49 protein-coding genes and 6 tRNA genes (2 of these 55 cut by a window edge) are annotated in these 57671 nt (G+C 56.5%); 27 read left to right on the forward strand and 28 right to left on the reverse strand.

Annotated features, from left to right (window positions below):
• From tet to NIZ92_RS03420, 3 genes are all read left to right on the forward strand, one after another.
• A protein-coding gene (gene tet, locus NIZ92_RS03410; RefSeq protein WP_254003199.1) for a Tet(A)/Tet(B)/Tet(C) family tetracycline efflux MFS transporter crosses the window boundary here: on the forward strand, positions 1–352 show its 3' portion. It extends 836 nt beyond the left edge of the window; the window shows 352 of its 1188 coding nt (coding positions 837–1188); the start codon falls outside the window, past its left edge; its stop codon occupies positions 350–352.
• A 197-nt stretch (positions 353–549) separates the two neighbouring features.
• Complete coding sequence (locus NIZ92_RS03415; RefSeq protein ID WP_009463866.1) at positions 550–1059, forward strand: peroxiredoxin; 510 nt, start codon at positions 550–552, stop codon at positions 1057–1059.
• Positions 1060–1226: 167 nt separating this feature from the next.
• Positions 1227–2762: an MFS transporter gene (locus NIZ92_RS03420; RefSeq protein ID WP_254002707.1), complete on the forward strand. Its 1536-nt coding sequence runs from the start codon at positions 1227–1229 to the stop codon at positions 2760–2762.
• A gap of 102 nt (positions 2763–2864) precedes the next feature.
• Here the strand turns inward: NIZ92_RS03420 and NIZ92_RS03425 are convergent, their stop codons facing one another.
• From NIZ92_RS03425 to bioB, 3 genes are all read right to left on the reverse strand, one after another.
• Positions 2865–3884, reverse strand: a complete 1020-nt coding sequence (locus NIZ92_RS03425) for a BMP family protein (protein WP_083054419.1) — start codon at positions 3882–3884, stop codon at positions 2865–2867.
• Between the two features lie 164 nt (positions 3885–4048).
• On the reverse strand, positions 4049–4900 hold the full coding sequence (locus NIZ92_RS03430; RefSeq protein WP_060186311.1) for a hypothetical protein: 852 nt from the start codon (positions 4898–4900) through the stop codon (positions 4049–4051).
• Between the two features lies 1 nt (position 4901).
• Positions 4902–5918, reverse strand: a complete 1017-nt coding sequence (bioB, locus tag NIZ92_RS03435) for a biotin synthase BioB (RefSeq protein ID WP_083054143.1) — start codon at positions 5916–5918, stop codon at positions 4902–4904.
• Positions 5919–6206: 288 nt separating this feature from the next.
• Between bioB and NIZ92_RS03440 the strand changes: the two genes are divergently transcribed.
• Complete coding sequence (locus NIZ92_RS03440) at positions 6207–6629, forward strand: thioesterase family protein (RefSeq protein ID WP_060186313.1); 423 nt, start codon at positions 6207–6209, stop codon at positions 6627–6629.
• Here NIZ92_RS03440 and NIZ92_RS03445 read toward each other — a convergent pair.
• The 5 genes from NIZ92_RS03445 to NIZ92_RS03465 all read right to left on the reverse strand — a co-directional run bounded on the left by NIZ92_RS03445 (position 6606) and on the right by NIZ92_RS03465 (position 14901).
• Positions 6606–7088: a DUF3293 domain-containing protein gene (locus NIZ92_RS03445; protein ID WP_035271189.1), complete on the reverse strand. Its 483-nt coding sequence runs from the start codon at positions 7086–7088 to the stop codon at positions 6606–6608. The two genes, NIZ92_RS03440 and NIZ92_RS03445, sit on opposite strands and share 24 nt — an antisense overlap.
• 115 nt (positions 7089–7203) lie before the next feature.
• A complete protein-coding gene (locus NIZ92_RS03450) occupies positions 7204–10266 on the reverse strand; it encodes an efflux RND transporter permease subunit (RefSeq protein ID WP_254002708.1) in 3063 nt (1020 codons plus the stop codon).
• Positions 10263–11348, reverse strand: coding sequence for an efflux RND transporter periplasmic adaptor subunit (locus NIZ92_RS03455; RefSeq protein WP_009463858.1), 1086 nt, complete (start codon positions 11346–11348; stop codon positions 10263–10265). The genes NIZ92_RS03450 and NIZ92_RS03455 overlap by 4 nt, the downstream gene beginning before the upstream one ends.
• A 54-nt stretch (positions 11349–11402) precedes the next feature.
• On the reverse strand, positions 11403–12014 hold the full coding sequence (locus NIZ92_RS03460; RefSeq protein ID WP_035271186.1) for a TetR/AcrR family transcriptional regulator: 612 nt from the start codon (positions 12012–12014) through the stop codon (positions 11403–11405).
• Between the two features lie 175 nt (positions 12015–12189).
• Positions 12190–14901, reverse strand: coding sequence for a winged helix-turn-helix domain-containing protein (locus tag NIZ92_RS03465; protein ID WP_254002709.1), 2712 nt, complete (start codon positions 14899–14901; stop codon positions 12190–12192).
• 122 nt (positions 14902–15023) lie between these two features.
• On the opposite strand from NIZ92_RS03465, the gene NIZ92_RS03470 reads away from it, so the two are divergent.
• Positions 15024–16211 (forward strand): MFS transporter, encoded by a 1188-nt coding sequence (locus NIZ92_RS03470; protein WP_254002710.1) that lies wholly within the window; start codon positions 15024–15026, stop codon positions 16209–16211.
• 91 nt (positions 16212–16302) lie between these two features.
• Here the strand turns inward: NIZ92_RS03470 and NIZ92_RS03475 are convergent.
• The 6 genes from NIZ92_RS03475 to NIZ92_RS03500 form a co-directional block, all read right to left on the reverse strand.
• Positions 16303–16379, reverse strand: a tRNA-Asp gene (locus tag NIZ92_RS03475).
• Between the two features lie 19 nt (positions 16380–16398).
• Positions 16399–16474: transfer RNA gene (locus NIZ92_RS03480), tRNA-Glu, on the reverse strand.
• Between the two features lie 25 nt (positions 16475–16499).
• Positions 16500–16575 (reverse strand) — tRNA-Ala (locus NIZ92_RS03485).
• Positions 16576–16699: 124 nt separating this feature from the next.
• A tRNA-Asp gene (locus tag NIZ92_RS03490) sits at positions 16700–16776 on the reverse strand.
• A 20-nt stretch (positions 16777–16796) separates the two neighbouring features.
• Positions 16797–16872 (reverse strand) — tRNA-Glu (locus NIZ92_RS03495).
• Between the two features lie 27 nt (positions 16873–16899).
• Positions 16900–16975, reverse strand: a tRNA-Ala gene (locus NIZ92_RS03500).
• Between the two features lie 556 nt (positions 16976–17531).
• Here NIZ92_RS03500 and NIZ92_RS03505 point away from each other — a divergent pair.
• Positions 17532–20354, forward strand: coding sequence for an EAL domain-containing protein (locus NIZ92_RS03505; RefSeq protein ID WP_060185582.1), 2823 nt, complete (start codon positions 17532–17534; stop codon positions 20352–20354).
• A gap of 53 nt (positions 20355–20407) precedes the next feature.
• On the opposite strand, the gene lnt is transcribed toward NIZ92_RS03505, so the two are convergent.
• From lnt to miaB, 5 genes are all read right to left on the reverse strand, one after another.
• Positions 20408–22027, reverse strand: a complete 1620-nt coding sequence (lnt, locus tag NIZ92_RS03510; RefSeq protein WP_035271177.1) for an apolipoprotein N-acyltransferase — start codon at positions 22025–22027, stop codon at positions 20408–20410.
• Positions 22014–22895, reverse strand: coding sequence for an HlyC/CorC family transporter (locus NIZ92_RS03515; RefSeq protein ID WP_009463852.1), 882 nt, complete (start codon positions 22893–22895; stop codon positions 22014–22016). Before NIZ92_RS03515 ends, lnt begins: the two co-directional genes overlap by 14 nt.
• A gap of 148 nt (positions 22896–23043) precedes the next feature.
• Positions 23044–23520, reverse strand: a complete 477-nt coding sequence (gene ybeY / locus NIZ92_RS03520) for an rRNA maturation RNase YbeY (protein ID WP_226348966.1) — start codon at positions 23518–23520, stop codon at positions 23044–23046.
• On the reverse strand, positions 23513–24508 hold the full coding sequence (locus NIZ92_RS03525; RefSeq protein ID WP_009463850.1) for a PhoH family protein: 996 nt from the start codon (positions 24506–24508) through the stop codon (positions 23513–23515). The genes ybeY and NIZ92_RS03525 overlap by 8 nt, the downstream gene beginning before the upstream one ends.
• Before the next feature lie 3 nt (positions 24509–24511).
• Positions 24512–25912, reverse strand: a complete 1401-nt coding sequence (miaB, locus tag NIZ92_RS03530; protein ID WP_009463849.1) for a tRNA (N6-isopentenyl adenosine(37)-C2)-methylthiotransferase MiaB — start codon at positions 25910–25912, stop codon at positions 24512–24514.
• 262 nt (positions 25913–26174) lie between these two features.
• On the opposite strand from miaB, the gene NIZ92_RS03535 reads away from it, so the two are divergent.
• A complete protein-coding gene (locus NIZ92_RS03535; protein WP_009463848.1) occupies positions 26175–26396 on the forward strand; it encodes a ParD-like family protein in 222 nt (73 codons plus the stop codon).
• A complete protein-coding gene (gene map / locus NIZ92_RS03540) occupies positions 26393–27160 on the forward strand; it encodes a type I methionyl aminopeptidase (RefSeq protein WP_254002711.1) in 768 nt (255 codons plus the stop codon). The genes NIZ92_RS03535 and map overlap by 4 nt, the downstream gene beginning before the upstream one ends.
• Before the next feature lie 594 nt (positions 27161–27754).
• Here map and secF read toward each other — a convergent pair.
• The 5 genes from secF to queA form a co-directional block, all read right to left on the reverse strand.
• A complete protein-coding gene (secF, locus tag NIZ92_RS03545) occupies positions 27755–28693 on the reverse strand; it encodes a protein translocase subunit SecF (protein WP_009463846.1) in 939 nt (312 codons plus the stop codon).
• Positions 28694–28745: 52 nt separating this feature from the next.
• Entirely contained in the window at positions 28746–30617 is a 1872-nt protein-coding gene (secD, locus tag NIZ92_RS03550) for a protein translocase subunit SecD (RefSeq protein ID WP_022983425.1), read from the reverse strand.
• Between the two features lie 60 nt (positions 30618–30677).
• Positions 30678–31022 (reverse strand): preprotein translocase subunit YajC, encoded by a 345-nt coding sequence (gene yajC, locus NIZ92_RS03555; RefSeq protein WP_003803689.1) that lies wholly within the window; start codon positions 31020–31022, stop codon positions 30678–30680.
• A gap of 89 nt (positions 31023–31111) precedes the next feature.
• Positions 31112–32248 (reverse strand): tRNA guanosine(34) transglycosylase Tgt, encoded by a 1137-nt coding sequence (gene tgt / locus NIZ92_RS03560; protein ID WP_115634229.1) that lies wholly within the window; start codon positions 32246–32248, stop codon positions 31112–31114.
• The gene (gene queA, locus NIZ92_RS03565; RefSeq protein ID WP_060185585.1) at positions 32245–33309 is read right to left on the reverse strand and encodes a tRNA preQ1(34) S-adenosylmethionine ribosyltransferase-isomerase QueA; all 1065 of its coding nucleotides are present in this window, start codon (positions 33307–33309) and stop codon (positions 32245–32247) included. The genes tgt and queA overlap by 4 nt, the downstream gene beginning before the upstream one ends.
• A 158-nt stretch (positions 33310–33467) precedes the next feature.
• On the opposite strand from queA, the gene dacB reads away from it, so the two are divergent.
• From dacB to NIZ92_RS03630, 13 genes are all read left to right on the forward strand, one after another.
• Entirely contained in the window at positions 33468–34916 is a 1449-nt protein-coding gene (gene dacB / locus NIZ92_RS03570; protein WP_052159346.1) for a D-alanyl-D-alanine carboxypeptidase/D-alanyl-D-alanine-endopeptidase, read from the forward strand.
• A gap of 70 nt (positions 34917–34986) precedes the next feature.
• Entirely contained in the window at positions 34987–35637 is a 651-nt protein-coding gene (gene upp, locus NIZ92_RS03575) for a uracil phosphoribosyltransferase (RefSeq protein ID WP_009455167.1), read from the forward strand.
• A gap of 101 nt (positions 35638–35738) precedes the next feature.
• Positions 35739–36461 (forward strand): hypothetical protein, encoded by a 723-nt coding sequence (locus NIZ92_RS03580; protein WP_009455166.1) that lies wholly within the window; start codon positions 35739–35741, stop codon positions 36459–36461.
• Positions 36462–36606: 145 nt separating this feature from the next.
• Complete coding sequence (locus tag NIZ92_RS03585) at positions 36607–36924, forward strand: YqjD family protein (protein WP_009455165.1); 318 nt, start codon at positions 36607–36609, stop codon at positions 36922–36924.
• A 158-nt stretch (positions 36925–37082) separates the two neighbouring features.
• Positions 37083–37472: a phage holin family protein gene (locus tag NIZ92_RS03590; protein ID WP_009455164.1), complete on the forward strand. Its 390-nt coding sequence runs from the start codon at positions 37083–37085 to the stop codon at positions 37470–37472.
• The gene (locus tag NIZ92_RS03595; protein WP_035271170.1) at positions 37469–37858 is read left to right on the forward strand and encodes a hypothetical protein; all 390 of its coding nucleotides are present in this window, start codon (positions 37469–37471) and stop codon (positions 37856–37858) included. The genes NIZ92_RS03590 and NIZ92_RS03595 overlap by 4 nt, the downstream gene beginning before the upstream one ends.
• A 158-nt stretch (positions 37859–38016) precedes the next feature.
• Positions 38017–38895 carry a LysR substrate-binding domain-containing protein gene (locus tag NIZ92_RS03600; RefSeq protein ID WP_060185586.1) on the forward strand — a complete coding sequence of 293 codons (879 nt, stop codon included), beginning with the start codon at positions 38017–38019 and terminating at the stop codon, positions 38893–38895.
• A 491-nt stretch (positions 38896–39386) separates the two neighbouring features.
• Complete coding sequence (locus NIZ92_RS03605; RefSeq protein WP_247965934.1) at positions 39387–40610, forward strand: aromatic ring-hydroxylating dioxygenase subunit alpha; 1224 nt, start codon at positions 39387–39389, stop codon at positions 40608–40610.
• Between the two features lie 18 nt (positions 40611–40628).
• Positions 40629–41594, forward strand: coding sequence for a PDR/VanB family oxidoreductase (locus tag NIZ92_RS03610; protein ID WP_254002712.1), 966 nt, complete (start codon positions 40629–40631; stop codon positions 41592–41594).
• A 20-nt stretch (positions 41595–41614) separates the two neighbouring features.
• Positions 41615–42487, forward strand: a complete 873-nt coding sequence (locus NIZ92_RS03615; protein ID WP_035271165.1) for an NAD(P)-dependent oxidoreductase — start codon at positions 41615–41617, stop codon at positions 42485–42487.
• A gap of 47 nt (positions 42488–42534) precedes the next feature.
• Positions 42535–43149: an NAD-dependent dehydratase gene (locus NIZ92_RS03620; protein WP_254002713.1), complete on the forward strand. Its 615-nt coding sequence runs from the start codon at positions 42535–42537 to the stop codon at positions 43147–43149.
• Between the two features lie 9 nt (positions 43150–43158).
• Positions 43159–44325 carry a DUF1116 domain-containing protein gene (locus NIZ92_RS03625; protein WP_254002714.1) on the forward strand — a complete coding sequence of 389 codons (1167 nt, stop codon included), beginning with the start codon at positions 43159–43161 and terminating at the stop codon, positions 44323–44325.
• A complete protein-coding gene (locus tag NIZ92_RS03630; protein ID WP_254002715.1) occupies positions 44306–45616 on the forward strand; it encodes an amidase in 1311 nt (436 codons plus the stop codon). The genes NIZ92_RS03625 and NIZ92_RS03630 overlap by 20 nt, the downstream gene beginning before the upstream one ends.
• Positions 45617–45674: 58 nt before the next feature.
• Here NIZ92_RS03630 and NIZ92_RS03635 read toward each other — a convergent pair whose 3' ends face one another.
• On the reverse strand, positions 45675–46109 hold the full coding sequence (locus tag NIZ92_RS03635; protein WP_035271159.1) for a hypothetical protein: 435 nt from the start codon (positions 46107–46109) through the stop codon (positions 45675–45677).
• Positions 46110–46354: 245 nt separating this feature from the next.
• Entirely contained in the window at positions 46355–47734 is a 1380-nt protein-coding gene (locus NIZ92_RS03640; protein ID WP_022983431.1) for an MFS transporter, read from the reverse strand.
• Positions 47735–48040: 306 nt separating this feature from the next.
• Between NIZ92_RS03640 and NIZ92_RS03645 the strand changes: the two genes are divergently transcribed.
• Both NIZ92_RS03645 and NIZ92_RS03650 read left to right on the forward strand, forming a co-directional pair.
• The gene (locus tag NIZ92_RS03645; protein WP_230940579.1) at positions 48041–48964 is read left to right on the forward strand and encodes a LysR family transcriptional regulator; all 924 of its coding nucleotides are present in this window, start codon (positions 48041–48043) and stop codon (positions 48962–48964) included.
• Positions 48965–49058: 94 nt separating this feature from the next.
• Complete coding sequence (locus NIZ92_RS03650) at positions 49059–49475, forward strand: VOC family protein (protein WP_254002716.1); 417 nt, start codon at positions 49059–49061, stop codon at positions 49473–49475.
• Positions 49476–49599: 124 nt separating this feature from the next.
• On the opposite strand, the gene NIZ92_RS03655 is transcribed toward NIZ92_RS03650, so the two are convergent.
• Positions 49600–51144, reverse strand: coding sequence for a UbiD family decarboxylase (locus NIZ92_RS03655; protein ID WP_035271470.1), 1545 nt, complete (start codon positions 51142–51144; stop codon positions 49600–49602).
• 96 nt (positions 51145–51240) lie between these two features.
• Between NIZ92_RS03655 and NIZ92_RS03660 the strand changes: the two genes are divergently transcribed.
• A complete protein-coding gene (locus tag NIZ92_RS03660) occupies positions 51241–52080 on the forward strand; it encodes a lytic transglycosylase domain-containing protein (RefSeq protein ID WP_254002717.1) in 840 nt (279 codons plus the stop codon).
• Positions 52081–52175: 95 nt separating this feature from the next.
• On the opposite strand, the gene NIZ92_RS03665 is transcribed toward NIZ92_RS03660, so the two are convergent.
• Positions 52176–53336 (reverse strand): pyridoxal phosphate-dependent aminotransferase, encoded by a 1161-nt coding sequence (locus NIZ92_RS03665; RefSeq protein WP_088451084.1) that lies wholly within the window; start codon positions 53334–53336, stop codon positions 52176–52178.
• Between the two features lie 142 nt (positions 53337–53478).
• On the opposite strand from NIZ92_RS03665, the gene NIZ92_RS03670 reads away from it, so the two are divergent.
• The 3 genes from NIZ92_RS03670 to NIZ92_RS03680 form a co-directional block, all read left to right on the forward strand.
• The gene (locus NIZ92_RS03670; protein WP_254002718.1) at positions 53479–54378 is read left to right on the forward strand and encodes a hypothetical protein; all 900 of its coding nucleotides are present in this window, start codon (positions 53479–53481) and stop codon (positions 54376–54378) included.
• Between the two features lie 216 nt (positions 54379–54594).
• On the forward strand, positions 54595–56889 hold the full coding sequence (locus NIZ92_RS03675; RefSeq protein WP_115634224.1) for an NADP-dependent malic enzyme: 2295 nt from the start codon (positions 54595–54597) through the stop codon (positions 56887–56889).
• Between the two features lie 8 nt (positions 56890–56897).
• Positions 56898–57671 carry the 5' portion of a patatin-like phospholipase family protein gene (locus NIZ92_RS03680; protein WP_035271147.1) on the forward strand. Its footprint extends 423 nt past the window's final position, so the window shows 774 of its 1197 coding nt (coding positions 1–774); it begins with the start codon at positions 56898–56900; the stop codon falls past the right edge of the window.

A 57671-nucleotide genomic window follows, 5' to 3' on the forward strand; every position in this document is an offset into this window, starting at 1 on the left:
CAAGACCTTGATGTTGGGCATGATGGCTGACGCCGCAGGTTTTGTGTTGCTGGCTTTTGCTTTGCATAGCTGGATGATCTTCCCTGTGCTGGCTTTGCTGGCGGCAGGTGGTGTGGGCATGCCTGCGCTGCAATCCATGATGTCCAAGCGCGTTGCCAACGATCAACAAGGGACCTTGCAGGGCGTGTTGGGTAGTTTGAATAATCTGGGCGCCTTGATCGGCCCGCTGGGGTTCACGCAGCTCTACAGTTATACCGCTACGCAGTGGAACGGTTGGGTTTGGCTACTGGGGGGATGTCTGTATGTGCTGTGTTTCCCCATCTTGTGGCGCGCTTTGCAGCTTGTGGACTAAGAGGCCGTTGTTTCGCTGTTTGGCAAAGGGTTTGCTCGGAAACGTTTTTTTTGCTGTTGAAGGCGCGTTTTCTCTGGGGCGTGTAGGCAAGTGAAACGTACTGATAAGTATTATTTGCCTATTAGGCAGGCCAGTCTATTAGTATCATAGATTGTTCGGGCCGCCATACTGGCGGTATTTATTCATACGGAGACCTTATGTCCATTTCAGTCGGTGCGCGCGTTCCAGACGCGACCCTTAGCGAGTACATTGAAACCGCCACAGAAAGCTGCCCTATGGGCCCCAACAACTTTCAGGTGGCTGATCTGGTTAAAGGCAAGAAAATTGCCGTGTTCGCCGTTCCTGGCGCTTTCACCCCCACCTGCTCCGAGCAGCACTTGCCTGGCTTTATTGCCAAGGCAGACGAGTTCAAGGCTGCCGGCGTAGACGAGATCTGGTGCGTGGCAGTGAACGATCCTTTCGTAATGGGCGCTTGGGGCAAGTCCCTGAACGTCAATGGCAAAGTACGTTTGCTGGCCGACGGCAGTGCTGTCTGGACCAAAGCATTGGGTCTGGAATTTGACCTGACGTCCAAAGGCCTGGGTGTGCGCTCCAAGCGTTTCTCTGCCTTGCTGGAAGACGGCGTTGTCAAACAACTGAACATTGATAACGACGGCGGCCTGCACACATCGGATGCAGACACCCTGTTGAAACAGGTAAAGTCGTAAGTATCTGATCCCCCGCCAGTCCGGCGTGGCGAGGGATAGAAGGATTACAAGGCGCTGGCGGCAAGCTGGCGCTTTTTTTTACCGTGCTCCTGTCGCAAAACCCAGGCCGGAAACTGGATGGTGGCGAGAGTTGGGGGCCGGTGCCGCGGTTTTTTTAGGATGTCTGGATGCTGTCATCGGTGGGTGCGTTTTCGTCCCTGTACTTTGCGACCCTGATGCTCTTGCTCAGCTCGGGCCTGTTCAATACCTTCATGGGGGTGCGCCTGACGGCCATCTCGGTGTCAGAGGTATGGATTGGCGGGCTGATTGCGGTGTATTACCTGGGCCTGGTATTTGGTGCTCGCATGGGTCACCGCCTGATCATGGGCGTGGGTCATATTCGGGCGTACGCCGCCAGTGCTGCCATTGTCACCATCTGTGTGCTGGTTCAGATTCTGGTTGATTCCATGTACGTCTGGCTGCTGCTGCGCTTTTTGGCGGGCGCGGCCATGGTGGTGCAGTTCATGGGGATTGAAAGCTGGCTGAACGAGCAAAGCGACAATAGTCAACGCGGCACCATTTTTGCCTTTTACATGGTGTTCTCCAGCCTGGGCACCGTGCTGGGGCAGTTGTCTTTGACCCTGTTCCCGCATCTGAATTACGAGCCGTTGGTTTTTGTGGCGATCTGTTCGGCCTTCAGTCTGGTGCCGGTGGCGATTACCCGTCGCAGTCACCCACCCTTGCAAGTGCCCGCGCCCATTAACGCACGCTATTACGTGGACCGCGTGCCCTTGTCCATGATGGTGCTGCTGGTCGCCGGTATGTTGACCGGGGCCTTTTATGGTCTGGCGCCGGTGTATGCGGTGCGCGTTCATCTAAGCAATGAGCAGGCTGCCTTGTTTGTCGCCGTGTCTGTGGCCGCCGGTGTGCTGGCCCAATGGCCCGTGGGTTGGCTGGCGGACCGCATGAATCGCGTCAAGCTGATCCGCATTAACGCGATCTGTTTGCTGGCCTTGGCCATTCCTTTGTGGGGCTGGTTTGAGGCCCCATTCTGGTTTCTGCTGATTTTTTCGGCGTTGTTCGGGATTCTGCAATTTACGCTGTACCCCTTGGGCGCGGCTTTCGCCAATGACAACGTGGATCCGGAGCGGCGAGTTGGCTTGAGCGCCATTTTGTATATGGTGTATGGCCTGGGGGCCTGTCTGGGGCCGCTGCTTGCCGGCGGCCTGATGTCTTATATCGGCAGCAATCTGTACTACATCTTCGTGGCAGCCTGTGGCTTGGCTTTGGTTCTGCTGGTCCGCCCGCAAAAGGTACTGGGCGATCACTTGAGCCAGGATGCGCCTACTACCTTTGTGCCTATGCCAGACAGCTTGCAAAGCTCGGCTGCGGCGGTGGCACTGGACCCACGGGTAGATATCAGCTCTGACGTGTCGCACGACCCTGTGTTCGAGGATCTGCCGCCAGTTGAAGAGCGGGTGCCTGCGACGACGGAAAGCACGGCTGCGGAGCGCAAGGCGGAGGATGAGGCTGCAGAGTCGACACTAGCCGAGGACAACAAACGGGCCGATCCTGTTGGTGGAAGCTCGGGAAGCTCGGGAAGCTCGGGAAGCTCTGTGAATTCTGAAGGCTTGGACGCTTTTGGGAGCGCGGCAGATGTGGAAAGCTCGAGCGCTGAGCAAGACGCAGAGAAAGCGCGTAAATCCTCAGATCCAGCCCCTTAGGTCGCCGCCAGAATCGAGCATGTTCTCATAGCGGTTTACGAGCATGATTCACTCATAAAAAAAACCCAGGCCAAGCCTGGGTTTTTTATTTCTGCCCGGATCTTAAATCTGGAACTCAGGTCCTTTGAATTCGGCCTCAACCTCAATCTTGCCAGCCAGAATATCCTGCTGCAGCGCTGCAATACGCTGGCGCACGGCATCCGGTGTGTCCGGGGCCATGATCAGGCGCACCGCATCCGGTTGCTGCAGGCCAACCTTGAAGATCTTGCCGGACTCGAACTTGTTTTCGCTCAGATCCTTGCAAGCTTCAAATACGCCAATGCCTACATCGGCCCAGGCGGAACCGACGAATACGTCGGGCTCGCGGGCGACCCAGTCAATTACATTGCCAATTTCTTTGATGCCCAGTTCACGGCAGGCCTGCGTTGTGCCGCTACGGCCTTTGTTCAGCATGGTGTAGATGATGTCTGCACCAGCTTTGGCCTGTGCCTGGGTGACCCGCGCGGCCAGCTCAATATCATCCTGGTTGCCGGAGAAGTTTGTCAGCAGCTTCACTTCCGGATTGGCGTGCTTGACGCCAGCGGCATAGGAAGCGCGGGCGCGCAAACCAGGGGGCACGCGTATGCCGGACTGGTGGGCCACCACGCCGGTCTTGGTCATCAGGGCGGCATAGGCGCCGGCCAGCCAGGCTGACTCTTCCTGACGCACGTCATAGCTGCTCAGATTGCTGGCAGTGACGGCACCTTGCGTGATCACAAAGCGGGTATCCGGAAACTCCTTGGCAACGGCCAGGGCAGCATCGGTGTTCTGACCGCCGTGGGCGATCAGCAAGGTCGGTTTGTATTGTGTCGCCAGTTCGCGCAGGGCGGCAATTTGCGCCTGGGTTTCGTTAGCCACCTGGTCTTTGTAGTGGCCGGTAATGGGCAACTGGTCCATGGCCTTCTTGAAGCCCTGATAACCAGCTTGCATGAAGCCGTTGTCATCAATGTGGCCGCAGAACAGGGCGGCAACGACGGGTTTGTTGGCCGCCAGCACACTGCGGCCAAGCCAAGGGGCAGCCAGTGCGCCGGCTCCAGCGGAAGCGGCGGCCAGCAGTAACTGGCGACGGGTAAATCCGGTCATGATCATGTCTCCTGTGTAGTCTCCGACGTGGGCGTCGGTAAAAATCGTTTTTTTCTAATCTACAGGAGATGAAAAGCCGCGGTCCCTGAAGTTTTAAATGTCAAATATAAGAATTATCGTATAGTGCGTTTACGCGGGCATGTATGAGACACGCCCGATATTGTTCACCGCGGAATCAGGGCCACGATAGCGCCAATGGCCAGGGCAACCCCCACCATATTGAGCGCGCTGAGCTTTTCCTTGAAGAAGCCCGCGCCGATGATGGCACCCATGGCAATCACACCAATATTCATGGCCGAGAACACCAGAGTGGGGTTCTCCGGGAAGATCTGGTGGGCGCGGATATAAAAGAAAATATTGCCGAAGTTCAGCAGGCCCAGCACCAGACCGGCTAAAAGGCTGCCTTTGTGCCAGCTGGTGCGCTTGGCCAGCAGCCAGCACAGCATCAGCACACCGGCTAGCGAGAAGGACACCACCAGACTGCTGGAGAAAGCTGCACCGGCTTTGGAAAGCTGCTTGAACATGATGTCGATCACGCCATAGCCCAGCCACACAGCCAGCAGCATCAGGGCAGGATGCCCGGAGCCTGCTTCCTGGCTACTGGCCTGCCGCGGACGTATCAGCAGGCACAGCAAGGCAATCAGGGCCAGGGCGATGCCCAGCAGTTTCTGACCAGCCAGATGCTCGCCAAACAAGAGAAAGGCCGCCAACAAGGGAATGAACAGGGACAGGCGCTGGGCAGCATCGCTCAACACAATCCCGGCTTGCCGCACTGCCGCCGCCATGAACAGAAAGACGCTGGGCAAGAGCACACCCAAGGCAATCAGAATCCACCAGGGGGTAGCAGGATTCAGCAGACTGCTGGGATGCGGTTGCAGCAATACCAGACTCAAGGTGACCGCCACGCCATAGTTGACCATGATGGCCTGGGCGACATCGATCTGCCGCTGGCGAGCGACTTTCAGCAGAATGGAAACGGCAACACTGCACAGAATGCTGGCGATCAGAGTGAGCATGTTAGAGGGCCTCGACCATAGCGCGTGGACGGGTTTGTTCCAATGACAAAGGGGGTTCGGACAGTGTGGTTTTGGCCGCTTCCAGTTGCAGGCGGGCAAACAGATCCTGGTCCGCCACAAACTGCGGGTTGCCGGTAGTCAGCAATTGCTCGCCATAGAAAATGGAGTTGGCACCGGCCATAAAGCACAGGGCCTGGGTGCTGTCATCCATGGTTTCTCGTCCCGCCGACAGGCGTACGGCGCTGGTGGGCATCAGGATACGCGCAATGGCAATCGTACGTACAAACTCGAAGGGGTCCAGATCATCGACCTGATCCAGCGGCGTGCCCGGTACTTTCACCAATTGGTTGATAGGCACGGACTCGGGGTAAGGGCGCATATTGGCCAGCTGAGCCAGCAGACCAGCACGCTCGCGACGGCTTTCACCCATGCCGATAATCCCGCCGCAGCAACTGTTCAAACCGGCTGCACGTACGCGTTCCAGCGTGTCCAGGCGGTCCTGGTACGTGCGTGTGCTGATGATCTGGCCATAGAACTCGGGGGAGGTGTCCAGATTGTGGTTGTAGTAGTCCAGCCCGGCATCTTTCAGGCGCTGCGCCTGACCGTCTTTGAGCATGCCCAAGGTGACACAGGTTTCCAGCCCCATCGCTTTGACGGCGCTAACCATCTCAACTACCTGGTCCAACTGTTTTTCGGTAGGAGAGCGCCAGGCGGCACCCATGCAAAAACGCTGAGCACCCTGTGCCTGGGCGGCGCGGGCCGCTTCCAATACCTGTTCCAGGGGCATCAAGGGTTCAGGTTCCAGCTCGGTCTGGTATTTGGAGGATTGCGGGCAGTAGGAGCAATCTTCGGGACAGGCGCCTGTCTTGATGGAGAGCAGACTGGAGAGCTGGATTTGATTGGCCGGGTGGTGCTGTCTATGTACGGTCTGCGCCTGGAACACGAGGTCCATAAAGGGCAGCTCGTAAAGCTCCATGATGCGACGAATCGTCCAGGGTGCGGGGGTATTTACAGACATGGCAGGCTACCTTATTCAGTGACGCAGCTATGCTAGGTTTTCTGCCTGTGAAAGACGACTCCTGGGGCCGGCAGGCTCCGGAGGCTTTTCTCGCTATGGGGCCTATTTCAGTGATGCTTAGACGAAATTGTCGCTAACTTCGCTTAATTTCAATTATTGTGAGGGATACAAACTATTTCAAAGGTAGTGTTTGCAAAATGTTTCAGCGGCTGATTCAGTGCCTGATTACCGTGGTTTCCACCTTTTTATCCGAGGTAAACTGGCAGGCGATTTTGCAAAAGGATAAACATGCACGTGTTCGAGCGCCGCATCACCGTGGAATGGGGTGATTGCGATGAGGCCGGGATTGTTTTCTATCCCAATTATTTTTATTGGTTTGATTGCACGTATCAGGCGTGGCTGCGGCAAGCAGGCTTGAGCCAGCGTATCTTGCGCCAGGAATATGATGCGGTAACGCCATTGGTGGATGTCGGTGCCAACTTCCGCGCACCTGTCACCTATGATCGCGAGATTCGCGTTTGCGTGCATGTGGCTCAATGGCTGGACCGGCGTTTCAAGCTTGAATATCAAGTCTTCAATATGGACGGCGTGCTGGTAGCAACCGGCCACGAGTGGCGCGCCTGGGCGCAGGTCTTGCCGGAAGGGCGGCTGAAAGGTGCCGCCATTGCTGAAGACTTTCGTCAGCGCTTAGAAGGGAACGGGGCTGTTTGAAGCGGCCTGATCAGACACCGGCAGGCGCTGCTGCACTTGATGCAGCTGCGGCTTGCCATTGAGCGGTATATAGACAAAAGCCAATTGCTTGAACAGGCGTGCTTGCCAGCGTGCCTGTTGCAGGCTGATGTCCAGCACCAGCAGGCTGGGTTCATCCGGCCATTTGCCCTTGGGGTCCAGATTCACAGCGGGCCACCAGCGCAGATCCAGTTTCTGCAAATCGCGCAGCAAGCTTTCCTGAACCGCATCGTTAAAGGCACGGCTGCAAATTTGCGCGCCCGGATTGCAGGCGGTCAAAATTGCCGCACCACGGCTGTTTTCTTGTTCCAGTAATTGATTCAGAGGGCGGTTGAGCTGGCCGATGCGCACGTCCATATCGCCCTTTGGGCTGTGTACACGGTAGATCGCCTTCTCGAAAGCGTGAGACAGGGCGGCGGGCAGGTCTTTCTGTGTAGACATAAGCTATCTTGCGTCGTTCTGTTCTCTGGACCCACAAGACTGGCAGTGGGATGCATGGTTTGATTGTGTTCAAACCATGCATCCATTATTTACACAGTTTCAGCCTTCAAGCAAGTTATGAGGCGCGTGGATCCTGGATTCGATTCCAGATCGAATACAAGCTGGGCAAGAACAAGAGCGTCAGGACGGTGCCAATGGCTGTACCGCCGATCAGCGTCAGGGCCATGGAGCCCCAGAACACGGAGAAGGACAGCGGAATGAAGGCCAGTACCGCCGCCAGCGCCGTCAGAATGACGGGGCGGGCACGCTGTACAGTGGCTTCAATCACGGCATCGTAGGGTGAGGCACCTTCAGCCCGGTTGGTCTTGATCTGCTCAATCAGAATCAAGGTATTGCGCATCAGGATCCCCGCCAGACCAATCAGCCCCAGAATCGCCGTAAAGCCAAAGGGTTGCTGGAAGATCAGCAAGGCGGGCACGCTGCCAATCAGGCCCAAGGGGGCGGTCAGGAACACCATGATCATGTTCGAGAGCGAACGTACCTGAATCACGATAACCAGCAGCATCAAGGCAATCATGACCGGGAAGACGGGCAGCAGCGCGTCATTGGACTTCTTGGCCTCGGCGGTGATGCCGCTCATCTCGATCAGGTAGCCAGGGGGCAGGGAAGCCTGCAAGGAGGCAAACTCCTTCATCACCCGGTTGGCCACTTCTGCCGGTTGCACGTGCGGAGCAATATCTCCCCGCACGGTCATGGTGGGCAGGCGGTTGCGACGGGCCAGCTTGGGTTCTTCCTGCATGATTTCCAGCTTGCCGACTTGCTCCAAGGGCAGGTTCTGGCCCTGATCATTCATGACGGTCAGGCCGGACAGGCGAGTTGGGTCATGGCGGTTGCTGGCCGAGCTGCGCGCCACAACCAGCACATTACGCAGGTCCTCGCGGTATTCCGCAACGGTTGTGCCATCCAGCTGCAACTGGATTTGTTCGGCCAGACTCTGGCGATTCAAACCCAAGGCTTGCAGACGTTGTGGGTCTACGTCCAGCTTCAGGACGGGTACGCGCGAACCCCAGTCCACGTTCACCTGACGCATGTCCTTGTCGGCCCGCATCACCGCCATGGCCTGCTCGGAAATATCACGTAGCTTGTCCAGATCAGGGCCACGTACCAGGAACTCCACCGGGTATTTGGTGGATGGCCCGAACACCAGCTGAGTGGCACGGACGCGCGCTTCTGGTGTCAGGCCATCGGCCACCACTTGGCGAAAGCGTTGCAGCAGCGCATCGCGGTCGTGGTGATCAGCCGTCAGCACCACCAGACGAGCAAAGGAGGGATCAGGCAGTTCAGGGTTGTAGGACAGGAAAAAGCGCGGTGCGCCTTGCCCGGCATAGCTGGTGACCAGCTTGGTTTCGGGCTGCTCGCGCAACCAGTTCTCCACCTTGCGAGTAACGGCTTGCGTGGACTGAATACTGCTGCCCTCGGGTAACTGCACTTCTACCAGCAGCTCGGGTCGGTCGGAGGTGGGGAAGAATTGCTGTTTGACGAAACCCATGCCTACAACCGCCAGCACGAAGGCCGCCACCACAATTCCGGCCACCAGAAACTTGTGGTGTACCGACCAGGCAATCATGCGGCGCAGGCGCATGTAATTGGGGGTGTCGTAAATGGCCTGATGGCCGCCAGGACGGGCTGGAATGGCGGGCAGCAATTTCACGCCCATATAGGGAGTGAAGGCCACCGCAACCAGCCAGGACGTCAGCAGGGCAGCGGCCAGAATCCAGAAGATATTGCCGGCGTACTCCCCGGCAGAGGAACGGGCAAAACCCACCGGCAGGAAGCCGATAATCGTCACCAGGGTGCCGGACAGCATGGGGGCTGCCGTATGGTTCCAGGCATAGGCGGCGGCTTTCAGGCGGTCCATGCCTTCTTCCATTTTCACGATCATGATCTCGATCGCAATAATGGCGTCGTCCACCAGCAGGCCCAGCGAGATAATCAGCGCGCCCAGCGTTACCCGATCAAACACCTTGCCTGTCATCATCATGATGACGAACACCATGGCCAGCGTCAGGGGCACAGCGGCAGCCACTACAATCCCGACCCGCCAGCCCATGCTGACCAGACACACCAGCAGCACCACGCTCAGCGCCGCGAAGAACTTGAACATGAACTCGCCTACGGCGGAGGCAATGTTCACCGACTGGTTGGTGACGGTATCCAGGGAGAAGCCCAGGGGCAGGGCAGCGGCAATATCTTCCCGTGCCTTTTCCAGATCCTTGCCCAGATACAGGCCGTTGTAGCCCTCCTGCATCACCACATCCAGCAACATGGCAAATTGTGCGTTGTGGTGAATCTCGAAGCTGGGCGGGTCTTCGTATCCACGGCTGATGGTGGCAATGTCGCCCAGACGCAGATTGTGGCCTTGCACGTAGATATAGGTATTGCTGATGGCCTCTACATCCTCCAGTCCGGCGCTAAGGCGCATGTGAATGCGCGGGCCATCGGTGCTGACGGCACCACTGGCTGTCATGGCGCTGCGCTTGGACAAGGCTTCCAGAATCTGTTGAGGGTTGAGCTGCAGGTTGTGCAGCTTGGCTTCGTCCAGATCGACAAAAATACGTTCGCTTTGCTCGCCCAGAATATTGACCTTCTTGACGCCGGGGACTTGCAGTAGCTGGCTGCGTACTTTCTCGGCCTCGCGAGTCAGCAGGCGCGGTGGCAAACCAGGGGCTTGCAGCGCGAACAGGCTGAAGGACACGTCCGAGTACTCATCGTTCACAAACGGCCCCTGCACGCCTTTGGGCAAGCGCGGAGCCTGATCCTGCAGCTTCTTGCGGAGCTGATAGAACTCGCTCTGAACGTCCGCCGGCGGCATGGTGTCTTTCAGGGTCACCACCATCAAGGCGGTGCCGGGACGGGTAACCGTCTCTACCTTGTCAAACCAGCGCAGTTCCTGCATGCGCTTTTCCATGGGCTCGGCCACCAGATCCTGCATTTCCTGGGCGGTGGCTCCGGGCCACATGGCGGTGACGGTCAGCACTTTCACGGTAAAAGCCGGGTCTTCGGCTCGACCCAGTTTCACGAAGGAGTAAATGCCGGACGCTGCCAGAGCAATGATCAGAAACAGCGTGATGGCCCGTTCACGCACCGCCAGAGCGGAGAGATTGAAGCGGCCTGTCATTGCTTGACCTCGCGTGTTTCAGGACGAACTTCCTGGCCTTCATGTAAAAGGTTAGCGCCCAACGCCACGATGGCGGTGCCGGCTTCAGGGCCTTGGGACAGGTAAGCGTGTTCCTGGGCCAGTTTGGCAATGGTCACGGGCTGCCAGTGCACAGTTTTCTGATCATCAATTACCCACACGCCGGGCCCTTTACCCGCATCGTAAATTGCAGTCAGTGGTACTTGATTCAAGGCGTCTGCATCCGGGGGCGTCAAATGCACAATGGCGCTGGAACCCAGTCTTGCGGTGACATTCTCGCCCTCGAAGGAAAAGCGGGCCTGATAGCTGCGGGTTGCAGGGTCAGAGGATTGGGCCAACTCGCGCAGTTGGGCGGGCAGGCTTTCCTGGGAGTCCGTCAGCTCAATAGTGGCGCGAGTACCCAGCGGAATATCCCACTGCTCGGGCAGGCTGACAATGACATCACGTGGACCGTCCTGGGCCAGGCGCAGCACGGCTTGCCCTGGGCTGACAACTTGGCCAACATCCGCAATCTGGGCGGTAATGATGCCGCTGGCTTCTGCTTTCAGGGAGCTGTATTGGTCGGCGTTGCGGGCTATTTCAGCTTGTGCTTGGGCGGACTTCAGATTTGCCTGTGCGCTACGCAGTGCTTTCTGGCTTTGTTCATGCGCCTGACGGGAAACACCGCCTTGCTCTACCAGCAGGGACAAGCGTTTGTAATCTGACTGGGCTTGTTCGGCCTGAGCCTGGGCGGCCTGCACGGCAGCCAGACGGGCGCGGTAATCCAGTTGCAGATCCTTGGGGTCCAGCGTCATCAAGAGCTGGCCTTTTTCAACGTGCTCGCCGTTTTGAACTTTGCGTGTATCAATCTTGCCGCCTACCCGAAATGCCAGCGGGCTTTCCACCCGTGCGCTGACCAGTCCCAGAAAACGTCGCTGCTGATCGGCCTTGGGCTGAATCACGCTTTGAATCACCAAGGGAGCCTGAGTGCGAGGGTCGGCCTCCTGCGTCTGCTGGCTGCACCCCATCAGTACAAGGGCGGCGGACAAACTCAAGACAGGACTAAGAGAGCGAAAAAGAGCCATGCAGGACTCCGGGTAGGTAAATAGTTGGATGAACTGTAACTTGGGGCGTGATGTTCAAGGCATCAGGCTGCGCAGGATAAGCTGCGTTACCACCAGCAAACCTTGGCGGGTTTTTTCAGGCGGATGTATTTCCAGCAAGACAGGGTGTAGACAGGCGGTCAAGGCAAACAGGATGCCTTGAACCACCTCGTCCAAGGGCGTGCGGCGTTCAAAGTCGCCGCTTTCACGGCCCGCGCGCACCAGGGCGGTGATTTGGGTCAGCAAATCTTCTCTGTGCTGGTCCACTGTTGCCCAATTGTTTTGCAGCGCTTCAATGACCACTTCTTGCATGCGGCCTTCCTGCAAGAACAGCTCCAGGCTTAGTGTGCAGGCGGTTTCAATGAAGTGGCGCAGACGTTCGATAGGGGGCAAGTCGCCCTCCACAATCTGTTGCAGCTGCACGTGCATGCCTTTGAGCACAGAGTGGCAGATCGCCTGGCCGATAGCCTGCTTGGAGTCGAAAAAACGATAGAGATAAGCGCTGGACACGCCTATGGATTTGGCCAGGCTGGCAACAGAGGTCTTGCGATACCCATAGAGCCGGAAATGCGTATTGGCCTGCTCAATGATCTGTTCGCGGCGATGATGCTCGGTCGGACCACGCTGGCCCAGGGTACTGGCTGGCATAGAAGTTGAATATTGAAGTAACGATAACGCAATACATTAACTTCCTTGTTAAGCCGCGGCAAGTAAATTGAGGCCACATATCCCGTTTTTTTGCTTGATGGGACTCTTCTTGACAGGCAAACCTATTAGATCAGCCGATGGCTTGAGCAGGCAGCAGGGCATCCGCAGGATGGGATCATGCTTTGAGTCTGACTTTCCAGGCTTTGGCTTGTTGAGAGCGTGCCAGGGATAGCGCTTTCTGCAAGGTAGCTGATGCGTATGGTTGTTCGGATGGGAGATGCATCATTGCCTGCGCCTGGATTCTCAACAGCTCCGGGGCGTTCCATAGTTGCTCTTCAGCGGTCTCATCAGCAAGGCGGGCCTTGATGAGTGCAACCGCTTCCGGGCTATGCCCTTGTTCGATCATTGCATGTGCAAAGTCAGACAAGAAAACAGAATATGCCGTGTCAAACCCGTGCTCCTGTAACTGTGTCAGAGCTGACTGGAGTGTTTGGAAAGGAACTTCAGCGGGGTTTCCGGCGACTTTTGCCCAAAGCGCAAATGCCGAACCATACCGTGCCCAGAACTCCAAACCATGTTGGCCAGCAAGCTGATTTAGCTCTTGCGACATTCGAGTGACCTCCTGGCTATCCCCTGAAAGCGCTGCCACCGTGCAGCTTCCTTCCGCCAGTGCACAACATAAGGTGCAAGCGTGATCCAGCGGTATGGCCTCCTCGATCGCTAATTGGGCCGCATGGCGAGCTTTGTTCGTGTTCCCCATGACCCATAGAATGCGGGAAAGAAAAGCCCAGCCCGCGACGCGCTGATCCAATCCGAATCGGAAGTGAGAGCCATGGCGTTCGTCGCGTACATAGGCATCAAGCATGGCCTCGATTTCAAATAAGGCTTCAGTGTGCCGTCCTAAAAAATGATAGGACGTGCCAATTAGACGGCGGGCAGTCAGAAAAGCGGCTCGGTCAGAGAACTGTAGAGCCAAATCCGCCATGTTCTGGCCGTGTTCCAGAGCCTGGGTGTACCGGCCGCTACGAAGATGAAAGAGCCATAGGCCGTATTCCGCTTGTAGCTGCATCTCCCTGTCGCCCAGCTGCAATGCGAGCTCGCCAGCTCGGGTCCATGCCTGTCCATTCTCTGGCGTCGGGCCGCGTGACCAGGTCAGGGAGGTGGCCAGGGCGGCTTGAATCATCATCTCCTGCTGTTCTTCTAGGGATGAGCCTGTGCTTTGTTTGAGTGCATCCGTAATTCTCTGACGACCTTCATCGTGAAGCGACAACTGTATCCAGAATGGGGCGGAGTTGGCCAGGATATGGAGTCCCAGACTGCGGTGCTGATTATTTCGGAATGCCCAGTCCAAAGCGGTTCTGATGTCATCGATGTGGTGTTCATATTGCTGCCTCCACTGGGGCGTGGGTAAGGACATCCAGTCGTGTTGAGCCTGGGATGCCAGTTGGGCAGTAAAGTGCGAATGTCTGTCCGCCAAAACAGTCTGTCGATCCTCAAGCTGCTCCAGGGCATATGCGCGCAGCATACTCAGATAGCGATAACGGATAGTTTGCGTTCCGGCTTGCAGGGTGAGCAGGGACTTTTCAACCAATCCGTAAATAATATCGGGCAGTCTGGTCGAGTCTTTGGGTCTTGCAGAGATGATTTGTTCTGCAGCGGAGAGGGTGAAATCGCCAGGGAAAATAGCCAGTTCCTGAAAAGCGTTTTGTTCACGCGAGTTCAGTAAGTGGTAACTCCATTGCATGGCCTCACCCAGTGTCTGGTGGCGCCCAGAGGATGGGTTCTTCCGGGCGGCCAGCAAACCCGAGGAAATAGCCAGGTCTTCAGCGACGGCAGCCAGCCCTAGCGAGGGAACTCGGGCAGCAGCAATTTCCAGCGCCAGGGGAACCCCGTCCAGCGCTCTGCAGAGTGCTGTAATCTGATCCAGATTATCTTCGGTCAGCTTGAAGTGATAGTCTGCGGCGATAACTCGGCGTACGAATAGCTCGATAGCACTGTATGCTCGTGCGTTTTCTAACTTGATGGGGTGTGCGGGGACGCAGAGAGGGGTGATGCGAAAGACTTGCTCGCCCTCCAGTCCCAAAGGGGTTTGGCTGGTAAGGAGGATGCTCAGCTTCGGGTCGGCCTCCAGAAGTTGTTCAATCACGTGTGCGCAAGCCGAAGCGACATGTTCGCAGTTATCAATTAGCAGGAGTGCCCTGTTTGGATGCGATGCGGCCTGTGTGTCTGTGCCGACAAGGCCGGCCAAGGCGCTTGAGATGCTTGGTAATACAGAGGCGGGGCTGCCAAGTTGGGACAAGTCCGAGAAGTAAACACCATCAGGGAAAAGTGGGCTTGCTTCAGAGGCCAGCTCTATGGCCAAACGGGTCTTGCCGACACCGGCAGGGCCGGCGAGCGTGATCAGGCATTGGCTTGCAAGGAGCCGATTTAATTCCAGTAGCTCCTCAACACGGCCGATCAAGGGGGACCTGGGACGTGGCAGTTTGCTCCGTGTTTGATGAGCAATAATTGGGCTTGCCGCTTGATGGGATTGCACAGCGCCGGTGAATCGATAGCCTCGGCCAAACTCCGTGGAAATAAGGTCTCTATCGTCACCCAGAGTTTTCCGTAATGATGAGATCTGTGCCTGCAAGCTGTTTTCCTCGACCACGTCCTTGGACCATATCTGCGAAAGGAGTGAGTCTTTTGACACCACTTTTCCTGCTGCCTCTACAAGGTAGATGAGCACATCAAGCGCACGCTCGCCTACCTCCAACCGCACACCGTCCCGCAGCAAAAGCCGCAGGCCCGGAAATAGCTGGTACCGGCCAAATGCCAGCATATCGTCGTCGCGGGCCTGGGCGGATCTTGAGTGTTTCTGAGGGGCGGGGTGGGTACCGTTAGACATGCTTGTCTCTGGGTAAAGTTGGGCGGAAAAGACAGATTTCAGACGTCTGAAATTGTAGGCCAAAGACTTTGGCTACGTGTTCCTTCACCATGACAGCCTACTTTTTACTTTGTGAGTCAGTGATGTCCAAAGAATCCGCCTTGGTGCGTCGTCTGGATACGGCGCTTCTGATGGTAATGGCGATTGCCTGCGGCGTATTTGTCTCGAATGTCTATTACAATCAGCCACTTCTGGAACTGTTGCAACAGGCATTTCCGCAGGAAAGAGGGCTGATTAATCTGGCCCCGACGGCGACCCAGTTGGGGTTTGCTTGCGGCCTGTTTTTTCTGGTCCCTCTTGGAGACCGGGTTGACCGTAGAAAATTGATTCTGGGGCAGGCGGCGGTTTTGCTGGTCGGGCTGGTATGTCTGGCGGTAACCCCCAATGCCTGGGGGTTTGTCTGTGCGTCCGTGTTGGTGGGGATCTCTGCATCAGCCGCTCAACAAATTGTGCCTTTTGCGGCAGAACTAGCGACGCCGAGCCGCCGGGGACAAGTAGTAGGCACGGTAATGAGCGGGGTGTTGTGCGGTCTTTTATTGGGTAGGGCTGTGGGTGGCTTTATTGGCGATCATTGGGGCTGGCGGGCCACATATTGCTTAGGTGCAGTGATGACGGCGACTGCCTGGCTCATGCTTTTTCTCAAATTGCCCCATAGCAATCCCCAGGTGCATCAACGTTATTTCAGCCTTATAAAGTCCTTGATCGTTCTGTGGCGGGAAGAGCCTTTGTTGCGTAGAGCAACCCGTATTCAAGCGGTCCTGTTTGGCTCCTTTATGGGTTTGTGGACAGTTCTGGCATTGCACATGCAGGAGTCATACGGCTTGGGAGCGGATGTAGCTGGCTTGATGGGTGTTGTCGGTGCTGCCGGGATTTTGATTGCTCCACTGGCGGGTCGCAGCGCAGATCATCGTGGACCGCATATTGTTATCACGGCTGCTTGCCTGACCATGTTGCTGTCATACCCCGTGTTGGGGCTTTGGAGCAGTCTTGCCGGTTTGATTGTGGGCATTTTGTTGCTGGATATTGGTGAGCAGTTGGCACTCATTTCCAATCAGCATGTGATTTACTCATTCCGTCCGGAGGCCAGGAGCCGATTGAATACGCTATTTATGAGCGGCATGTTCGTGGGTGGTGCGACTGGCTCATGGGGGGCTGGTATTGCCTGGCGTCTGGGTGGGTGGCATGCGGTATGCCTGTTTGGAGGGGCATTAGTGCTTATCGGTTTTTCTTTGCACGGTATTCGTAGACGAGCGATAGGCACCAGAGGCTGAGAGAGGTGTTCTGGTGCGCATGCTTGCAGGCCGGAGTCCACCAATGAAAAAAGCCTGACAGATCGAAATCTATCAGGCTTTTTGAATTTTTTGGCGGAGCGGACGGGGCTCGAACCCGCGACCCCCGGCGTGACAGGCCGGTATTCTAACCAACTGAACTACCGCTCCGCAGCGGTGCCAAGAATCTTGGCGTCCCCTAGGGGATTCGAACCCCTGTACCCACCGTGAAAGGGTGGTGTCCTAGGCCTCTAGACGAAGGGGACAGGACTTACAACTAAATCGTCGTTTTGGTGGAGGTAAGCGGGATCGAACCGCTGACCTCTTGCATGCCATGCAAGCGCTCTCCCAGCTGAGCTATACCCCCAATTTTCTTTACTTCGTTTTTTAACTGCGTCAAAAAACCAAAGTATCGAAATAAGTGTCAGGCTTGACGAGGCTTGCCACTTCAAACTGCTAAAACCAGTCCGGGACTGATTTTTTAAATCTTTTGGCGGAGCGGACGGGACTCGAACCCGCGACCCCCGGCGTGACAGGCCGGTATTCTAACCAACTGAACTACCGCTCCGCAGCGGTTGCCAAGAATCTTGGCGTCCCCTAGGGGATTCGAACCCCTGTACCCACCGTGAAAGGGTGGTGTCCTAGGCCTCTAGACGAAGGGGACAGGACTCTACAGCTAATCTTCGTTTTTTGGTGGAGGTAAGCGGGATCGAACCGCTGACCTCTTGCATGCCATGCAAGCGCTCTCCCAGCTGAGCTATACCCCCATTTCGGTGTTCTTTTTGTCGACCACCAACGAAGAATTGAGATTATGAAGGTGTTTTTATCTTTGTGCAAGTCTTTTGAAGAAAAAAACCAAAATAAAGTGAAAAAACTTCAGGGGGGCTGCCAGAGGAGGGGCATGGGGCAGGCAGAGGAGGCGATACCCCCGGCGTGCGGAAGCCGAAAACAGGGCTCAGGGTGAGCCTGAAATGCGCTTGTATCTTTTTGTTTTATACGGAGTTTTGTATCTTCTTTGTGTCATAACATTTCATTTGTGGCTCAATAGAAGGAAATGCTTTCAACTATTAGCGTCGTTTTTTTGTCCCTTTCAGGCTCGTCTAATTCCCTTCTTAGGCGCATAAATGCAGGGTTTGTGAGAAATTTGCGCTGCTCTGTAATCTAATGATGGTATGCTTCGTTGAGTAACATTTCACCTGCAATAATTACGTTTTGTAGGCCCCTCACTTAGCCTGCATTTTTTTATTTAATGGCGCTATGTCAGCAAAGCAGTGCATATCATCACCTCTGCCTGTTCCAGTGGATGCACAAAGACGAATCAGTTTGAGTGCTTTGCTGATTTGGGTGCTGTTGGTCTGGCTGTTGTTGATCTCCGCAACGGTTACTGTCATTTACAAGCAAAACCAGGCAGAAATTCGCCTGCAGGCAAGTAGCGGCCTCCTGCGCCAGCTCTCTGATATCAGCTATTCCGTGGCGCTGGCCGCGCCTTCCAGTTCGACGCCTGCCCGTTTGCGCCACTTGGATCAGCAGTTCCAAGGGGTGGTGCAGTTGTTGCGCGATGGCGGGGTAGTCGATGGTGTGGTCCTGGTCCCGCTGGACAAGCCCTTGCTGGGGCTGGTCTCCCAACTAAGTAATGAATGGCAGCGGCGCTTGATGCGTCTGGATTTTCCGGTCAGCTCCGAGCAAGTGCTCTTGCCAGCGGCCAGCCTGAACGCGGAAGACTCGTTATTTCGTCATAACACCCAGCAATTGCTGGATGCGTTTGATGCCTCGCGTGAAAGCGTCCGCTCGCAGCACCGCTGGACGGTGTTCTTCATGCTGGGTCTGGATTTGATCGCGCTGTGTCTGTCCTACTTCATGTTGCGTGCCTGGGCAGCCGATCCCTTGCGACAGCTGGTGGCTCAAGGCCAGGCTTTTACTGGCGGCAATTACCGTGCAAAAAGCACCAGTTCAGGCACTAGTGAAACGCGTTATTTGTCGCAGATTTTGAATTACTGCGGTTTGCAGATTCAACAGCTGGATGCGCAGCTTTCTATTCAGCAGCGCAATTTATCCCAGCTCAACGCCATATGCCGCAGTTTGAGCCACAACCCTTTATTGGGAGTTTATTTATCCCGCGATGGCCGCTTTGATTTCGTCAATAAAAAGCTGGCTGAGACATTGGGATATAGCCGTGCACAATTGCGCCAGGAGTTCACGGTTGATCAAGTCTTTCTGTCGCCGCGATTTCCTTCTTTGACTCAAGTGGTGCCCGATTCGCGTTCTGGTGGCAGCAGTTTGCGCTATGAAACGCGGGCATTGCGTTATGACGGCAAATCCATTGATGTCGAGATCTGTGCCATTCCCATCGAGCTCGAGGGCCGTATGGGCATGGTGGCAGTAGTGCAGGACATCACCACGCGGGTGCGCAACGAAGTGACTGGTCGTTTGGCGGCCGTGGTGTACGAGAACACTTGCGAAGCCATTGTTGTAACGGATCGTTTTGGCCATGTGGTAGATGCCAACCCGGCGTTTAGCCGCATCACCGGCTACGAGCTGGACGAAGTGCGGGGCCGCACCTTGTCTATCCTGAACTCGGGGCGTCAGGACACGGAGTTCTACCGCAAGATGTGGCGCGAGATTTCGGAAACCGGGCGGTGGCAGGGCGATATCTGGAATCGACGCAAGAACGGCGAGGATTTTGCCGAGCGTTTGACCATCAGCACTGCCTGGAACCCGGATGGCACGGTGTATCGCCATATTGGCTTGTTCACCGACATCACCAGCCATAAGAAGCGTGAAGCGCAGATGTGGAAGCAGGCGCATTACGATCATTTGACGGGCTTGCCCAATCGGCAGATGTTCCAGGATCGCTTGCAGCAAGCGCGCGAGCAGTCGCGTCGCACAGGCTTGCCTTTCGCGCTGATCTTTATGGATCTGGATTTTTTCAAGGATGTGAACGACTCCTTGGGGCACGAGAAGGGCGACGTCCTGCTGCAGGAAGTGGCCCAGCGTTTGCAGCGCTGTGTGCGGGTAACGGATACCGTGGCCCGTATTGGTGGTGACGAGTTTACCGTCATTATCTCGGATATCAGCGATACCTCGATTGTGGAGCGCACTTGTCGCTGTTTGCTGGACACGATTGAAGAGCCTTTCCAGTTGGGCAAGAACTCGGTGTCTGTTTCTGCCAGTGTGGGAATCACGCTGTTCCCCGAAGATGGCGATGATGCCGGCCAGCTTTTGAAGAATGCGGATATGGCCATGTACGCCGCCAAGGCTTGCGGCCGCAATCAATACTGCCGCTTCCTGCCTGCCATGAGCGAAGCCGTGGAAGCGCGCCTGCGTTTCTCGCAGGATTTGCAAAAGGCACTAAGCGAGCAGCAGTTCCAGCTTTATTACCAACCCATTGTGGATTTGCGTACAGGGCAGGTCACCCGTGCCGAGGCCTTGATACGCTGGGAACACCCGCAGTTGGGCTTGGTGCCCCCTTCAGAATTCATTCCGTTTTCCGAAGATTCCGGTCTGATTGTGCTGATTGGCGAATGGGTGTTCGAGACGGCTGCCCAGGCCGCGGTGAAACTACGCAACGAGTTGGACCCCGGTTTCCGGGTCAGCCTGAATGTCTCGCCCGCGCAGTTCAAGCTCAATGGCTCCTGCGCGCGCGAGTGGGTGGAGTATCTGCAAACCCAAGGCATTCCGGGCGATGCGCTGGTGGTGGAAATTACCGAGCGCTTGTTGCTGGACGATCAGGGGCAAGCCTTGCAGCAGTTGCGCTCCTTGCGGGAGTACGGCATGAGTGTGGCGCTGGATGATTTTGGCACCGGCTACTCCTCTCTGTCGCACCTGAAGCGGTTTTCCATCAATGTGCTCAAGATTGATCAGTGCTATATCCGCAATCTGGCCCTGAGCAGCGAGGATCTGGTGCTGACTCAGGCCATGATTGTCATGGCGCAAAAGCTGGGCTTGCGGGTAGTGGCAGAAGGTGTGACCAGTCACGAGCAACTGGATTTGTTGAACAACGCCGGTTGCGACTATATGCAGGGCTATTTGTGCTCTACGCCCATCCCGGCGGATGAGTTCGTGGACTGGTGCAAGACCTGGAATCGGGAGCGTGCCGGTGGTTTTGCCGCGCGCTTGTACCCGAATGCACCGCAGGCTTTGCAATAGCAGAATCCTTTCAATCCCTGCTAGCGCAAAGCCTACCGTGAGTTTGTTGGTGCTCAGTCCTGACGACGAGAGCGCCAGGCAAAAATAATCAGAAGCAGGCCTGCCCAGATCAAGAAGGGCAGATTGCCGTATTTCACGTAGGGAGTCAGGCCCGTTGTGCCTTGAACTTCCACATCCAGCACACCCGGCGTCAGGGGCGGCAGAACCGCACGAACACGCCCATAAGGGTCAATGGCGGCTGTCATGCCGGTATTGGTGGCACGCAGCATGGGACGGCCTGTTTCCAAAGCCCGCATACGTGAGATCTGCAAGTGCTGGCTCAAGGCCCAGGAATCGCCAAACCAGCCCAGATTGCTGATGTTCAACAGCAAGGTAGCGCCTTCCTGGCCAGGACTGCCTTGCACGGCCTGGATGATCTCTTCGCCAAACACGTCTTCATAGCAGATGTTGGGGGCAACACGACCCTCTGCCATCTTGAAGGGCGCTTGCGGCAAGGCGCCACGATGGAAGTCCCCCAGCGGGATATTCATCATGTCCACAAACCATTGAAAGCCGGTGGGGATGAATTCGCCGAAAGGCACCAGATGATGCTTGTCGTAGTAGCTGGCCGTGCTATTGATGATGTCCTGGGGCTGAGTCTCGGGGCTGATCAGCAAGGCGCTGTTGGTGTAGCTCAGCTTGCCGTTGACCGTGCCACGATCCATGGGGACACCCAGCACCAGATTGGCTTGATGGCGCTGTGCCAGTTCCGTCCAGCGCAACCAGAAGCTGGTTTCCAGGCGGTTTTGCAATACGGGGATAACGGTTTCAGGCAGAACAATCAGGCGCGGCGCGTCTTCGGGGGTCTTGGCCGGCAGGTTTGCCAGCTCGTAGTAACGCTCTATGCCTTCGCTCATATTGGGGCCGAACTTGGCGCTTTGATCGATATTGCCTTGCACCAGGCGGGCAATAAAGGGCGCGCCATGGGGCTGGACCCAGGCAATATGCGGCAGACTGATCCCGATCAGGCCGAAAATCATGGCAATACCAATGCCGATCGCGCTGGAAGGGCTTTGGTTCTTGTCTTTGGAGGCGGCAAACTGGGCAATCACGGCGGCGCTGAAAGCCGACAGCCAGGCCAGGCCATACACACCCACAACGGGTGCCCAGCCGGTAAACATCCCTTCTGCGTGGGCGTAGCCGATATTCAACCAAGGAAAGCCAGTCAGCAAATTGCCGCGCAGCCATTCACTGAGTGCCCAGCAGCTTGCCCAGCCTGCTGATAGCAACAATCGTGGTAGCCAGGAATCACTATCGTGCTTGGGGCGCAGTTTTTGCCAAACCGCTGAAGCCAGAGCAGGAAAGAGGGCCAGGGCGGCAGCCAGCAGCAAAACACCTAGGGCGGCCATCCAGGAGGGCATGCCACCATACTGGTGCATGCTGATGTACAGCCAGTAAATCCCTACGCCAAAATGCCCCAGCCCAAACAGATAACTGCGACCAAAGGCCTGGCGCACGGACGTCGAACCCATGATCTGCGAGCAGGCAATGGCCAGCAAGGTGATCTGGTAGAAGGGCAGAATCCAGGATGGCAGCGGGCCAATGGAAAAGGACAGGGCATGCAAGCCCCCCAGGACCAGCAGTAAAGCGACGCCAAGCGCCTGGGGTAAAGGTTTGGAATCAGGCTTGTTCAAGATTAGGCTCGGCGGGTGTGGCTCGCTGAACGTGCAACCAAAGGGCTCGTTTGGCATCCGCACGGACAACCGTGAGGCTGATGCCATCAAGCTGGGCCACATCGCCCCGGCGAGGGATATGTCCCAATTCGGACGCCAGCCAACCACCTACGGTGTCAAAGTCGTCGTTAGGGAGGTGGGTCTGGAAGGCTTCGTTGAAATCGGGGATTTCAGTCAGTGCCATGACACGCCAGCTGTCGGGGCCGGCCTGGAAAATGGTCTGCTCGGCGTCTTCATCGTATTCATCTTCGATGTCGCCCACAATTTGTTCCAGCACGTCTTCCATGGTGACCAGGCCTGCTGTACCACCGTGCTCGTCAATAACGACGGCCAGGTGATTGCGGCTGCCACGGAACTCGTGCAGCAAGACGTTCAGGCGCTTGGTCTCGGGAATGAATACCGCAGGGCGAATCAGCGGGCGCAAATCCAGCGTGGGATTGGCGATCGAGAGCAGCAGGTCCTTGGCCAGCAAGATACCGATGATATTGTCGCGCTCCGTCTCGTAGATCGGAAAGCGGCTGTGGCCCGTTTCAATAATGATGGGCAGCATCTCGGTCAACGGCTTGGCGATGTCCAGCATATCGATCTTGGATCGGGGCACCATGATATCGGCCACTGTTTTGTTGGCCATATCCAGTGTTCCGGCGATCATGGACAGCGATTCGTCGTCGATAACTTTGCGGGCGTGGGCCGCAACCAGGACAGACTTAAGGTCTTCTCGGTCTTCGGGTTCGTGACGCCGATTGAAAAAAGCACTTAAGCGAGAGATGGGATTGTTTGAGCTGGCCTTGGAAGGGCGGGGCTCGGGGTCGGGAGCAGAGTCTGACATTGTCCGAAGGACGAGTTAAGGAAGAAACAAGCATAACCGAAAAATGATGACAAGGTATGTACCTGTCATCATTCGGAATGCGGGAAGGGAAGTGAGGATTGGCGCAGCTTTGTCAGGGATGGGAGACCCTTTGTGACAAGTGGGCGAGCTAGCGCTCCTGGTAGGGATCGGGGATGCGCAAACTGGCCAGAACAGCGGTTTCCAGCGCTTCCATGTCCTGGGCTTCGTCCTCTTCAATGTGGTCGTAACCCAGGGAATGCAGACAGCCGTGCACCACCAGATGAGCGGCATGGTGCAGAAATGGCTTTTGCTGTTCCTGGGCTTCACGCTCCAGCACGGGCAGGCACAAGACGATATCGCCGTGGACCACGCCGTCCTCGTCCTGACCATATTCAAAGGTCAGCACATTGGTGGCGTAGTCGCGTTCCCGGTAGCTCAGGTTCAGGCTCTGGCCTTCTTCGGCGTCCACAATACGCAAGGTGGCGGACAGGGCGGTGAAACGATCTTCGGGGTGGATGCGTTCGATTGCCATATCAATCGTGCGCTGCATCCAGCGGCGGATACGGGAGCGGCTCAGCTCGGGGCAATCAACAGCGTACTGGACGCTCAGGGACAGATCAGGCATCACCGGCTCGTTCGTAGGCGTCCACAATTCGCGCAACCAGCGGGTGGCGCACGACATCACGGCTGCTAAAGCGCGAGCAGGAAATACCCTGCACGTTTTCCAGCACCTTGACGGCATGATTCAAGCCGCTGCGCTGGCCTTTGGGCAAGTCCACCTGAGTGGGGTCGCCGGTAATCACCGCCTTGCTGCCAAAACCGATGCGCGTCAGGAACATTTTCATTTGTTCCGGTGTGGTGTTCTGGGCTTCGTCCAGGATCACGAAAGCATGGTTCAGCGTGCGGCCGCGCATATAGGCCAGCGGTGCGATTTCGATGATTTGTTTTTCGAACAGGCGCTGTACCTTCTCCACACCCATCAAGTCATACAAAGCATCGTACAAAGGGCGCAGATAGGGATCTACCTTCTGGGCCAGATCACCGGGCAAAAAGCCCAGGCGCTCACCCGCCTCGACAGCAGGACGTGTCAGCACCAAGCGATGGACGGATTCGCGCTCCAGCGCATCGATGGCGCAAGCCACTGCCAACCAGGTCTTGCCAGTCCCGGCCGGGCCTACGCCGAAGTTGATGTCGTTGTTCAGGATATTGCGCAGGTACTCGCGTTGACCGGGTGTGCGAGGACGCAGGTCGCGTTTGGCGGTACGCAGGGAAATTTCTTCCTGGCCGACGGGGGGCAGCTCGGGCAGGGGCTCGGGCTTTTCCTCTTTTTCGTGGCGGCGGCTGGCGCCCAGCTCAACCAGGCCCAACTGAATATCGTCGATATTCAGCGCACGGTGCACGGCACGCGAATGGAACCAGTCAATGGCCTTGGCAGCCTCCTCCGCGCGCTCGCCTTCAATCGAAACATGACTGCCACGCCGACGCAGGGTGACGTCATAGGCAATGGCAATCTGCTTGATGTTCTCGTCCAAGGGGCCACACATATTGGCCAGATGGGTATTGTCCCCGTCCAGGCGCAAGGAAGTGGGCATGCGGCGGCGTTGGCTAGTCATAGATCAGGCTCCTGCAACCCGGTCATGGGTCACGATTTCTCCGCGCAAGGTGTTGGTCAGTACTTGGGTCACGTGCACATCCACAATTTGTCCGATCAGGCGAGGGTCGCCGGGGAAGTTGATGATACGGTTGTTTTCGGTACGGCCTTTCAGTTCCGAGTCGTCTTTGCGCGAGGTGCCTTCGACCAGAATGCGTTGTACGCTGCCGACCATGGCCTGGCTGATGGCCTGGGCCTGCTCGTTGATTTGCGCTTGCAGGCGGTGCAGGCGGTCCAGCTTTTCTTCTTTGCTGGTGTTGTCTTCCAGGTCGGCGGCGGGCGTGCCGGGGCGACGCGAATACACAAAAGAGAAAGACTGGTCGAAATTCACATCGCGAATCAGCTTCAGTGTCTTCTGGAAATCCTCTTCCGTCTCACCGGGAAAGCCCACAATAAAGTCCGAGGACAAGACGATGTCGGGACGCGCTTCACGCAGGCGGCGCACGATGGATTTGAACTCCAGCGCAGTGTAGCCGCGTTTCATTGCAGCCAGAATACGGTCGCTGCCGGCCTGTACGGGCAAGTGCAGAAAGGGGACCAGCTTGGGCAGATTGCCGTGGGCGGCGATCAGGCGCGAGGTCATTTCCTTGGGGTGCGAGGTGGTGTAGCGAATGCGCTCGATACCAGGGATCTCGTGCACGTACTCCAGCAGCATGGCAAAGTCGGCAATCTCGCCAGCGACGTCGGTCGGGCCACGGTAGGCGTTCACGTTCTGGCCCAGCAGCGTCACTTCACGCACACCCTGGTCGGCCAGGTCAGCCACTTCCATCAGTACGTCGTCAAAGGGACGGGAGACTTCGGGGCCACGGGTGTAGGGCACTACACAGAAACTGCAGTACTTGCTGCAGCCTTCCATGATGGACACAAAGGCGGAATAACCCTCCACGCGTGCGGGAGGCAGGGCGTCGAATTTTTCGATTTCAGGAAAACTGATATCTACTTGCGAGCGGCCGCTGTTGCGGCGCTTGACGATCAGCTCGGGCAGGCGGTGCAAGGTTTGTGGTCCGAACACGACATCCACGTAGGGAGCACGACGAATAATCGTGTCGCCTTCCTGACTGGCCACACAGCCACCTACGCCAATGACCAGATCGGGATTGAGCGCTTTCAAATGCTGAACCCGGCCCAGATCCGAGAACACCTTTTCTTGCGCTTTTTCGCGCACCGAACAGGTATTGAACAGGATGATGTCTGCTTCTTCGGGGTTGGTTGTCAACTCCACGGGGCGATCCTGATTCAGGATATCGGCCATTTTTTCGGAGTCGTACTCGTTCATCTGGCAGCCAAAGGTGCGAATGAAGAGCTTGCGGGCAGGCTTGGTAGCAGCATCCGCGCTGGCGGGGGTAGAGATTGTGGTGTCGGTCATAGAAGGAGCCGTGACGGGTGTATATCCCGCGGGCCATTGAAAATGATGAATCGGGCATTATAACGCCCAGCCTCCCGTGAGCCACAAGCAAGCTGGGATCATGTGGGAGGACTTGTTGCAGACAGGCCGCCCTTTGGGGTGAGAAGGCTGGAAATAGTCTTGTCGGGGCATGAAGCTGGATCAGGATTTTCAGTCAGCTTCTACTTGCGTCCTGTTTTTGTGAATTATATGATTCGTATATGGATCATATAAGGATTGAAAAATGGGTATCGTGAATATTGATGACGAGCTGCACGACCAGCTACGCAAGGCGAGTACGGTTTCATGTCGCTCCATCAATGCGCAGGCGGCTTTCTGGATACGTATGGGGTTGTTGTGCGAACTGAACCCGACCATGAGTTTTAACGAGATTGTCGCCCGTGAAATGAAGGCGGCTGGTTTGGGTGAGCCTGCCGTGCCTCTGGATCAGGTGGAGTCAGCATGATCAAGACGGCAGATGAAATTGCCTTGATGGCCGAGTCGGGCCGTTTGCTGGCTCAAGTGTTCACGCGCCTGGATCAATTGAACCTGATTGGCATGAACACCATGCAGATTAATGATCTGGTCGAAAGTTATATCGTCCAGGACCTGCAAGCCCGGCCCGCCAGCAAAGGGCAGTACGGTTACGCCTATGTTCTGAATTCATCGCCTAATCAAGTCGTGTGCCACGGTATGCCGTCCGCGACGGATGTACTGAAGGAGGGGGATATCGTGAATTTCGACATCACCCTGGAGAAGAACGGTTTTATCGCGGATTCCAGCAAAACCTACACGGTGGGGCAGGTAACTCCTGCTGCGCAAAAACTGGTCGATGCCTGCTATATGGCGATGTGGAAAGGTATACAAGCCGTGCGCCCCGGCGCGACTTTGGGTGATGTGGGGTTTGCCATTTCCCAGTACGCACGCAAGAACGGCTATTCCGTTGTACGTGATTACTGTGGGCACGGCATCGGGCGGGAAATGCACGAAGCGCCTGAAGTTTTGCATTGGGGCATGCCGCGCACAGGACTGCGATTGAAAGAGGGCATGGTGTTCACCATTGAACCCATGCTGAATCAAGGTGGCCATGCAGTGCAAACCGGGAAAGATGGCTGGACTGTGCGCACTTGCGATGGCTTGCTGTCAGCACAGTTTGAGCACACGGTGGCTGTGACAGACAGTGGTGTGCGCGTGTTGACCTTAAGACCTGATGAAACCATCCCGAATTAATTAAGTAGTTGGTCGTCCCTCCCTTGCATTACTTATGGCTTGTAGTGTGTCATCCAGTCATTGCAGCTTGTGCACTGAAAACGACAGCAGCAAGTTATCTCAGCCCGATGGAAATGAGATTTTCTGTAAACCTCGTTGATGCCGCCACAGCTGCGAGATCCCGTCATATCGTGATGGCAGTATTGCCCGTTGTATAACCGTCGTGCCGAAGTATCCCTTCAGATCAATATAGGGTGGCAGGCGTTTGTTTTATTGAGGGCCGGAGCAGGTCGGCTTGGCGGGTCATTCGCCCGTGCTGCGCACGGGTCCCCTTGTCAGAGTCCAGATGCGGGCGTGTCGTGAACTCGGAGCGCGGTTTGTCCCCCGGACAAACCGCAAGCGTGCTCCTCAAACAGCACGACCCTTGCACCCCGCATCCGGCCTCTGCCCGCGGCGAATAACCTGACTCGCCCGCCGACCTGCTCCGGCCCTCAATAAAACAAAAAGAGGCTTACTGCCGCCACTCTATTACTCGCAATCCAGCAGCCCTAGAAACAAAAAAGCCCGACATTGTTTTAATGTCGGGCTTTCGTTAACAGCGAGCCAAGAAGCAACTTAGCCTTCTACAACCTCGCCGCCTTCGTCTTTCTTGATCGGCTTGACCAGATCCTCACGTTTCACGCCCAGCCACATGGAAATGGCAGCGGCCACGAACACGGAGGAGTAAATACCGAACCAGATACCGATGGTCAGCGCCAGCGAGAAGTTGTGCAGCGTTGGGCCACCGAAGAAGAAAATCGACAGCACCATCATCTGGGTAGAACCGTGGGTGATGATGGTACGCGAGATGTTCTGGGTGATGGACAGATCAATAATGTCCGATACCGACATCTTGCGCTGCTTGCGGAAGTTCTCACGGATACGGTCCATCACCACAACAGATTCGTTCACGGAGTAACCCAGCACCGCCAGAACACCGGCCAGCACCGACAGCGAGAACTCCCATTGGAAGAACGCGAAAAAGCCCAGAATGATGACCACGTCGTGCAAGTTGGCAATCGCACAAGCCAGCGCCAGCTTCCACTCAAAGCGGAAACCCAGGTACAGCAAGATACCGGCGACCACAAAGGCCAGGGCCATCAAACCGTTATGCAGCAGTTCTTGCCCCACCTGTGGGCCGACGAACTCCACACGGCGCAGCTCCACGTCCGAGTGCTGCTGCTTCAAGGCCTGGAGTACTTGCTCGCTTTGCTGGGTAGAGTCTTGTCCGTCCAGAACGGGCAAGCGGATCATGATGTCCTGCGACGTGCCGAAGTTCTGTACCTGGAAGTCGGTATAACCCAGCGACTGAATCGAGCCGCGCACATCTTCGACCTGCACGGTTTGCTGATAGTGCACTTCCATGACCGTACCACCGGTAAATTCGATGGACAGGTGAAAGCCGCGCACAATAATGAAGACGACCGCTGCAATAAATGTCAGAAAACTGATCAGGTTCAGCACCAACGCATGGCGCATGAACGGGATAGTGCGGTGAATACGAAAAAATTCCATGATGCTTTATGCCTGTAGTTGGGCCTGGCCGGTTTGCACCGGCCCCGGCACTTTACTTCTTGTCCTGTGGTTTCCAGACCTGACCAATGGAAATACCCTGCAGGCGACGACGGTTGCCATACCAGAGGTTGACCAGGGCACGAACCCCAACCACCGAAGAGAACATGGAGGTCAGAATACCGATCACGTGTACGACCGCAAAACCACGGATAGGACCGGAACCGAAGGCCAGCAAAGCGACACCCACAATCAGACTGGTCAGGTTGGAGTCGAAAATAGTGGCCCAGGCACGATCAAAACCCAGGTGAATGGCTTGTTGCGGCGAGGCACCATTGCGTAGCTCCTCGCGGATACGCTCGTTGATCAGCACGTTGGCGTCAATGGCCATACCCAGGGTCAGGGCGATAGCGGCAATACCCGGCAAGGTCAGGGTGGCTTGCAGCATGGACAAGACAGCCAGCAGCAAGAGCACGTTGAAGGTCAGGCCAATGGTGGAGAACAGACCAATCAGGTGGTAGTACAGCATGATGAAGATGGCGATCGCAATAAAGCCGTACAGCGTGGCGTTAAAGCCTTGGCGAATATTGTCGGCACCCAGGCTAGGGCCAATGGTGCGCTCTTCAATGATGCTCATGGGGGCGGCCAGCGAACCGGCACGCAGCAGCAGGGAAATATCGGCGGCTTCCTGAGCATTCATGCTGCCGCTGATCTGTACCTGGCCGTTAGGAATTTCGCTACGGATAACCGGAGCCGTCACCACTTCACCCACGCCATTTTCAAACAGCACAATCGCCATGCGCTTGTTGATGTTGTTGCGGGTAATGTCGCGGAAAATGCGCGAGCCCTTATTGTCCAGCGTCAGGTTGACGGTGGGTTGCTGGGTTTGCGAGTCACGACCGGGCTGGGCGTCCTGCAGGTTTTCACCTGTCAGGATGACCTGGCGGCGCAGCAGCAGGGGGGCACCACCACGCTCGGTGTAGCGCTCCAGACCAAAGGGCACGGTACCCGAGTTCAAGGCCGCAACGGCAGCAGGCGAGTCTTCCACCATGCGCAGTTCCAGTGTGGCCGTACGACCCAGAATTTCCTTGGCTTTGGCTACATCCTGCACGCCGGGCAGTTGAACCACGATGCGATCGGACCCTTGCTGCTGAATCACAGGCTCGGCTACGCCCAGCTCATTGATTCGGTTATGCAAGGTGGTGATGTTTTGCTTGAGGGCGTTCGATTGCACCTGAATGGTGGCGGCTTCGGTCAAACGGGCTGTCAGACCGCTGTCACCGGCAGGGGTGAAAGCCAGATCAGGCATGGCGCGACGCATTTCCGATTGAGCGCGGTCGCGATCGTCTGCCGAGGCAAAGCTCATGCGCAGCGAGTGACCATCACGCTCGATGCCGCCAACAGGCACTTTGGCTTCGCGCAGCACGCTGCGGGCATCAGCCACCATGGAGTCGTAGCGGGCTTGAAGCGCGCCTTGCATATCCACTTGCAGCAGGAAGTGCACGCCACCGCGCAAGTCCAGGCCCAGGTGCATGGGGTGGGCGCCCAGTGCGGTCAGCCAGGCAGGCGACGCAGACACCAGGTTCAGGGCGACGGTGTAGTCGGGGGCGGTAGCTGTGGAGTCCTTGTTCAGTTCGCGCTCGATCAGGTCTTTGGCCTTGAGCTGAACATCGGTGGACTCAAAACGGAAACGCGCAGTGGCGCTAGGTCCGTTTTGTTCAAAATACGAGCCCGTCGTAGGAATATTGTTTTTCTTGAGCAGCTCTTCAACGTGACTGATCAGGTTGGTTTCAAGCCGGACCGTGGATTTGGCGCTGGAAACCTGGACAGCAGGAGACTCACCAAACAGATTGGGCAAGGTATAGATCAGGCCGATCGCCAGCGCGACCAAGACGATGACATATTTCCAGAGAGGATAACGATTCATGGGATATCTACGACGGGTGCAGAAATGGCAACCCCGGACCGAGGTCCGGGGTCGGAGGCATTACAGCGACTTGATCGTGCCTTTGGGCAGAACAGTCGTAACGGCCACGCGTTGGACCAGAACTTCAACAGGCTTGTCGGTCAGGTTGGCCACTTCAACGGTCAGGTAGTTGTCGTGAACTTTGCTGACTTTGCCCAGCAAACCACCGGAAGTGATGACTTCGTCGCCTTTGGCCAGGTTGGACACCAGGTTGCGGTGCTCTTTCTGACGCTTCATTTGAGGACGAATCATCAAGAAGTACAGCACAACGAACATCAAGATGATGGGCAGCATGCCCATCAAGGCATTTTCGCCGCCGGCAGCTGCCTGGGCGGGGATGAGAGTCAGAATGTCAACAGCGGACATGTGGGGCTCCTGAGGATTTTTTTGTGTGGGTTGTCAAAAACTAACGGTGTATTGTAGCGGCACTTTATTGCGGTATCACAAACAGCGTGTCATTCAATACCGCGCGCCCGATCCTGGTGGAACTGCTCCCGCCAGGCCGCGAAACGCTTTTGCTCGATAGCATCGCGCATCTCTTGCATGATCTGCAAATAGAAATGCAGATTGTGCAAGGTATTCAAACGCGAGCCGGTAATTTCATTGGAACGCTGCAAATGATGCAAGTAGCCACGCGAGAAATGCTTGCAGGTATGGCAGGTGCAGCTGGGATCCAGCGGGCGGGTATCGTCGCGGTAACGGGCATTGCGTATCTTGATGTCGCCGTAACGGGTAAACAGCCAGCCATTGCGCGCATTGCGGGTGGGCATGACGCAGTCAAACATGTCCACGCCCTGGCTGACCCCTTCGACCAGATCTTCCGGTGTACCGACGCCCATTAGATAGCGGGGGGCATGGGTGGGCAGTTTCGGGGTGGTGTGCGCCAGAATGCGCATCATGTCTTCTTTGGGCTCGCCTACGGACAGGCCGCCAATGGCATAGCCTTCAAAGCCGATTTCGGTCAGACCAGCCAGGGATTCGTCGCGCAGGTCCTCGTACATGCCGCCTTGCACAATGCCAAACAGGGCATTGGGGTTGTTCAGACGCTTGAATTCCTCGCGTGAACGGCGAGCCCAGCGCAAGGACATGCGCATGGATTTAGCCGCTTCGATATGTGTGGCGGGACGGTCGTCAATCAAGTAGGGCGTGCATTCATCGAACACCATGGAAATATCGGAGTTCAAGGAGTACTGGATTTGCATCGACACTTCAGGCGTCAGAAACAGGCGCTCGCCAGTAATGGGGGAGGCAAATTTCACCCCTTCCTCGGTAATCTTGCGCATGCCTTTCAGGCTGAACACCTGAAAACCGCCCGAGTCCGTCAGGATGGGCTTGTCCCATTGCATGAAATTATGCAGGCCCTGGTACTTGTCCATGACATCCGTGCCCGGACGCAGCCACAGGTGAAAGGTGTTGCCCAATATGATCTGCGAGCCAATCTCGTTCAGCTCGTGCGGCATCATGGCCTTGACGCTGCCATAGGTGCCTACCGGCATGAAAATGGGGGTTTGCACCACACCGTGGTTCAGGGTGATCTGGCCACGGCGAGCGGCGCCATCGGTGCTTAAGAGGTCAAACTTCAGTCCACTCATGGGGTAGGAGGCTCAATGAACATAGCATCGCCGTAACTAAAGAAGCGATACCGGGATTGGACGGCGTGCTGGTAGGCACGTTGTATGGGTTCGATCCCCGCCAGGGCCGATACCAGCATCAGCAAGGTGGACTGGGGCAAATGAAAATTGGTGATCAGTGCATCCACCCACTGGTACTGGAAGCCGGGGGTAATGAACAGGCGCGTGTCGCCTTCAATGCTGCCATCGGCGCAGCGCTGGTTCATGCCGGGCTCTTTGCTGGCGGCCGACTCCAGCGAACGCACACTGGTGGTGCCCACGGCAATGACGCGGCCACCGGCAGCGCGGGTGGCTTCGATCTTGGCCAGGGTGGCGGCGGGCACATGGTAACGCTCGGCGTGCATGACGTGTTCGCTGATATTGTCCACACGCACAGGCTGAAAAGTGCCTGCACCCACGTGCAAGGTCACAAAGGCCTGGTCCACGCCTTGCTCGCGCAAGGTGTTCAGCATGTCGTCGGTAAAGTGCAGGCCAGCCGTCGGGGCGGCCACGGCACCGGGGTGACGGGCGTAAACAGTCTGGTAGCGCGAGTCGTCTTCCTCGTCCGCTGCGTGGGTAATGTAGGGTGGCAAAGGCGTGGCGCCGTATTGCTCCAGCATGTCCAGCACAGGCTCGTGAAAGCGCAGCGCAAACAGGGCGTCTTCCCGCCCGGTGCAATCGGCCAGTACCTTGCCGTCGGCCAGTTCCAGCAAAGTGCCAGGTTTGGGGGACTTGCTGGCGCGGATATGGGCCAGAGCCGTATCGGGGCCGGTTACGCGCTCGATCAGCACTTCCACCTTGCCGCCGCTGCTTTTCTGGCCATGCAGGCGGGCCTTGATGACGCGCGTATCGTTAAAGACCAGCAGGTCACCCTTGCGCAGCAGGCTGGGCAGGTCGGTGAACTGGCGGTCATGCAATTGGCTGGCACCGTCCAGATGCAGCAGACGGCTGCCCTGGCGCTGGGCCGGCGGGCTTTGAGCGATCAGATCAGGGGGAAGCTCGTAGTCGAACTGGGCGATAGTTAAAGAGGGGTCGATGCTCATGGTTTGTCGTAAAGGGCCACTGGCCAGAAGGCCGGGCCTGATGGGGTAACCGACTATTTTAACGCTTTGCCGCCAGATTGCTGAAACGGCCATATCCGTGGTGTTTTTCTTTCGGTATGCTTGGGTCTTTCCTGAATTGATCTGTTGGAGACGAGGGCATGGGCGTTTTAAAGGCAAAGCCTGTTTTGAGTCGTTGCAAGCACGTGGCTCTGGCCACCTTGCTCATGGTGCAAGGCGCATCACTAGCCCTGGCCCAGGCCTTGCCGCCCGAGCTGGCTTCGGTATGGAACGCCAGCCGCTTGCCGCAATCGTCTCTGTCCATCGTGGTAGACGAGGCGGACGGTCCGCGCCTGATCGGCGTCAATCCCCAGGAGCCCCGTAACCCCGCCTCGGTAATGAAACTGGTCAGTACCTGGGCCGGTTTGTCCGCTCTGGGGCCAGAATATACCTGGCGTACGACGTTAATGGCCCAGGATGGCCTGCAGGTGGACGAACAAGGCACCTTGAAAGGGCCTTTGTACATCAAGGCGGGGGGCGATCCGTTTTTGACCGTGCCGCAGTTATGGGACATGTTGCGCGAGCTCCGCTTGCGTGGGGTGAAGAATCTGACCGAAGTTATTGTGGATCGTTCCATCTTCGGCAACGTCACCATCAATCCGGGTGACTTCGATAATGCGGGTGACCGTCCCTATAACGCCAGCCCGGATGCCATGATGGTGGGGCTAGGCGCTTCCCGGCTGGTGTTCCAGCCAGATACACAGGCGCGCAAATGGATTGCGATTATTGACCCGCCTTTGCCCGGAGTGCGCGTACAGGGTGAAGTCGAGTGGTCGACGGCGACCTGCCCTGGTTCGCCTGTTGTTGGTACCCAGATTCAGCCTGAAGCCGGTGGCATGGTGGTCCGTGTCAGTGGCAAGGCCGCCGCTTCTTGCGGTGAGTTCAGCGTTTACCGTCTGGTTCATTCCCAAACCGAGTTTTTCGACAAGCTGTTCCGCAGCCTGTGGCGCGATCTGGGCGGCACCCTGGCCCGCGACATCAAGGCAGGCCGTGTGCCGGCTCGTGCGCAGGCGATTACCTGGCATGACTCGCAGTCCCTGTCTGACCTGATCCGTCTTATTAATAAGCAAAGCAACAATGTGATGGCCCGTACCATCTTGCTGACCGTGGGCGCAGAAATGAATGGTCCCGGTGCCACGGTGGCCACCGGCGAGCGCGCCGTCATGAACGTGCTGGGCCGTCAGGGGGTCAATACCGCAGGCTGGACCGTGGACAACGGCTCGGGCCTGTCACGCAATGCCCGCGTCACGGCGGGTGGCATGGCTGACATGCTGAAAGTCGCCTGGCGCTCGAACTGGATGCCCGAGTACATTTCCTCCTTTGCGATCTCCGGTGTGGACGGTACAGTGCGTTCGCGCTTGCGTGATGACGAGGTTCAGGGCCGTGCCCACTTGAAAACCGGCACGCTGCGCGATAGCCGTGCCTTGGCCGGTTACGTGCTGGGAGCCAGCGGAAAGCGGTATATTGTCGTCATGATGGTCAATGACGAACGTTCTGCCTCTGCCCGACCCTTTTTTGATGCGGTGGTGAAGTGGCTGGCAGTGCGTTGACGATCACGATAGTGCGGGCTGCTGTGCAGCAGCCCTGTTTTTAGTTAGTCCCTAATTTGATGAAGCAATCATGCCCATACACGAAATACGCCACCCTTTGATCCGCCATAAGCTGGGCTTGATGCGCAAGGCAGATCTGAGCACGAAAAATTTCCGCGAAATGTCCCAGGAAATCGCCTCTTTGCTGACCTACGAGGCGTGCAAGGATCTGCCTCTGGAACCCACCACCATTGAAGGTTGGTGTGGCAATGTGGAAGTGGAAAAGCTGGCTGGCAAGAAAGTGACAGTTGTGCCCATCTTGCGCGCTGGTATTGGCATGCTGGACGGGGTGTTGAGCTTGATTCCTGGCGCCAAAGTCAGCGTGATCGGTATTGCTCGCAACGAAGAAACCTTTGAAGCCCAGACCTATCTGGAGCGTCTGGTCGGTGAGCTGGATCAGCGTTTGGCCCTGATTATCGACCCCATGCTGGCAACAGGTGGTTCCATGGTCGCCACGATTGATCTGCTGAAAAAAGCAGGCTGCAAGAATATTCGCGCTTTGGTGTTGGTGGCGGCTCCGGAAGGCATTGCCACTCTTGAAAAACATCACCCTGATGTCCATATCTATACCGCGTCCATTGATCAGCATCTGGACGAGCATGGTTATATCGTGCCGGGGCTGGGTGATGCGGGCGACCGTATTTTTGGTACTCGCCAGAAGGTTCAGGACGGCGAACTCTAAGTCCAGAACTTGTCGTGCTTTTTTACAATCCCTTGCTAGTACGCCAGAGGGGATAGGCATAATAAAGAGTCGAATCTAAGTTTCACTGAATCAGGATGTACATGAAACTGAATGCTTGGATGGCTGCACCGCTGTTGGTCATGTTGGGCCTGAGCTCGGCTCAGGCTGGTTTGTGTGACGTGCCTTTCATGCGTGACGGTGGGCAGATACAACTGACTGGCTCGGGCTTTCTGGCCTTGGGCGCTGATCTGGCTTTTTCTGACGTGAAAAAGCAGGGCGGTGATCAGTGCCAGGCGCGTGTACAGGGCAAGGCCAGTGTCGCCCTGGCCGGTTTGCCGGCCAGCAAGCCCAATATTGACTACGTGATGACGGTGCGTGATGGCCGCACCCGTTTCCAGCGCGATGATGGCCGTGGTGGTCTGGAAGCCGTTCAAGGTTCGTTTGACCTGCGCCTGCTGGGCCTGTTTTCCTACGAACACGGTGGGCTGCAGGAAGGGCAGACCTTCCCGCGCCAGGATTTCCAGATCAATCTGGACAAGCGCTCCCAGTCCAACGCCAATGTCTTGCGCATTCATACCGGTGCGAAGACGGTTGGAGCTCAACAATCGGTACAGACTGCATTGGGCAATTACCAATGTTGGCCTATTCGTTATCAACGCGAGATCGAGCCTACCCAGGCCAGTTTCAGTGGCATCAGTCTGCCCATACCGGGCATCAACTCCCAGGTTACGGATTGGTATTGCCCGGATGTGCAGATGGTGATGAAGCAAGAAAGTATTCAGAACGGTGTCCCGTCCACGGTGGATGTGACGCAACTGAAGTAAACCTGCGACTTACTGGTCTCAGGTACACCGAGTATCTTTATCCTGAAAACAGCGGGTTAAAGAATTTTGTGCGGCGCTGCTATGGCGCCATTCACTTGGCGATACGTATTTGTCGCGTGTCCCTTTCAACTGCAAGGAGTTATTTATGGCTACCAAGAAAAGTGTGGAAAACAGCGGAGACAAATTCATCGAAGAAGTGAAAGCGAGCTTGGATGAAGCTGAAAAACTGATGCGTGAGGCCGCTGAAGCCACGGGCGACAAGGCCGGTGAGCTGCGTGAGAAAGCGCTGCGCTCTCTGCGTGTGACCCGGGATTCCCTGCATGATGCTCAGGAAGCCGTGGTCGAGCACAGTGTGCGTGCCGCCAAGGCAACCGACAACTATGTCCACGACAAGCCCTGGCAAGCCATCGGCGTGGCCGGTATTGTGGGTCTGATGTTCGGTATGCTGATTAGCCGACGTTAATCTGTCTTTGCTCTGCGCTGCGAGCCCTTTGCTGGGCTGCAGCAGCATAAAAAGCAGCCCTGCCGATCTGGACTTTGCGGTCCAGATCGGCAGCCTCTTAGAAATCAGGCTCTTGTCATTGCATGCAATGGCAGGATGTCGCAGAGCAGGGATAAATCATGGCGCTTAGGCAAACTATCAGTCAGCTTGGTTCTACCTTGATAGGGGCTGTCAGTACCAGGCTGGAGCTGTTCGCTCTGGAAGCCGGTCAGCAAAAGGCAAGCCTGATCACCATCTTCAGCATGGTGTTTGGCGCACTGCTGTTCTCCACTCTGGCGGTGCTGGTTTTCAGCTTGTTGCTGGCCTTGTACTTCTGGCCTACGGATTATCGTTACTGGGCTTTGGGAGTGCTGGTCGTTCTGTATGCCGGTTTGGGGGTGGGGCTTTTCCTGGCCGTACGCCGCCGTCTGACCACAGGCCCGATTCCTTTTTCAGCCACCTTGTCCGAGTTGCGTCGCGATGTCGCATTTATTGAGCGCTTGAGGGATTCCGAGGGAGACGGCAAATGAGCACGAAGCAAGAGAGCATGTCCGCCCAGGAGCGGGCTGTGCGTATTGAACTGCTGCGAGTCCGCGCCTCGTTGGAGCGGCAGACCATGTCGTCCCAGATCCACTCCCTGGGCGAGGATTTAAGCCCCGGCAATTTGTGGAACAGCGTCAAGCCGTCGGGTTTGAGCATGGGCGGTGTGGTCACTAGTGCGCTGTCCTTGTCGCGCCGTTATCCGTTCCTGTTGTCCGGTGCTTCTGCCGTGCTGAGCAGTTTCGGCGGGCGCTGGATGCGTATCGGGGCTTTGGCTCTGGGAGCCTGGAAGCTGTTTGATTCTTCCAAGTCGGCACGCGAGAAAGCACGCAATGTACTGGTTCCGGTACGACGCAAAACCGATGTGGACGAGTAAGTCTGCTTGTCTGTTTGAAAACCGGCCCAGGCCGGTTTTTTTTTGCCTGCCGCAAGCTCGGCGTTCTGCCTGACTGGTTTTTGAAGGCGGCAAGGCTTATGCTCCGATAATAAATAATTCCAGAACAAAGCTACCCACATCAGGAGACATAGCCCGTCATGCAGGTGCCATTACTGAATGCCTTAAGAACCTTTACGGTGTCGGCGCAAAGGTTGAACTTCACCAAGGCGGCAGAAGACCTGCTGGTCTCTCCCTCGGCAGTCAGCCACCAGATCAAGGTGCTGGAGGAGTATTTGGCTTGCAAGCTGTTTCTGCGCAAGAACCGATCTCTGGAACTAACGGATCAGGGTCAGTTTCTATTCGACCGTTTGCAACGGCCGTTTTACGAGATCAATCAGGCTTTGAGCGAATTGCGCATGCCGCACGGCAAGAGCCGCATCAATCTATCCTTGCGGCCCTTTGTGTCCAGCATGTGGTTTACCGGGCAGTTGGGAGACTTCTGGCTGAAGCATCCAGACATTGAAATCAACTTGCTGCACAGGCTGCAGGCTCCGGATTTTTTCAGGGACAACATCAATTTTGCTATCGTCTGGGGCAAGCAGGGCGATTGGCCGCAGTTGCAAACCTTGCGCATCATCCCCGGCAATTTGACGCCTGTTTGTGCGCCGTCTTACCTGCAGGCGCATGGCCAGATCACCTCCCCGGCGGATCTGAACCAGCATGTGCTGATTCATGAAGAAAATCAGCTGTGCTGGGAGCAGTGGTTGCGCAAGGCGGCGGGGCAGGAGCTGACGGCCAAGAAGAGCTTTCACATTGATGACACCAATGTGCGCATGAATGCGGTCTTGAATGGCCAAGGGGTGATGCTGGGCTGTCCGGCCTTGCTGAAGCCTTTGATCGACAGGAAGGAAATCGTCCAGCTGTTCGATGTGTGCCTGGAAGAGTACGCCTATTTTCTGGCCTACCCCAAGGAGGCGAACCTTAGCCGACAGGAGCAGGAGTTTGTGGATTGGGTGGCGTCGATTGCAATACGCTAGGCGATAATTGCCAGATGGCTTCCATGTGTTGTGCTCGGTGACCGGGCTTTCTCCGCTCTTTGCTGACCTTGTCGCTGTCCCTGCATCTTTAAAAAACCTGCAAATATGCAGGTTTTTTTATGTATCGGCCTTTCCGAACCAGGCTGGATGCTCATCGCTCATCGCTCATTTCTCAACGACCAGGGTGTGGAACCCCGATCTGATGCGTGTGACTGGAGGCTATATCAAGCTTCGCATAGTTCTCACACCGCTCATACCTGCTTGCAAAATACCTGACACGCAGCCATGAATCGGGTTTCATGACGCTGCGAATTTCCACACTTTGCAGTGCTTGCGATCTACCACTTCCCCTTTACCCATATTCAGCAACAAAAAAAACTCATCGTTCCGTCAAATTTGCTCAATTTTCAAGTGTCGCTCCCTGTCGCATGATTGGCCTGACCTAATAAAAGCCATTCATGGTGCTTATGCAAACCAGAGGAGATACTGAGATGAATACCGCTCTACGCTCGCCCATTGCGATTGAAGAATTTGACCGCAGCTACTTTCAGCAGGAAACCGACGAGGTTTTCGCCTTGCCCCCCGAGTGCTTTACCTCGGAAGAGTTTTTCCAGTTTGAGCTGAATGCCGTCTGGAAAAAGCAGTGGTTCTGTGTGGGCCGTGCCACTGACATCCCCAATGCTGGTGACTTCTTCACCTTCGATGTAGGCAATGATGCGCTGTTTGCCATCCGCACTCGTGAAGGTGGCATCAATGTACTGTCCAATGTCTGTCGTCACCGCAATATGTTGTTGCTGGAAGGTGCAGGCAATGTACGCCGCATCAGCTGCCCCTTGCACGCCTGGGTCTACAACATGGAAGGCGAGCTGGTTTCCGCCCCAGGTCTGACCGATACCGGTGCCAGCTTTGACCCCAAGAGCGTCTGTTTGCCCAAGATCCGCGCCGAGGTTTGGGAAGGCTTTATCTTCATCAACTACGACGCCATGGCGCCGGCCTTGCACACCCGCCTGGGCAATCTGGGCAAGCAGCTGGCGAACTATCGCATGTCCGAGCTGAAGTCTTCGGAACCCCTGAAGATGGAAGGTTTCGACTGGAACTGGAAGATCTTCAATGACGAGTGTTACCACTGCAGCTTCCTGCACGCCTCCTCCTGGGGCGGCATGTACGAAACCAATCCGGATCGTGTGGATGAAACCGCTGTCTTCAATGACGTGGCCAATGGCATTGTCTCCTACAACCTGATCTCCACCCACAAAGACGCAGCCCCCACGCATACCGGCTCCATCTTGCAGCCGCCCATGAAGGGCTTGACTGACCAGGAGCGAACTCAGCTTTCCTACGTGACGGTAGCGCCCAACCTCTTGCTGGTGGCCATGCCTGACAAGGTGAAGTACTTCATGTGGCTGCCCAAAAGCGCCAAGCAGTCCACCTATGGCGTGTCCTGGATGTACCCGCAGGAAACGTTGGAGCGCGAGGACCACAAAGAGAAGTTCGATCAGGAACACGATGATCTGTACCCCGTGATGATCGAGGACCTGTTTGCCTGGCGTCGTTCGCATCAGGGCATGCAATCCAACTTTGCCTCCCGTGGTCGTTTGACCAATGAAGAGCTGGTCATCAAGCGTTTGCAAAACTGGCTGATTGATCTGTACCGCGCCGAAGAGCGCCGTGTGGACGAGCAAAGCCGGGTATTGCCGATCCGAGCGATTGCCTAAGGGAGCAGGAGCAGCATCATGCAGCAAACTTTGCAAACACGCGTGTTGAAGAAAACCAGGCTGTCAGAGCGCGTTGTGGGCCTGACCCTGGGTTTGCAAAACGGGGGCACGTTTCCCGTCTGGGAGCCGGGGGCGCATATTGAACTGGAACTGGCGGTGTCGCAGACCGAACCGCTTTACCGTCAATATTCCTTGTGTGGCCAGCAGGCCAATACCCGTGAATGGCAAATTGCCGTTCTGAAAGAAGAAGCCGGGCGGGGCGGCTCTGCGTATATCCATGAGGTGTTGCAGGAAGGTGATGCGCTGGCTGTCAGCGTGCCGAAAAATCACTTTCCCTTTGCTGCAAACAAGAAGTGCTTTTTTGTGGCCGGGGGCATAGGCATCACGCCTATCGTGCCCATGGTCCAGGCCGCTGCGGCAGCCGGCCTGGACTGGCACTTGCTGTATCTGGCAAGAAACGCAGCGGATTTTATTTTTCTGCAAGAGCTGCAACAAGTGGATGCTGCGCGTATCACCACGCATGCCTCCAATCAGGACGGGCTGTTTGATCTGCAAGGCGCATTGAAAACGCTGGACGCACAAACCGTCGTCTATTCCTGCGGTCCGCAACCATTGCTGACCGCCTTGGAAAACTATCAACAGGAACAGGCCGATATTGGCTGGCAACTGGTGCTGGAACGCTTCTCGGTAGAGACCGATCCGGCCCTGCTGCAAGGCAAGGGCTTTACCGTGACTTTGCAAAAATCGGGCAAAAGCATCGCGGTAGCGGGGGATGAAACGATTCTGGCCGCCTTGAAACGGGAAGGCGTACGGGTCAAGTGCTCATGCCAGAACGGCACCTGCGGCACCTGCGAAACCGTGGTCATTTCCGGCTTGCCGGAGCATCGGGATTTTGTGCTGTCGCCAGAAGAACGGCAGCTGAATGAAACCATGATGATCTGCGTTTCGCGCGCCTTGTCGGCCGAACTGGTTTTGGATCTATAACAATAAACAGGAGAAACACCATGAAAAAAGTGGTGGTTACAGGCGGCTCGGGCCGTGTGGGCTCGTACGTTGTACAGCAATTGATGCAGACCATGGATGTGGTCGTGGCGGATCTGAAACCCAGCCAGCATCAGGTTTCTTTTATTCAAACGGATGTGATGGATCTGGAGGCCGTGCGTGCGGCCACCAAAGATGCCGATGCCGTGATTCACCTGGCGGCAATTGATTTTGACTGGAAGGCCGCCGAAGAGCAGTACATCAACGTCAATGTGCGCGGCACCTGGCATGTGCTGCAAGCCTGTCGCGAAAACGGTGTCAAGAAAGTGGTGCTGTGTTCCAGTATTTCGGCTTGCGGTCTGTCCGAGATGCGAGCTGATTGGAAACCCCAGTATCTGCCTGTGGACGAGGCCCATGAAAACAAGCCTTATCAGGCCTACAGCGTCAGCAAGATCGTCATGGAGCAGATGGCAAAAAGCTTTAGTGATGCCAGCGATATGGAAGTGATCTGCTTGCGTCCACTGGCCGTGGTGCTGCCGGAAACCATTGCCGAGTACATCCAGTTTGTCGACAGCCCGCAGCGTAACTGGCTGTTCTATTACATCTGGGCTGCAGATCTGGCGCGTGCTTTTGAGGCCGCCGTGAATCTGCAAGGTTTGCGCTACGGCGTGTTTTTCATTAGCGCAGACGATAGCTCCCACCCCTTGGCAACCACAGACTGGTATCAGCAGATTATTGGCCCTGTGCCTGAAATCAAGAACCCACGCTGGTATCAGAACAATCCGCGTGCCTCCATTTTCAGCAGCCATGCGGCCAAGGAAATTCTGGGCTGGCAACCAAGCACGGACTTCCAGCAACTGCGCCAGGAATACGCGGTGGAAAAAGACCTGGCGTGAAACGTCCAGGCTCCCATAACGAATACATTGAACACGGAGACTTGAGCATGACGGGAATTAAAACCGGCACCTTGGATTGGACGGGTGACAACCCTTTTATTTACTTGAAGACTGACCCTGACCAGGACTGGTCGTCCTTGTCCCTGTACTTTCGCATCGCCAGCTCGGCGTATGGCAGCGGCCAGGCCATCCTGGTGTTGGACAAGCCTTACGAAGACGGGCAGGACAGCGACGCGCGTTTGCTGATCACGGATAACAAGCCCTTGGCCGAGTATCTGGTACGGGACTTCGTGCGCCATTTTGGCCTGTTTCGCAAGGCGGTGGCGCTGGATAAGTTGCAGGTCTTGAGTGACGGCGTTTTCCAGACAGTGAACCGTTTCCCTGAGCTGGTCAGCGAATCTGTCACCTCCGCCAGTGCAGGTCTGACGGTGGAATTGCAATGGCATCACATGACGCAGCCAGCGATTTGTGTGGACCTGCCGCAAAGCCAGACCCAAACCCAGCAGCACGAAATGATGTGCGTGTTCCACCCGGCCCAGCAAGCCAGGGTGCTGATCAATGGCACGGCCTTGCCGGGCAACACCATAGAGCGGGACTTTAACGGCTCGCGTGCGCAGTCCGCCAGCCTGGCGAACAGCGAAACCTGGGTGCGCGTGGCGTAAGGAGACGATATGGCTCAGCATGTAGAGACGCAGGCCGTGATGCCAGCCTGGACAGGGGTCCGGCCTCTGCAATCCATTTTGCCCTCGCAAGGCCGCCTGGTCCTGCATGCCGGGCCACCGTTTCGGGATGCACAGGAGTTGCCTGCCGCAATCCGAAATTCGGCTTTGATCGGCATTCTGTATGAGGGCTGGGCAGCTAGCAAACAAGAGGCGCAAGCCTTGCTGGACGCAGGGGGCGTGCAACTGGCGCCCGCGCAGGATTACGGCGTGGTGGTGCCATTGGCCGGAGTGGTCACGCCGTCCATGTATTTGATTGAGGTCAGCGACAGCAATCGGCCCGACTACAAGAAATACTCGGTGCTGAATGAAGGCATGCAATGGTGTACCCGCCTGGGTATTTTTGCCGATGAAATGGTGCCGCATCTGCGTTGGCTGCATCAGGATTTGGGTGTGCGGCTGGCTGCACAGTTTCAGGGACCGGTAGATCTGGCTCCCATTGTTCAGGCCTCCTTGTTGAATGGTGATGACGGTCATGCTCGTACAATGCATGGCTCCCGGCAGTTGGCCGACATTATTGTCTCCTGGGGTATTAATGACAACGCCAGCCAAAGCTTTCTATATGGTGCGATGGCCTGGGCCTTGAATTACTGGATGGCCGCCAGTGCCTTGATTCTGGCAAATCAGGCTTCTGCTGATGGCGCGGATGCCATCGTTAAAGTTGGCGGTAATGGCTTGCGCTTTGGTTTGCAATTGGCTAGCTCCAAAACTTGGCTGGTTACGGACGCTCCTCTTATTGCTGGCAATAAAGAGCCTGGCAATGAGCAAGCAAACGCGCTGGGTGCCTTGGGTGATAGTGCCGTGGTGGATTTTGTGGGGCTGGGGGGACAGTGTCTGGATCTGGCCGGGATTACTGCCAAGAATCTGCACGCCTTTCTGCCCTCGGACTACCTGACGCGTCAAAGCCAGTTTCTGAAAACCCGCTTGCCCTTTCTGGCCGGGCGCAATGGTATTAGCGATTTTGCGCAAGTGATTGCCAACAATACCGGCCCGTTGGTGCTGCTGGGCATGATTGACGGTGCCGGAGAACGTGGCCGTGTTGGTGGTGGGGTGGCGACGGTGGATGCCTCTTTATTGCAAGCTCTCAAGGAGTGGCAGCATGAAACGACAGTGGTTTAAGCTGCCTTTGCATCAATTGCTGCATGCTCTGCATACGGGCGAAGCCAGTCTGCCGGAGATCGTGGCCTCCTTTTATGAGCGCATTGCCATACGCGATGACAAGATTGGTGCCTGGCAGTATCTGATTGATCAGGACGACTATCTGGCCGAGTACGAAAGCCGCAGTGATTTTTACAAGGCCTCGCCCTTGATGGGCCTGCCCTTTGCGGTCAAGGACGTGATTGATACGGCGGGTATTCCCACCACAATGGGCTCGGCCATTCACCAGGATCGGATTCCGGATATGGATGCTTCCTGCGTGACCGCGATGAAAGCGGCAGGCGGCATTTTGATGGGCAAGACGGTCACAACCGAGTTTGCTTACTTTCAGGCTGGCAAGACGAATAACCCGCATGATGTCGAACGCACACCCGGCGGCTCCTCCAGCGGCTCTGCTGCTGCCGTGGCTGATTTCATGGTGCCGGTAGCCTTCGGCACACAGACGGCGGCATCGGTCATACGGCCCGCATCCTACTGCGGCTGCATTGGCTATGTAGGCAGCAAGAACGAGTTTTCCTTGCGCAATATTCAGCCGCTGGCTCAGTCTCTGGACTCCCTGGGCATACTCAGCAACGATGTGCTCGACACGCTCTTGCTGCGCAATATCCTGCTGCACAAACCCTTGAGTTTGAGCACGCCGGGAGCGCAGGCGGCTTGTGTGTTTGGTGTTTTTTCCGGGCAGGCATTGGGCGACGTTCAGGACAAGATGCTGGAGACCTTGCAGGCGTGCCAGCAGGATTTGTCGGAACAGGGGCATACGCTGGTGGATTTTCCCTTGCAGGACGCCGTTGTTGAATTGACGGCCTTGCATGCTCAGATCATGGCTTATGAAGTGGCCCGGAATCTGGTGTACGAGCAACAGCAGCATGAAACCTTGAGCGCCCATATGCAGTCCTTGATGAGCACGGGTCTGGCTTTTCCCTACAAGGAGTACATCGCTGCCTTGCAAAGAGCGGACACGCTCAAACAGGCAATGCTGCAGTGGTTTGCAGATAGTGGGGCGGATTTCATTCTGGCACCTGCGGCAGCCGGTGTTGCGCCTTATAAAACCGAAGGAACAGGGGCACCTTTCATGAGTCGTGCCTGGCAGTTGCTGGGTTTGCCGGTGGTGTCCCTGCCTTTGGGGTATTTCCAGAAGTTGCCTATGGGTTTGCAGTTGATTGGAAAGCCGCACCAGGATGATGTTTTGCTTTTACAGGCGCGTCAGTTGCAGCAGCGCTTTTTAAACAGCAGCTCAGTTCTGGCGGTGTAGTTTTCTTTTTTCTTTTAAGCGTCCTGTTTTTACAGGACGTTTTTTTTGGGCTGCGTTTTTATAGTTTGGGCAGCAGGTACTTTTCAAAGAGCCATTTCAAACCATACAAGGCCCCGAAAATAATCGCGGCAATGGCCAGAAAATCTGCGCTGAAAACGCTTTGCTGTTTATGGGACAGCTCCATATAAACGTGCTCGTCAGCGGGACGGGCATAGGTCATGGGAATGGAGGTCTTGGGTAAAGTGGCCTGCAAGACGACATAGCTGCCATCGTCAGCCGCTTGCATCAGCAGCTCGTCCACCTGCGTGGGAGCCAGACCGTCGTGATGTCCTGGCTTGCACAACTGCCGGGTTCCCTGAGCCCAGTTGTCATTACTCTCGGGGCAGGAGGCCTGGATGCGGTAGCCATTGCTGAATTGAACCGTCAGCCACCCTTGGGCATGCGAGGCGGCGTCGCTGCTTACGGTTACGTCGGTAAGGCTGATGGTGGTCATGGTGCAAATCCCTTGGGCAGTGCAAGCGCATTCTTCAGTCTGCTTAAGGCAGGAGGTGAGTCTATATTTGACGCGGGCTATAGAAGGCTATTCTATAGAAGCCGGTATGGGAATACTGTTTCTGTATGGGCAGAATCAGCTTTATGTGAATTGCTTTTAATGTAAATCAATGCTCTTTTTCCATAAAAAACAGCCCTGTAAAACAGGGCTGTTGATTGCGGAAAACCAGCGGGAATAAAGAAGGCTTAACTGGCGCCTGCCTTGCCCATGCTGACGGCCGGTTTGGCATCATGAGCCGGCTCGGTGTGGTAGCGGCGCAAAGGCTTGTTGGCGGTTTCGGGCATCAGCACAGTCACCCAGAAAAAGCACAGAACCGCGACCACCGTGACGTAAAACGCGGGAGCCAGATAGCTGCCTGTTTGCGCCGTCAGCCAGATAGCCAGGTAAGGTGCGGTGCCACCAAAAATTGCGAAGGTGATGTTGTAGCACATGCTCGAAGCGGTATAGCGCATGTCGGTCGGGAACATCTCCGAGAGCAGGGTGACGGCCACCACGCTGGCTGCCACCTGACCAATACCGATAATCAGCATGCCGAAAATGGCAGCCTCCAACGAAGCTCCCTTGCTGACGATCATATAGGCCGGAATGGTGAACAGCGCATGCCAGACAGCGGCAAATTGCATCATGCGACGGCGGCCCACCCGGTCCGAGATCACACCGGCAAGCGGGGTCAGGGCGGTGACAAACAGCAGGGCAACCATGTTCGCAGTCAGGGACTGTACGGAGGACAAGCCAATGACCGTGCGCAGGAAGGTGTTCATGTAGGTGGAGAAAATGTAGAAGGACAGGGCGTACAGCACGATAAAGCCGCCCAGCTTCACAATATTGGAACCCTCTGCCTTGAACACCTGGGACGCGCTGTAGCTGAGCTGGCCTTTTTTCTCCGCACGCATTTGCTGGAACTCGGGCGACTCGGCCAGATGATCCCGAATGAAGAAGGCCACAATGCCCATGGGAACGGCCAGCAGGAAGATGGTGCGCCAGCCCCAATCGCCCATGGCCTCGGTACCGACAATCGCGGCCAGACCGGCGCTGATCCCTGCTGCCAGTGCAAACGCAAAGTATGTAGCACCGGACATGGCCCAGGCGTAGGAGTTGCGTTTGTTCATGGGGCTGTGTTCAACGGTGTAGATGGTGGCGCCCGTATATTCGCCACCGGCCGACAGCCCCTGAATACAGCGGATGATAATCAGCAGAACCGGAGCCCAGATGCCAATGCTTTCATAGGTTGGAATCAGACCAATGGCGGCGGTGGACCCGGACATCAGCAAGACAGTCAGGGCCAGAATCTTCTTGCGGCCAATGCGGTCGCCCAGCCTGCCAAAGTAGATGCCGCCCAGGGGGCGAACAATAAAGGACACCAGAAATACGGCAAAGGTGGCCAGCAGGCCCGCCATCTTGTCTTCCGAGGGGAAGAAGTTTTGTGCGATGTAGACGGCCATATAGCCGAACAAGGCAAAGTCAAACCATTCAACGATCGTACCGGCCGCTGAACCCATCATTACTTTCTTGATGTGACCCGTATCGGTATGTTCCGATTCGGCCACGGTGCTTTCCCTTTGCATACTTATGTCTCCTCAAGTATTGGGACTATCTGTTTTTTGAAATCAAACCCTGTGGGGGTAGCTGGTTTTTTTATTATTTCTACGTGTCTATCTTTTCTTGGTATTGGTTGAAAGCTCGGCTAGAGCATCGGCTGCAACAGGATGAGTTCCTCCTTTCCGTGGGGCTGGGCATCCGGTCCTGGCATGCTTGCAAAGCGCCATCCAGTGCGTGCTAGATAAGCTAATCCTCTGCAAATTGCTTGTCCATTCACTATTCGCGCACTATTATTGATCGCGATGTTATTAATCTAAAATATGAGCGAAACCATGATTCCCGCACGCCTGGATTTGCATCATCTGCGCGCCTTTAAAACGGTAGCCGAACAGTTGCATTTCAAGAAGGCGGCGGAGTTGCTGCACATCACGCAACCGGGCCTGACGCGCATCATCAAAAAGCTGGAAGATGATTTGCAGGTGGACTTGTTTGAACGCAGCACTCGCCAGGTCAAGCTGACAGCGGCAGGCTTTTTGCTGCTGCAGGAAATCGAACAGGTTTTTGTGCATCTGGAGCGCGGTATCGAGCTGGCTCAGAAAGCCAAGTTTGGCGATATCGGACACCTGATCATTGCCTATAACGACTATGCGGTGCAGGACGTGCTGCCCAGAACGCTGGAGCACTTCAAGCAGCAGTATTCGAACATCACAACCGATTTGTTATATATGCCCACGCAGCAGCAAATACAGGGCTTGCAGCAGGGCAGTCTGGACCTGGGCTTTGGCTTTGCTTTCTCTGATGACCCCGAGGAACTGGGCGTGCTGTGGAAGCCGGTATGTCGTGATGATCCCATCGTTCTTTTGCAGAGCGATCATCCTTTGGCAAAAGAAAAATCCATCCCCTTGGTGGAACTGGCCAATGAGCGCTTTGTGGTGGGTAGCAAGACGCATTGGCAGGTCTGGCGGCGCTATTTCTATTCCCTGTGTCGACATGCCGGTTTCCATCCCAATTCCGTACAGGAAGCCAGCACCATTACCGGCATCATGAGCATGGTGGCGGCCAATATCGGCATTGCCGTTTTGTCGCAGTCCTTGCGCAAGTACGTGCACCGTGATCTAGTGGCGATTGATCTGGACTTGTCGGGCCAGCATCCGCAGTCCTTCATCAACATCATGTGGCAGGAAAGCAATGCCAATCCCTGCGTGCCTTTATTCATCCAGACCATCTCGTCGGAGTTGATGGCAGCCAGTGCGTAAGGCTTGAGTATTTCTCATGGACCCTTGATGAGCGGTCATGATGCAAGGAGGGCGGTTTTGCTACATTGCAATTTTCAACCCTCTGCCCCTTGCTATGAGCACTTCCCAAATACAGTTTGGCCTTGATCATGTCATGTTGCGTGTCCTGGATCTGGAGCGGTCCCTGGCGTTCTACCGCGATATTCTGGGTATGCATGTGGTGCGCCACACAGACTATGAGTCCGGCCGCTTTACCAATGTGTTTCTCAGCTTTGACCAGAGCACACAGTCCAGTCTGGAGCTGACCTGGAACTGGGATCAAAAAGAGCCGTATGAGAAGGGTGGGGCTTTTGGTCATCTGGCTTTGATGGTCCAGGACGTGCATCAGGCGGTGCGTTATCTGGAGGAGCAGGACGTCAGGATCAAGACGCCACCTAAACAGATGAATCACGGTAAACGCACTATTGCCTTTGTGTTTGACCCGGATGAGTATCTGATTGAACTGGTGGAGCCTTTGGCCTTGCCGACCTGATGCTGGCCTCGGGCGTAGCGTTGACTGGCCCGCATTCAAGAGCAGAATAAAACAAAGACCATGCACCGTTGCGGTGATGGTCTTTGTTTATTTTTGGATACGCCGTATGAGGGTGCGTTCTGGCTTACAGCCCCAGAGAACTCCACATATCGTCCACTTTCTTCTTGGTGGACTCATCCATCTGGATAGGCGTACCCCATTCGCGCTGGGTTTCTCCGGGCCATTTATTGGTGGCATCCATACCCATCTTGCCGCCCAGTCCTGAGACCGGCGAGGCAAAGTCCAGATAGTCGATAGGCGTGTTTTCCACCAGCACGGTATCGCGCACCGGGTCCATACGGGTAGTCATAGCCCAGATCACTTCTTTCCAGTCGCGCGTGTTCACATCCTCGTCCACCACCACGATGAACTTGGTGTACATGAACTGGCGCAAGATGCTCCAGACACCAAACATCACGCGCTTGGCGTGGCCTGCGTATTGCTTGCGAATCGACACCACGGCCAGGCGGTAGCTGCAGCCTTCGGGTGGCAGGTAGAAGTCCACAATTTCAGGCAACTGTTTACGCAACAGGGGCACAAAGACTTCGTTCAGCGCGACGCCCAGAACGGCAGGCTCATCCGGTGGTTTGCCAGTGTAGGTGCTGTGGTAAATCGGGTTGCGGCGCATGGTGATGCGCTCGACAGTAAAGACCGGGAACCAGTCTTGCTCGTTGTAGTAGCCGGTGTGGTCGCCGTACGGACCTTCCAGTGCCATTTCGTAGCTGCTGTCTGCGGGTGGCTTCATGCCTTCAGGCACCTCGGGTGCCAGGGCATCCGGGTGATTGCTGGGCAGGATATGGCCTTCCAGCACAATCTCGGCCCAGGCGGGAACAGACAAGTCGCTACCCAGGGCTTTGGCCACTTCGGTGCGCGAGCCGCGCAGCAAACCGGCAAACTGGTATTCGGACAGACTATCGGGCACGGGGGTGACCGCACCCAGAATGGTGGCGGGGTCGGTGCCCAGGGCAACGGCAATCGGGAAGGGCTTGCCGGGGTTGGTCAGTGCATGATCGCGGAAGTCCAAGGCACCGCCACGGTGGGACAACCAGCGCATGATGAGCTTGTTACGGCCAATCAGCTGCTGACGGTAAATACCCAGGTTCTGACGCTTGGCATGAGGGCCTTTGGTAATCACCAAGCCCCAGGTCAGCAAGGGGGCCACGTCGCCGGGCCAGCACAGTTGCAAGGGGATCTGGTTCAGGTCCACATCCTTGCCTTCCAGCACCACTTCCTGACACGCGGGAGAGCGGACATTCTTGGGGCTCATATCCCACAGGGCGGACTTGAGCATGGACACTTTGGACAGTGCATCACGCATCCCGGTGGGGGCTTGCGGCTCTTTCAGATTGGCCAGCAGCTCGCCAGTGTCGCGTAATGCCGACACATCCTGTGCACCCATGCCCCAGGCGACGCGTTGCGGCGTGCCGAACAAATTGGCCAGGACAGGCATGGCGGCTTTGGAGCCTTGATGCTGGGCGTTTTCAAACAAAAGCGCCGGTCCACCGGCACGCAGTACCCGGTCACTGATTTCAGTCATTTCCAGCGAGGTGGAAACTGGCTGCGTAATCCGCTTCAGATCGCCCTTGGCTTCCAGCTGGGCAATAAAGTCTCTCAAGTCACGGTATTTCACAGAAGAACGGGGCTCCGCTTGCAGATATTTTTGGTTAAGACCTTGAACAGGTTCTAAGGTTAACATCGGGCAGTTAGCAATACTAAGGATGATCCCATGGGCTTCCAAGATATGGACTATGTACTTAGTCGCTCGGCCCGCACCCTGACGTATCGCATCGGTGAGTTTGTGCACGTGTGTGCCATGTACCTGGGCATTGCCGTACTGGTGACGATTGCAGCCTGTGTGGTTGTGCCGTCGATGCGCGCTCAGTTTAACCAGCTTTATACCGGTCTCGTGCAAACCCTGCGCCCCGAGGCGGTGAAATACGATGCGTACAGCCAGGCGGTCTGGCCAGCGGACAAGACACAGCCCAACCTGTCCGAAGAGGGCGAGGACTTGAGCCAGACAGAACAGCAGCAAGCTGTCTCTACTTATCAGGGCTTTATGAAGAACCTGCGTGCTTCGGTCACCGGGCAGCCCATTGCGGGCGTCACGGCGGCTCAGCAGCAGGCCTTGCGCAGCTATTTGGCGCGCAAGTACAAGATTGCCTATTCGGTGGCGGGGGCCTTGATCCACACCGCTTTTATTGTGGGCAAGGAAAAGAGTCTGGACCCCCAACTGATTCTGGCGGTGATCGCCATTGAGTCACGCTACAACCCCTATGCGGAAAGTCATGTAGGTGCGCAGGGCCTGATGCAGGTGATGACCAAAGTCCATAAAGAGAAGTTCGATATCTATATGGAAGGGACGTTGGCCGTGCTGAGCCCCGAGGCAAATATTCGGGTGGGTGCGCAGATTCTGTCGGACTGTATTCGCCGCCGAGGGTCTATTGAAGGTGGCCTGGCCTGTTATGTAGGAGCCACTGGCCCTAGCGATGGCGGCTACGGTGCGAAGGTGCTGGCTGAACGCCGCCGTATCGCTTTGGCCTCGGGCATTCCGGTTCGGGCACGCTAAGCTGGTTTGAATAGAAAAAGAAATCGGGCCTTGCGGCCCGAAATACTTTACTGGAGTCGGGCTGCATTGCCCGGCAGACTGAAACGATGCCGGGTTTAGCGGCCCAGAAATTGTCCCAGACGACTGATCGCTTCCTGCAAGCGGTCCATGCCAGTGGCGTAGGACAGGCGCAAGGTGTAGGGCGCGTGGGCCGTACCGAAGTCCCGACCCGGCACAGCGGCCACTCCGGCCTCGTGCAGCAGTTGCTGCGAGAAGGCATCGCTGTCCTGACTGTACTCACGAATATCCGTATAAATATAGAAAGCGCCATCCGGGCGCACGGGTACGCGCAGGCCCAGACGCTCCAGCTCGGGCAGCAGATAATCACGACGCTGCTTGAAGGCCAGCCGACGCTCTTCATAAATCGCCATGGTTTCAGGCTCGAAGCAGGCCAGGGCGGCATGTTGGGCCAGGGAGGGAGCGCAAATTGCCAGACTGGCAGCCATGCGCTCGCAGGCTTCTGTCATCCAGGTGGGCAGGATCAACCAGCCCAGACGCCAGCCCGTCATGTGGAAGTACTTGGAAAAGCTATTGATAACAATAATGTCCTGATCCAGGGTCAGGGCGCTGAGCGGCGCTTCTTCATAAAACAGACCCAGATAGATCTCGTCCATGATGATGAAGCCGTCACGGGCGCGCACTTCCTTGATCAGTTCTTGCAGGGCAGGGCGGGAAATCGTTGCGCCAGTGGGATTGTTGGGCGACGCAATCAGAACGCCGCGGGTCTTGGGACCCCAGTGCTCGCGAATATGCTGGGCACTTAGCTGAAAGCGCTCCTCCGCCGAGGCCGGGATCAGGCGGGCCGTACCACCGGCTGCCATGATGAAGTTCTGGTTGGCCGGGTAGGACGGATCGGGCATCAGCACTTCGTCACCAGGATTGATTAGAGCCAGTGTAGCCAGAGACAGGGCACCGGATGCGCCGGCCGTGACCACAATACGCGAGGGGTCGACACGGGCCTGGAACTGCTGCTCGTAATACAGGGCGATGCGTTCACGTAAAGCCGTCAGACCGGCAGGGGCGGTGTACTGACTCAAGCCTTGATTACTGGCCTGATGCAGCGCATCGACCACGGCTTGCGGGGCGGTGAAGTCCGGTTCGCCTATGCCCAGGCTGATAATGTCGCGGCCCGTGGCCTTCAGGGCATTAGCCTGTTTGAAGAGTTCAACAGCATGAAAAGGAAGAACATGTTCGGTACGACTGGCGAGGCGGGACATACGGCAAATCTCGGGTAAAAAGTGTATTGTAGGACCTTGCTCAAAAGGGCGTCAGGTGGCTGTGGCATGTGCGTGTGCCCTGTAGGGGTACAAACCGTCGGGCCAGTGAGACTCAAGTTTAGGTTTGTTGCAGGAAAAGTCTATGGTTTCTTCGTCGCGGCGTGCATTTTTGATGGGGCGTCGTCCTCCCCAAACAGCGTGGCAGACATTTTGTTCACGTTTGAAAGCTCGGGTTCAAGGTGAGTGGTCAGAACTCAGTGCGGAACCGGATCACGAGCAGGCTCGTCTGGAGCCTGCCTCCAGCGCGGATGTCCATATGGTGTTGACGCTGGCCGCCGAGTACGGTGTGACGGTGTGTCTGGAAGGTGTGCCGCAGGCCAGTGAAACCGATGGTCCCTTGATTGTTCTGGCTCCGGGCCGACAGATGGCCCGCTGCGATCGTCTGGAGCCCAACTCCAATCGCTGGTTTGTTCAGCCTGGCTGTCTGCTGGGTGAAATGGAAGCCAAAGGTTTTCAAGGACTGGCCAATGCGCCTGCCGGGATGACCGTGGCCGCCTGGCTGGCGGATCGACGCCAGCATGACTGGCCTAGCGGTCGCACCGCTTTGTCGGGCGTGTTGCACTGCTCGGTCATTCTGGCTGACAACACGCAGGCAGCCTTGGGTCCCTTTGGTCAGGAAAACCGCAACCCGCTTGATAGCCTGCGCATGCAGCAATTGATTCCGGCCCTGTTTCAATTGATGGGTGAGTCCGAAACGCAGGCCTTGAGACAAGAGCAATGGCCTTGCCGCTATAGGCTGGATGCGCTGGAGCCGGTTGAGGGCGAGGGCATCAATCTGGCTCATCTGATGCTGGGCCACGGCGGTGATTTGGCCTGGGTGGAATGGCTGGTGCTGGATGATGCCGTTTTAAGCGGCTCGGACCCGCAAGATTGGTCCTGGCCGAATCAGGAGCAGCCCTGGCAAGCTCAGGATGTGGATAGCCGCATCAAAGCTCTGTTTGATCCAGCGGACCGATTTTCCTATCCGGGCCAAACGCTATAAGTTTGTCCTGGCCTGTGCTTGACCCATGTTGTAACTCAAGGGCTAGAATGGTCCTTGCTTTGGCCTTGAGGGCCAGGCAAGGTGACTGGGGTTTCGGAGACAAGAACAGCATTCAGCGTATCAAGCCACGCGCTTGTTTGAATTCACGCTGACAGGCAATGGCAGCGCTCTGGCGATCCCGGTCCGTTTTGAATGGATTTTTGGGTAGGTATAAGCATGGACGCCAATTTTCGGAAAGCAGCCCTGGAATATCACGAGCAGGGCAGACCCGGAAAGTTATCGGTCACGCCGACCAAGCAACTCTCCAACCAGCGCGATTTGGCACTGGCCTATTCGCCTGGGGTTGCGGCCGCTTGCGAGGAGATCGTCAACGACCCGCAAAATGCCTTTCGCTACACCGGTCGGGGCAATCTGGTTGGGGTGATTTCCAACGGCACCGCTGTGTTGGGCCTGGGCAATATTGGCGCGCTGGCTTCCAAGCCGGTCATGGAAGGCAAGGCCGTGCTGTTCAAGAGTTTTGCGGGTCTGGATGTCTTTGATATCGAGATCAATGAAACCGACCCAGACAAGCTGGTGGACATTATTGCGGGTCTGGAGCCGACCTTTGGCGGCATCAATCTGGAAGACATCAAAGCACCCGAGTGTTTCGAGGTGGAGCGCAAGCTGCGCCAACGCATGAGCATTCCTGTTTTCCACGACGACCAGCATGGCACCGCCATTTGTGTGACGGCCGCCTTTCTGAATGGCCTGAGCGTGGTGGAAAAAGACATCAAGCAGGTCAAGGTGGTGACTTCGGGGGCCGGTGCGGCCGCGCTGGCTTGCCTGGACTTGATGATTGATATGGGGCTGCCGCTGGAAAATGTCTGGGTTACGGATATTGATGGCGTGCTGTATGAAGGTCGTCCCGGCAATCCCGTACCCGAGCTGGCCCGCTTTGCCAAGCAGACCGACGCCCGCAGCCTGAGTGATGTGATTGAGGGGGCCGATGTGTTTCTGGGCTTGTCCGCCGGTGGCGTGCTCAAGCCCGAGATGTTGAAGAAAATGGCTCCCCGGCCCCTGATTCTGGCCTTGGCCAATCCCAATCCCGAGATCCTGCCTGAAGATGCCCACGCTGTGCGTGACGATGTAGTCATGGCAACCGGCCGTTCGGATTACCCGAACCAGGTCAATAATGTGCTGTGCTTCCCTTATATTTTCCGTGGTGCGCTGGATGTGGGAGCCACCACGATCACGCGCGGCATGGAAAAAGCCGCTGTGCTGGCTATTTGTCAGCTGGCGCGTGAAGAGCAGGATGAAGGCGTAGCCGCTGCTTATGGTCTGGAAGAGGTTTCTTTTGGCCCATCCTTCTTTATTCCCCGTCCGTTCGATTCACGCCTGATCGTGCGCATTGCGCCTGCCGTTGCCAAGGCGGCGATGGACGAGGGCGTGGCGACGCGTCCGATAGCGGATTTGAAAAGCTATATTTATCAGCTGCGTCAGTTCGTCTACAAGTCCGGCTCCTTCATGAAGCCCATCTATTCGCTGGCCCGTGGCCTGGTGCAGGACGGCGCCAAGTCCCGTGTGGTTTTTACCGAGGGTGAGGACGAGCGTGTATTGCGCGCCGTGCAGATTATTGTGGATGAAGGTTTGGCCAGCCCGATTCTGGTGGGGCGTCCGGCTGTCCTGCAGCAACGTATTGAACGCTATGGCCTGCGCCTGCGTTTGGGCATTGATGTGGAAGTGACCAACCCCGAACAGGATGATCGTTTCCACCGTTACTGGACCAGCTATTGGGAAATCATGTCTCGTCGCGGTATCAGTAAAGAGATGGCGCGTGTGGAAATGCGTCGTCGCCCAACCTTGATCGGTGCCATGATGCTGCACCTGGGTGATGCTGATGGCATGATCTGTGGCACGGTGGGCCGTTACGAGAACCATCTGGAGCTGGTCGATCAGGTGATTGGCAAGGCACCCGGCGTGGAAACGTATGCGGCCATGAATATTCTGCTGCTTAGCGAGCGTACCGTGGCCTTGACGGACACGCACGTGAACCACGATCCCGATTCGGATCAGGTAGCCGAGATCACCTTGGCGGCAGCTCGCAAGATGCGTCAGTTCAATATCGAACCCAAGGTGGCCTTGCTGTCCAGCTCCAACTTCGGCACCAATGATTCGCCTGCCGCCGTCACCATGCGGGGTGCGCTGGAGCGTGTGCGCAAGCTGGACCCCAGTCTGGAGGTGGACGGGGAAATGCACGGCGATTGCGCGCTGGATGAAAAGGCCCGCCATCAAATCCTGCCCACCTCGGCCCTGACTGGCGAGGCGAACTTGCTGGTGTGCCCGAACGTGGAGGCAGGCAATATTGCCTACAACCTGCTCAAGACGGCTGCCGGTGGTAACGTGGCAATCGGCCCCTTCCTGTTGGGGGCACGAGCACCGGTTCACATCATGACGTCCACTTCTTCGGTGCGCCGTATCGTCAATATGACGGCGGTCACGGTAGTGGATGCCAACGTCGCTACTGAAGGCTGATACCGATCATGATCCAGCGCTCTCCCGCTCCTGTGGCATTGGTCCTGAATGGGGGCGGGGCGCGCGGTGCGTATCAGGCCGGGGTGCTGGCCGGTTTGCTGGAGCTGCTGGACCCTGATCGCAACCCTCAGTTTCGCAATCCCTTCGATATTATTTGTGGCTCTTCGGCAGGCTCCATCAACGCTGCCGGATTGGCGTGCCGCGCCGACAGGCCTCATGAGGCTGTAGACCATATACAACAGCTGTGGGGCTCGTTGCGCACCAACGATATTTTTCATGCTGACCCTTTGCAGTTGCTGGCGACCAGTGTGCACTGGGTGGCCACGCTGGCCTTGGGCTGGCTGGCGCCGCGTCTGCGTGACCATGTGCCGCACTCCATGCTGGATAATTCGCCCCTGCGCGACCTGCTGGAAGAGAGCCTGGACTTCGACCGTTTGCAGCGCAATCTGGCCCAGCAGCATGTGGGCGCGCTGGCGATTACAGCAGCGGCCTATACCACTGGTGAGCACCTGACTTTCTATCAGTCTGACGAGCGTATTCGCCCCTGGACGCGCAATCTGCGTCGTGCCATCCCCGGTGTCATCGGGGTGGACCACCTGATGGCTTCCAGCGCCATCCCCTTCATGTTTCCGGCTCAGTCTCTGCAAGTGGGCAAGCAAACCCAGTGGTGCGGGGACGGGACGATGCGTCAGTTGGCACCCATCAGTCCGGCCATTCATCTGGGAGCGCACAAGGTGCTGATTGTGGGTACCGGATACGCCGACAACACCTATCACGAACAG

This window comes from Alcaligenes sp. 1735tsa3 (assembly GCF_024134565.1).
GTDB classification, from domain to species: domain Bacteria; phylum Pseudomonadota; class Gammaproteobacteria; order Burkholderiales; family Burkholderiaceae_B; genus Alcaligenes; species Alcaligenes phenolicus.

What these genes read in the sequence shown, in the direction of transcription:
- NIZ92_RS03415 (WP_009463866.1), top strand. Translation starts at nt 550, where the DNA reads ATGTCCATTTCAGTCGGTGCGCGCGTTCCAGACGCGACCCTTAGCGAG.
- NIZ92_RS03420 (WP_254002707.1), top strand. Translation starts at nt 1,227, where the DNA reads ATGCTGTCATCGGTGGGTGCGTTTTCGTCCCTGTACTTTGCGACCCTG.
- NIZ92_RS03425 (WP_083054419.1), bottom strand. Translation starts at nt 3,884, where the DNA reads ATGACCGGATTTACCCGTCGCCAGTTACTGCTGGCCGCCGCTTCCGCT.
- NIZ92_RS03430 (WP_060186311.1), bottom strand. Translation starts at nt 4,900, where the DNA reads ATGCTCACTCTGATCGCCAGCATTCTGTGCAGTGTTGCCGTTTCCATT.
- bioB (WP_083054143.1), bottom strand. Translation starts at nt 5,918, where the DNA reads ATGTCTGTAAATACCCCCGCACCCTGGACGATTCGTCGCATCATGGAG.
- NIZ92_RS03440 (WP_060186313.1), top strand. Translation starts at nt 6,207, where the DNA reads ATGCACGTGTTCGAGCGCCGCATCACCGTGGAATGGGGTGATTGCGAT.
- NIZ92_RS03445 (WP_035271189.1), bottom strand. Translation starts at nt 7,088, where the DNA reads ATGTCTACACAGAAAGACCTGCCCGCCGCCCTGTCTCACGCTTTCGAG.
- NIZ92_RS03450 (WP_254002708.1), bottom strand. Translation starts at nt 10,266, where the DNA reads ATGACAGGCCGCTTCAATCTCTCCGCTCTGGCGGTGCGTGAACGGGCC.
- NIZ92_RS03455 (WP_009463858.1), bottom strand. Translation starts at nt 11,348, where the DNA reads ATGGCTCTTTTTCGCTCTCTTAGTCCTGTCTTGAGTTTGTCCGCCGCC.
- NIZ92_RS03460 (WP_035271186.1), bottom strand. Translation starts at nt 12,014, where the DNA reads ATGCCAGCCAGTACCCTGGGCCAGCGTGGTCCGACCGAGCATCATCGC.
- NIZ92_RS03465 (WP_254002709.1), bottom strand. Translation starts at nt 14,901, where the DNA reads ATGTCTAACGGTACCCACCCCGCCCCTCAGAAACACTCAAGATCCGCC.
- NIZ92_RS03470 (WP_254002710.1), top strand. Translation starts at nt 15,024, where the DNA reads ATGTCCAAAGAATCCGCCTTGGTGCGTCGTCTGGATACGGCGCTTCTG.
- NIZ92_RS03515 (WP_009463852.1), bottom strand. Translation starts at nt 22,895, where the DNA reads ATGTCAGACTCTGCTCCCGACCCCGAGCCCCGCCCTTCCAAGGCCAGC.
- ybeY (WP_226348966.1), bottom strand. Translation starts at nt 23,520, where the DNA reads ATGCCTGATCTGTCCCTGAGCGTCCAGTACGCTGTTGATTGCCCCGAG.
- NIZ92_RS03525 (WP_009463850.1), bottom strand. Translation starts at nt 24,508, where the DNA reads ATGACTAGCCAACGCCGCCGCATGCCCACTTCCTTGCGCCTGGACGGG.
- miaB (WP_009463849.1), bottom strand. Translation starts at nt 25,912, where the DNA reads ATGACCGACACCACAATCTCTACCCCCGCCAGCGCGGATGCTGCTACC.
- NIZ92_RS03535 (WP_009463848.1), top strand. Translation starts at nt 26,175, where the DNA reads ATGGGTATCGTGAATATTGATGACGAGCTGCACGACCAGCTACGCAAG.
- map (WP_254002711.1), top strand. Translation starts at nt 26,393, where the DNA reads ATGATCAAGACGGCAGATGAAATTGCCTTGATGGCCGAGTCGGGCCGT.
- secF (WP_009463846.1), bottom strand. Translation starts at nt 28,693, where the DNA reads ATGGAATTTTTTCGTATTCACCGCACTATCCCGTTCATGCGCCATGCG.
- secD (WP_022983425.1), bottom strand. Translation starts at nt 30,617, where the DNA reads ATGAATCGTTATCCTCTCTGGAAATATGTCATCGTCTTGGTCGCGCTG.
- yajC (WP_003803689.1), bottom strand. Translation starts at nt 31,022, where the DNA reads ATGTCCGCTGTTGACATTCTGACTCTCATCCCCGCCCAGGCAGCTGCC.
- tgt (WP_115634229.1), bottom strand. Translation starts at nt 32,248, where the DNA reads ATGAGTGGACTGAAGTTTGACCTCTTAAGCACCGATGGCGCCGCTCGC.
- queA (WP_060185585.1), bottom strand. Translation starts at nt 33,309, where the DNA reads ATGAGCATCGACCCCTCTTTAACTATCGCCCAGTTCGACTACGAGCTT.
- dacB (WP_052159346.1), top strand. Translation starts at nt 33,468, where the DNA reads ATGGGCGTTTTAAAGGCAAAGCCTGTTTTGAGTCGTTGCAAGCACGTG.
- upp (WP_009455167.1), top strand. Translation starts at nt 34,987, where the DNA reads ATGCCCATACACGAAATACGCCACCCTTTGATCCGCCATAAGCTGGGC.
- NIZ92_RS03580 (WP_009455166.1), top strand. Translation starts at nt 35,739, where the DNA reads ATGAAACTGAATGCTTGGATGGCTGCACCGCTGTTGGTCATGTTGGGC.
- NIZ92_RS03585 (WP_009455165.1), top strand. Translation starts at nt 36,607, where the DNA reads ATGGCTACCAAGAAAAGTGTGGAAAACAGCGGAGACAAATTCATCGAA.
- NIZ92_RS03590 (WP_009455164.1), top strand. Translation starts at nt 37,083, where the DNA reads ATGGCGCTTAGGCAAACTATCAGTCAGCTTGGTTCTACCTTGATAGGG.
- NIZ92_RS03595 (WP_035271170.1), top strand. Translation starts at nt 37,469, where the DNA reads ATGAGCACGAAGCAAGAGAGCATGTCCGCCCAGGAGCGGGCTGTGCGT.
- NIZ92_RS03600 (WP_060185586.1), top strand. Translation starts at nt 38,017, where the DNA reads ATGCAGGTGCCATTACTGAATGCCTTAAGAACCTTTACGGTGTCGGCG.
- NIZ92_RS03605 (WP_247965934.1), top strand. Translation starts at nt 39,387, where the DNA reads ATGAATACCGCTCTACGCTCGCCCATTGCGATTGAAGAATTTGACCGC.
- NIZ92_RS03610 (WP_254002712.1), top strand. Translation starts at nt 40,629, where the DNA reads ATGCAGCAAACTTTGCAAACACGCGTGTTGAAGAAAACCAGGCTGTCA.
- NIZ92_RS03615 (WP_035271165.1), top strand. Translation starts at nt 41,615, where the DNA reads ATGAAAAAAGTGGTGGTTACAGGCGGCTCGGGCCGTGTGGGCTCGTAC.
- NIZ92_RS03620 (WP_254002713.1), top strand. Translation starts at nt 42,535, where the DNA reads ATGACGGGAATTAAAACCGGCACCTTGGATTGGACGGGTGACAACCCT.
- NIZ92_RS03625 (WP_254002714.1), top strand. Translation starts at nt 43,159, where the DNA reads ATGGCTCAGCATGTAGAGACGCAGGCCGTGATGCCAGCCTGGACAGGG.
- NIZ92_RS03630 (WP_254002715.1), top strand. Translation starts at nt 44,306, where the DNA reads ATGAAACGACAGTGGTTTAAGCTGCCTTTGCATCAATTGCTGCATGCT.
- NIZ92_RS03635 (WP_035271159.1), bottom strand. Translation starts at nt 46,109, where the DNA reads ATGACCACCATCAGCCTTACCGACGTAACCGTAAGCAGCGACGCCGCC.
- NIZ92_RS03640 (WP_022983431.1), bottom strand. Translation starts at nt 47,734, where the DNA reads ATGCAAAGGGAAAGCACCGTGGCCGAATCGGAACATACCGATACGGGT.
- NIZ92_RS03645 (WP_230940579.1), top strand. Translation starts at nt 48,041, where the DNA reads ATGATTCCCGCACGCCTGGATTTGCATCATCTGCGCGCCTTTAAAACG.
- NIZ92_RS03650 (WP_254002716.1), top strand. Translation starts at nt 49,059, where the DNA reads ATGAGCACTTCCCAAATACAGTTTGGCCTTGATCATGTCATGTTGCGT.
- NIZ92_RS03660 (WP_254002717.1), top strand. Translation starts at nt 51,241, where the DNA reads ATGGGCTTCCAAGATATGGACTATGTACTTAGTCGCTCGGCCCGCACC.
- NIZ92_RS03665 (WP_088451084.1), bottom strand. Translation starts at nt 53,336, where the DNA reads ATGTCCCGCCTCGCCAGTCGTACCGAACATGTTCTTCCTTTTCATGCT.
- NIZ92_RS03670 (WP_254002718.1), top strand. Translation starts at nt 53,479, where the DNA reads ATGGTTTCTTCGTCGCGGCGTGCATTTTTGATGGGGCGTCGTCCTCCC.
- NIZ92_RS03675 (WP_115634224.1), top strand. Translation starts at nt 54,595, where the DNA reads ATGGACGCCAATTTTCGGAAAGCAGCCCTGGAATATCACGAGCAGGGC.